The following is a 55105-nucleotide window of genomic DNA, read 5'->3' as shown; positions in this document are numbered from 1 at the left end:
CGCCACCACGGGAGCCGCCACGGAGAACCCGACCAGCACCGACAACGGCAGCACCGCCAGGGTCCAGCCCGAGCGCAGCGTGCCGAACGCGGCGGCCACCAGCAGGAACGCGATCGTGCTGACCAGCACCCGGAACATCATGAAGGCCAGGTGCCCGCCAAGGATGTCCGTCACCCGCAGCGGCGCGGCCGCCTGCGCGAAGTACACCTTCAGCCATTCGAAGCTGCTCAGCACCGGCCAGGTGGCCTCGCCGAGCGCGGTCTGCGCCGCCGTCGAGGCGATCAGGCCGGGCACGATCCAGTCCAGATAGGCCGTGCCGTCGACCCCGGACTTCACGTAGGCGCCCACGCCCAGCCCGAACCCGAGCATCGTCAGCAGCGGCAGCACCAGCGTCGAGAGCGCGCTCGACCGCCACGTCCGCCGGTAGTTGACCAGGTGATACTCCAGCACGTACACCGAGGAGGTCATGGTCAGTCCACCAGGGTGCGGCCGGTGAGCTGGAGGAAGACGTCCTCCAGACCGGCGCGGCGGACCAGGGCGGAGGCCGGGCTCAGCGACCGCCGGTGCACCTCGGCCAGCGCGTAGTCGCCATCATCGGCGTAGAGCAGGACCCGGTCGGGGAGGACCTCGACGCGGTCGGCGACGCCATCCAGCTTCTCCCCATACATCCCCTGGTCCTCGGCGGTGAAGCGCAGCTCGACCACCTCCCGGGTGGAGTGCCGCTCGATCAGCTCGCGCGGTGAGCCCTCTGCCACGATCTTCCCACCGTCCATCACCACCAGACGGTCGCAGAGCTGCTCGGCCTCGTCCATGTAATGCGTGGTCAGCACCAGCGTCACGCCCTGCTGCTTGAGCCGGAACAGCCGCTCCCAGACCAGGTGCCGGGCCTGCGGATCCAGGCCGGTGGTGGGCTCGTCGAGCAGCACGATGTCCGGCTCGTTGACCAGCGCCCGGGCGATCGTCAGCCGCCGCTTCATGCCACCGGAGAGCGGCTCGGTCTTGCTGTCGGCCCGCTCACCGAGCTGCACGAAATCGAGCAGCTCGTCGGCCCGGCGACGGGCGGTGGCGCGCGAGATGCCGAAGAACCGCGCGTAGGTGACCAGGTTCTCCCGGACGGTCAGCTCCGCGTCGAGGTTGTCCAGCTGGGGGCAGACCCCGAGCCGTGCCCGGATCGCCGAGCCGTCCCGCCGCGGATCCATGCCGAGGATCTCCAGCACCCCGTCGGTGGGAGGCGAGACACACCCGATCATTCGCATGGTGGAACTTTTCCCGGCGCCGTTGGGCCCCAGGAAACCGAACGCCTCACCGGCCTGCACGTCGACGTCGATGCCGTCGACAGCGGTGAAGTCGCCGAACCTCTTGATCAATCCGCGAGCGTGGATGAGAGAAGAGCTTTTACTCCGTTTTTGGGTGGTAGCGGGGTGGTTGGATGGGGTCACATCCAAAGACCCTACGGAGGGGGTGCGACAGAATTTCGCGCCGCGCCGACCAGCACGTCGGTCGCCGTGATCACCGCCTCGCGATTGACCGGGGTGCCCGAGTCGTAACGGACCGCCCAGGTCAGCCCGTCCCGGCCGCTCACCCGGCGGCCGACCACCCGGACCGCGCCCCGCTCGAGCTCGTGATGCGTCGTGTACGCCACCGAACGGGTCACCCGCGAACGCACCTGGTCGGGCAACTCCCCCGGCTCCAGCAGCAGGAACGTCAGCGCCGGCCCGTCCACCAGCACGGTGTAACCGTCCCGCTCCTCGGCCACCTCCGCCGGGATGATCCGCAGCTCCCGCCCGGACCACCCGGCCTTGTGGATCTCGTGCCAGCCGAGCCGTTCCGCCAGGCCCGGCAGCCAGATCCCCCGATTGGTCGCGACGACGACACCCTGCTCACACGCGGACCAGGCGAGCACCCGCTCCTCGGTCTCGAGCGCGGGCCGGGACTCGGCCGGCAGCGAGGGCCGGCGCCGGAAGAGCTTCACATGCCACCTGCTGCCTGATCACGCAGGGCCCTGGCCTGCTGTTCCAATGAGAAGAGCTCCCCGGCGAGCGCCAGGTACTGATCCTTGTGGGTGACCGGGTTGAGCCGCTGCACCTTGGACTTGAGGTCCCGGATCCGCGTGGTCACCGCCGCGCCCTGCAGCCGGGCCAGCGTCACCTGGACATAACGCGGATCGACCGGGCCGTCCACCCGCAGCGGTTCCACGGCCAGCTCGCTGACCAGGCCCTGCGCGCCCAGATCGGCGCAGGCGTCCCGGACCTTCTCGATCCAGACCACCCCACCGGTCGCCGAGCACGCCCCACCGGCCCGCGCGACCGCCTCCCGCAGCTCGGCCAGCACCGGGTCGGCGTAGTTCTCCGGCCCGAGCGCGTCGAACATCGGGCCCGCCAGCACCGGCTCCTGCAGAGCCAGCTTGAGCGCCTCCCGCTCGACCAGCCGCTGCGGCGAACCGGCCACCGACTGCTGCCGCGGTGCACGCTGGTCGGCCGCCTCGCCCCGCAGCGCGTTGTTCACCGCACGCTGCACCGGTTCCAGGTCCATACCGAGATCGCCGGCCAGCTTCCGGGCGTACTCCGGCCTCTTCTCCCGGTCCTTGATCTTCGCGACCAGCGGCGCCGCGCGGCGCATCGCCTCCACCCGGCCCTCGACCGTGTCCAGGTCGAACCGGGCGATGGTGTGCCGCAGCGCGAAGTCCACCAGCGGCTCCCGGCCGGCGATCATGTCGCGGACCGCCAGGTCGCCGCGGGCCAGCCGCAGATCGCACGGATCCATGTTGTCCGGGCTGACCGCGATGAAGGTACGCCCGACGAAGCGCTGGTCCTCCTCGAACGCGCGCAGCGCCGCCTTCTGCCCCGCCGCGTCCCCGTCGAAGGTGTAGATGATCTCGCCGGTGAAGCTGTCGCTGTCCATCAGCAGCCGGCGCAGCACCCCGATGTGATCCACCCCGAAGGCGGTGCCGCAGGTCGCCACCGCGGTCGGCTCGCCCGCCTCGTGGCACGCCATCACGTCGGTGTAACCCTCGACGATCACCGCCCGGCCGCGCTTGGCGATCTCCCGCTTGGCGTGGTCGATGCCGTAGAGCACGTGCGACTTCTTGTAGAGCGGCGTCTCGGGGGTGTTCAGGTACTTCGGGCCGTCATCGTCGTCGAACAGCTTCCGCGCGCCGAACCCGATCACGTCACCGCTCAGATCCCGGATCGGCCAGAGCAGCCGGCGACGGAACCGGTCGATCAGCGAACCGGACCGGGCCGTCTTGGACAGGCCGGCGGTGATCAGCTCCTCGGCGGTGAAGCCCTGCAGGCGCAGGTGCTTGCTGAGCGCGTCCCACGAGTCCGGGGCGAAGCCGCAGCCGTACTTCTCGGCCGCGTCCCGGCCGAAGCCGCGCTCGGCGAGGAACTCGCGCGCCTTCCGCGCGCCCGCGGAGCCGAGCTGATCACGGTAGAACTCGACGGCCGAGGCGTGCGCGGCGATCAGCCGCTGCCGCTGGCCGGCCTGCGGGCGCGGGCCGGTGGGCTGCGGCCCGTCCGTGTCGTACCGCAGCTGAATGCCGGCCTTGCCGGCCAGCCGCTCCACCGACTCGACGAACGACAGGTGCTCCGCGTCCATCAGGAACTTGATCGCGTCCCCGCCCTGGCCGCAGCCATGGCAAAAATACACGCCTCTAGCTGGGGAGACGTTGAACGACGGGGTCTTCTCGTCGTGGAAGGGGCAGAGCCCCTTGAGATTGCCGCCCCCGGCCGAGCGCAGCGTCACGGTCTCGCTGATCACGTCCGCGATCGAGGTGCGGTCGCGGACCAGTGCGATGTCCTCGTCCTTGACCCTGCCCGCCACGGCATACATCCTGCCTCGCCCGATCCCGGAACCGCCAGCAGGGTCCGGGCGCGCCGTCAGGACCGCGCGCCGGCCAGGGCGCCGTGCCAGGCCACCGCGGTGTGGTCGGTGAGCGACGCCACCTGATCGACGATCACCCGCAAGGCCGCGGCGTCGCTTCCGGCCGCCCTGTGCAGCGGCCGGAAGAGCGGATCCAACCCTTCCGGGGTACGGGTGAGCGCCTCGACCAACTCGACGATGATGGTGCGCTGCTGCTCGTACCACTGCTCGGCGGCCCGCGTGCGCATCACGTAGCGGAAGGCCATGCCCTTGAGCAGCGCGCACTGGTTGCGGGCGGTACGGGGCACGACCAGGTCGGCGTCGTAGCGGCGCATCGGGTCGGTGCCGTACGCGCTGTGCGTGGCGCCGACCGCGGAGGAGACGAAGCGGCCGGTCAGCACGCTGGTCATCCGCTTGAGGGCGATCTGGGCGCCGTACGACCCATCGTGATCGGCCGCGGCCGCCACCACGGGGTCGGCGAGCAGCTGCTCGAGGGCCTCGCCGAGCTGGTCGGGGGTCTCGTCGGAGTAGGTGGCGGCGACGTCGGCGCAGAGTTCGGCGCGTTCGGCCGGGTCACGCAGCAGCAGGCCGAGGTCGAGGTAGCCGCCGTGCACCCCGTCCTCGACGTCGTGCACCGAGTAGGCCACGTCGTCCGCCCAGTCCATCACCTGGGCCTCCAGGCAGCGGCGGTCGTCGGTGCGGCCGTCCCGCAGCCAGGTGAAGACCGGCTCGTCGTCGGCGTAGACGCCGAATTTGCGGTTGCCGGGCCGGCGGAACCACGGGTATTTGGAGCAGGCGTCCAGCGAGGCGCGGGTCAGGTTGAGGCCGGCGCCGGGCACCTTGGCCTCCAGCCGGGTGAGCACCCGCAGGGTCTGCGCGTTGCCCTCGAAGCCGCCGCACGCGCTCGCGGCCTGGTCGAGGGCGGCCTCGCCGTTGTGCCCGAACGGGGGGTGGCCGATGTCGTGGGCCAGGCCGGCGACGTCCACCACGTCCGGGTCGCAGCCGAGCCGGGCGCCCATCTCCCGGGAGATCTGGGCGACCTCCAGGGAGTGGGTCAGTCTCGTACGCAAGAAGTCGTCGGAGCCGGCGGTGTGCACCTGCGTCTTAGCCGCGAGCCGCCGGAAGCCGGCGGAGTGCAGCAGCCGGGCGCGGTCCCGCTGGTAGGGGGTTCGCGCGTAACCGCTGTCCTTGGCGGGCTCGGATGCCCAGCGCTGGGCGTCGGCGGCCGTCATGGGATCACCCTAAGCCGGATGTCCAGGTTGCCGATGGTGTAGCCGTGGAGTCCGTTTCGCAGCGTCGCGGCGTCACCATCGTCGGCCGGCTCGTCGTCATGGGCGCGGCGGGGTTGCTCTCGGTCGCCCTGGTGACCGGGTTCGCGATCCGCAACGCCTCGGACCAGGCCGCCGCGAACGAGGAGATCACCACGGTCAGCGCGGCGATGAGCGATCAGTGGAACGCCGACATGATGCACGACGCGCTGCGGGCGGACGTGCTGTCGGCGCTGTACGCGACGGATGCCGAGACGCGCACCGCGCTCGCGGTGGACGAGGTCACCGAGCACGGCAACACCATGATCGAGATGTACGACGCGGCGGCGGGCGTCGCGCCGGCGAGCCTCACCTCGGACTATTCGGCGGTCCGGCCCGCGGTGCAGCAGTACGTCGAGGCGGCCCAGGACCTGGTCGCGCTCGCGGCCACCGACCACCGTGCCGCGGCCCAGCGGCTGCCCGACTTCCTGAAGGTCTACTCGGAGCTGGAGGAGCAGCTGGGCTCCCTGGACGAGCGGATGTACGCCGAGGTCGAGGCGGCCGCCGCGGAGGGTTCCGAGGCGTCCCGGTCCAGCAACCGGTTCATCGTGATCGCCGCGCTGCTGGCCGCCCTGATCACCGCGACCGCCTGCGCGCTGACCGTGCGCGCGGTCCGCCGCCCGCTGCGCGGGATGCTGGCGGCGCTGCGCGCGCTGGCCAGGCGGGATCTGACGGCCCGGGCTCCGGTGGTGAACCGGGACGAGCTGGGTGAGATGGCGGCGGCCCTGAACGAGGCGACCACCGTGCTGCAGCAGACCGTCTCGGCGACGGCTGAGCGGGCCGGCACCCTCACCGAGGCCAGCGCCGATCTGCAGATGCTGGCCGGCATGCTGGACGAGTCGGCCGAGCAGACCTCGACCCGGGCGCGCAGCGCGGACAGCTCGGCCGGCGACGTGTCCGGTTCGGTGACCGACATGATGGCCGCGACCGGGCAGTTGTCCGAGTCGATCCGGGAAATCGCGCGGCAGGCGCTGTCCGCGGCGGCCACCACCAAGGAGGCGACCACCAGCGCCACCCGGACCGCCGAAGCGGTGACCCGGCTCAGCGACGCGAGCCGGGAGGTGGGTGACATCGTGCAGATGATCACCAGCATCGCGGAGCAGACCAACCTGCTGGCGCTGAACGCGAGCATCGAGGCGGCTCGGGCCGGGGCGTCCGGGAAGGGGTTCGCGGTGGTCGCCACCGAGGTCAAGGATCTGGCTCAGGAGACCGCGCAGGCGACCGCCGACATCACCGCGAAGATCCTGGCGATCCAGGAGATGACGACCGGCACGGCGGAGGCGATCGCGGCGATCGCGGCGGTGATCTCCCGGATCGACGACGGGCAGCGGACCATCGCGGCGTCGGTCGAGCAGCAGTCGGTCACCACCGACGATCTGGCCCGCAACGTCGGGACGATCTCCGCGGCGGCGGCCGAGATCAGTGGCACGGTGTCGCACATCAGCACGTCCAGCGCGCACACCGCGGAGGGTGCGAACACCACCCGGCAGGCCGCGGATCTGGTCAGCGGGGCGGCGGACGAGATCCGCACGCTGATCGGGGAGTTCCGCTACTGACGGTCAGCCGCGGCTGGCGAGGACGCAGAACTCGTTGCCCTCGGGGTCGGCGAGGACCACCCAGGGGACGTCGTGCTGGCCGATGTCGACCGGCCGGGCGCCCATCCCCACCAGGCGCTCCACCTCGGCCTCCTGATCGTCCGGGCGCAGGTCGAGGTGCAGCCGGTTCTTTCCCTTCCGTACGTCGGTGCCGTGGGTGAAGGTCAGGCCGGGCCGCTCGTCCGGGCGGCGCCGGATCTCCACGTCGCCGGCGCTCTCCTCCACGATCACGTAGTCGAGTGCCTCGGCCCACCAGCGGGCCAGCCGGGCGGGGTCCTCCGCGTCCACCACGACCTGCTCCCAGCGACTGGGCATATCGCCTCCAGACTATCGACGCGTGACGATCAGGTTACGCGACCCCGACGGGTGACTGACGCTCCGCGAGCACACGCGTCGTGCGACGAAGGCACTCGATGGGTGCCGCAGGATGACGTCCCGTGATTTCTGATTCATCGGCGACCGAGTCGGGCGTGTCCCGGCGTACCGGTCGCGGATCCGGTGACCGGACCATGACGCACAAAGCGTGCGACCTGTCGCCTCTGTGTCACCGGAGTATGGCCCACGGTGGTGAGCGCGGCGGCTGACCGGGCGCCATCGACACATCCAACTGAACACGGCTGAGCAACGAAGCCCGGTAGCAGCGCTGAGGAGAGAAGTGCCCGGCGTAGATCACTGTCTACAGGAGGCCATGACGATCCCTGGCGCGGTCGGGGCCAGCATCGTCGACTACACCACGGGCTTTCCGGTCGCCACGACCGGGGCCGCACCCAATTCGGACCACGAGGGCACGGCCGCCGGCACCGCCGACGTGGTCCAGGCCGCGAACAGCCGGTCGCTGTTCGTCTCGGCCATCCCGAACGACCTGCTCGAAGACCTGATCATCACGACGGCCGGGGGCTACCACCTCCTGCGCGTCGTCCAGACCGAATTCGACAGCCGGCTGGTGCTCTACGTCTGGCTGGACCGGGAACACGGCAACCTCGCCGTGGCCCGCCGCCAGATGCAGCGCCTCGCCGACGAACTCGTCGCGACATGACCAACGCACATACCAGTGAGGAGTAACGGTGGCCGCCACGAAGACAGCCGCCCCCGGTGACCTGCTCTCGCAGGTCGCCGGTGAACGGCAGACCGGAGCGCTGGTGATGGGTGGCCATCCCGGCGGTGCGGTCTACGTCTTCGAGGGCCGGGTCATCTACGCCGAGTCGCCGGCCGCCCCAGGGGTGGGCGAGCTGCTCACCTCGTCCGGGCGACTGGCCGGACGCACCTGGCAGAACGCGCTGGACCTGGGTACCTCGACGGCCCGGGTGGGCCGGTTGCTGGTCGAACAGGGCCATCTCACACAGGGCGAACTGGAGCTGTGCGTGCTCGGGGCGACCTACGACGCGGCGTACTTCGCGCTCGCGACGGCAGCCGGGCCGATCGACTTCCTGCCGGCGGCGACGCACTGGCTGGGGCCGGTGGTCCACATCGACGCGGCCGCCGTGCTGCGCGAGGTGCAGCGCCGGACCAAGCTGCTGGACGACATCTTCCCGAACTCGCGGATCGACACCGCCCCGGTGAGCCCGGTGACCCGGCCGCCACGGGAGCGGGTGACGGTCACCGCGCTCCAGTGGGAGTTGATGGTCCACGCGGACGGCCAGCGCACGCCGGCGGATCTGGCGCTGCTGCTGGGTCGCGCGGGGTACGTGACGATCCAGGAACTGCGGCGCCTCGCGGCGCTGGGTCTCATCGAGCTTCCCGAGGTACGTGGGGGCGAGGCCCCAGATTTCGTACGCCTGCCGCAGCACCGCGCCGAGGCCGCGCCGTTGTCCCGGCCGGTCCCGGACGTCGTGGAGGTCTCGGCCGTACCGGTGATCAGCGGACCGTCGCCGGACGCTTCGCTGCCACCGCCCCCGGGGATCCCGCCACCGGCCCCGCCACCGCCCGGTGAGGGGAACACCGGGCCGAACCGGCTGCCGCGACTGGCCCGGCGCAAACCCGGCGCGAAGTTGCCGAAGGAACTCGCCACCGATAACGCGCCGGTGCATCAGGGCACCGACGAAGTCCTATTGAAGCGCATTCGTACCGCATTGAGGGCCCTGCGGTGACGCGCGCACCCCCGACCAAGGAGAAGGAGCGTCCGAGGATGACGGTGGACCCGGCGGTACTCGACGAGCTCGGCCGCCTGCGCAGCAGGGTGCCAGAGCTGTCCGGCAGCGTGCTCGCCACCGCCGACGGGCTGGTCGTAGCGCATGACTCGCACGGGATCGAACCGGACACCCTGGCCGCTCTCGCCGCGGCGCACCTGGCGCTGGCGCGCCGGTTCGCGCACGCGGTCAACCACGGTGATCTGCGGGAGTCCGTCGTCGAGTGCGACGGCGGGTACATCACCTCGTACACCGCGGGTCCCAATGCCCTGCTCACCGTCGTCACCTCGGGCGACGCGAACCTGGCCATGGTGCACCTGGAGGCCCGGCGGTGCGTACGCCGGATCGTCAAGCTCATGGCCCTCGAGACCGCGCAGCAGCAGAGGCTGCGACCGGAGATCCCGCAACAGACCGGACCATCGTCGATCCCGCTGGCCCGGCGGACCCCGATGGCCACTCTGCCGAACGCCTCACGCCGCCGCACGGCGGCGGGCTGACCGGCGGAGCCAGAAACCCGCGGCAATCCGCCGCACCCATCCGGTCACCGCGCTGTCGAAGGCGGACCGGCCATCCCACCACAACGGAGGAATGAATCCCATGCCCGACATGGACACCGCTCTGAAGGAAGTTATGGAGATCGACGGCTGCATCGGCGTCGCTCTCGTCGACCACACCAGCGGCATGGCCCTGGGCACTCTCGGCGGCGGCAAGGATCTCGACCTGACGGTCGCCGCGGCCGGCAACACCGACGTGGTGCGGGCGAAGCTGCGCGCGATGGAGATGCTGAACCTCTCCGAGAAGATCGAGGACATCCTCATCACCCTGGACACGCAGTACCACATGATCCGGCCGCTGACGAGCCGGCAGGGCAAGGGCCTCTTCCTGTACGTGGCACTGCGCCGGGACCGGTCGAACCTCGCCATGGCCCGGCACCAGCTGCGCCGCATCGAGAATGACCTCGACGTCTGATCGTGCCGTGTAAACCGTGACCGCCACCCCCGTCGGCGGGGAGGGTTCGCACCACCCTCCCCGCCCACAATCGGTGAGCCGGCTTTCCGGGTCCTCGGGCTCTTGAAGTCCGATCGAGGGTTGTGCATGCTGTCTTGCAGCGCTGCAAAGACGGTGTGCCAGTACCCGCCCCGGTGAGGACCCGAGTGGACATTTCCTGGAAGCGTGGTGTGACCGCGCTGGTCGCCGCGGTGGCGCTGCTCGCGCCGGGTGCGCCGCCGGCGGCGGCCGCCGAGAAGCCGAACCCCGACCCGATCGCGCACGACCCGACGCTGATCCGGCAGGGCCGGTACTACTACGAGATCATCACCGGTGACAGCGCCACCGTCACCTACCTGCCGATCCGCCGCTCCACCGACCTGATCCACTGGACCCTGACAGGCACGGTGTTCGACACCGCGCCGGCCTGGGTGACGGCCGAGCTCGGCAGCACGCCGAGGGACTTCTGGGCGCCGGACCTCAGCTATGCGGGCGGCGAATACCGGCTGTACTACGCCGCCTCCTCGTTCGGTACCAACGACTCCGTGATCGGCCTGGCCACCACGAAGTCCCTGGACCGGCCCGACTGGGTGGACCGGGGCATGGTGCTGCGCACGCACGCCGGCGACGACGTCAACGCGATCGATCCGGAGGTCACCGTCGACCACGACGGTGTGCCGTGGCTGTCGTACGGCTCGTTCTGGGACGGTGTCCGGATGCGTCGCCTGGACCCGCGCACCGGACTGCTCTCCGGCACGGACAGCACGGTCCACAGGCTGGCGTCCCGGGGTGGCGGGGCGATCGAGGGGCCGTCGATCACGTACCACGGTGGCTGGTACTACCTCTTCGTCAGCTTCGACTTCTGCTGCCGGGGCGTGAACAGCGACTACCGCACGATGGTCGGCCGGTCCCGGGACATCATCGGGCCGTACACCGACCGGGACGGCAAACCGATGCTGGCGGGCGGCGGCACCCAGGTCCTGGCTGGCTACAACGGCTTCGTGGGTCCCGGCGGCGGCGACGTCTACGGCGGTCTCTACGTCCACCACTACTACGACGCCGCCGACAGCGGGAACCCGAAGGGCTCGGTCCGCGTGATCGACTGGGCCGGCGGCTGGCCCCGGCTCTCCGACCCGCTCAGCGGCGACCGCGGCCCCGGCCACGGCCCGGCCCCGGTACGCCTGATCCAGCGGGACACCGGCGCCGCCCTGGCGAACGCCACCTGCGGTTACGAGGGCGCCGACATCACCCTGGCGCCGGTCGACCAGGACGACCCCTGCCAGCAGTGGCGGCTCGACGACCGCGGCGCCGGCTACCTCAGCCTGACCAACCGGCAGAGCAACAAGGTCGCCGAGGTGGCCGCGTGCGTCGACGCCGACGGCGCGCGGGTGGCCCAGTGGGGCTGGCTGGCCAACGACTGCCAGCGCTTCCGACTGGCCGCGACCGCCGACGGCTGGTCACGGATCGTCAACCCGCTCGCCGGGCGTGCCCTGCGGCCCGCCGGCTGCCGGGCCGGCGCCCCCGTGCAGACCTGGGCTCCCGGGGACTGCCAGGACTTCCGTCCCGAACCGGTCGGCGATGTGCTGATCACCGGGCTGCCCGGCAGGAAGTGGCGGTTCGCGCACACCACCGAGGGCTGGTACCGGATCCTCGACACCGTCACCGGACGGCCGCTGGGCGCGACCGAGTGGCGGATCGAGCAGGACCGGCTGGTGTCCCGCACTGGTGACACGATGTGGGCGCGGTTACTGACCCCGTGACCATTCGCACGGCGACCGAGGCCCTGACCAGGAGCGAGGCCCCGGGCCGCTAGCATCGGCGGAATGCCGGCCCGGGAGATCGTCGAACGTGTCCGGGCGGGAGAACTCGACCACGAGACCGCCCTCGATCTGCTTACCGGCGCGCCCGCGGCGGAGACCGACGCGGCGCTGAAGAGCGCGCTGGGCGGTGAGTTCGACCGGTTGTTCCGCAACGGCTGGCAGCCGGTGGAGTTACACCGGGCCATCGCCCGGCGCGGCGATCCGATCCAGGGCCGGGCGGTCGCCGAGGCCGCGACGGCGTTCCTGACCGGCCGGGAACCGGTCGATCCGAGCTGGCGCGAGCAGGCGGAGAGTCTGCGGGCCGGCTCCTTCCGGACGCCGGACCGGATCACCGTACTGGACGCCTCCCTCAGCCTGCTCGACGAGCTGCGCCGGCTGCCGGCCATCGAGATCCTGATCCCGCCGCCCGGCACCCCCTCGACGACCGTGCACCACCACGCCGACAAGCGGATCCTCGACCGGGTGCGCGCGCTGCTGGCGAAGGCGGAGGCGACCGACTTCCCGGCCGAGGCGGAGTCGTACAGCGCGAAGGCGCAGGAGCTGATCACCCGGTACCGGATCGAGGAGGTCGCCGCGCCGGCCGTGGACATGACTCCGTTCGCCCGCCGGATCGGGGTGGATCATCCGTACGAGAACGAGAAGGCCAGCCTGCTCGACGCGGTCTCCCGGGCCAACGCCTGCCGCACAGTGTGGTCGCCGGAGCTCGGTTTCAGCACGATCTTCGGCTTCGACGCCGACATCGACGCGGTCGAGCTGCTCTACACGTCGCTGCTGGTGCAGGCGAACCGGGCGATGACCCGGGACGAGCCGGCCAAGGGCAAGGCCCGGGTGAAGGCGTTCCGCCGGTCGTTCCTGGTCGCCTACGCGATCCGGATCGGCGAGCGGCTGCGACAGGCCGCCGAGCGTGAGTACGCCGGGCACGGCGATCTGCTCCCGGTGCTGCGCAGCCGGGAGATCCAGGTCCGGGCGGCGATGGAGCGGGTCTTCCCGCGCACGGTCCGGGCCCGCGGTAGCCGCGTCAGCAGCATGGAGGGCTGGGAGTCCGGCCGCGCCGCCGCCGACGAGGCACACCTGGGCTGACCCCGGCCGCCTCTGCCGCACCTCCGTTACTCCTGCCGGCAACGACGGATCTTGTCGGAAATTGGTACGGTCGGCGCCGCACGAACATCGGTACCGCGCACACGTCAGGAGCCGGCATGGGTCTTTGGGACAAACTCAAGGGTGAGCTGGTCGACATCGTCGAGTGGCTGGACGACAGCCGCGACACGATCGTCTGGCGGTTCCCGCGGTACGAGAACGAGATCAAGATGGGCGCCAAGCTCGTCGTCCGCGAGTCGCAGGTCGCCGTCTTCGTCGACGAGGGCCGGATCGCCGACGTCTTCGCGCCGGGCACCCACACGCTGACCACGCAGAACCTGCCGATTCTCAGCACGCTCAAGGGCTGGAAGTACGGCTTCGAGTCGCCGTGGAAGGCCGAGGTGTACTTCGTCAACACCCGGCAGTTCACCGACATGAAGTGGGGCACGCAGAACCCGGTGATCGTCCGTGACGCCGAGTTCGGCGCGGTCCGGCTCCGGGCGTTCGGCAGCTTCGCGATGCGGGTCAGCGACCCGGCCCGGCTGCTCACCGAACTGGTCGGCACCGACCCGCAGTTCCGCACCGCCGAGGTCCAGGAATACCTTCGCCAGCTGGTCGTCAGCCACCTGGGCAGCGCGCTCGCCACGGCCGGCGTGCCGGTCCTCGATCTGGCGGCCAAGCAGCAGAGCCTCGGCGTGACGCTCTCCGGGGTGCTCACCGAGGAGCTGGCGTCGTCCGGCATCGCGATCCCCCGGTTCATCATCGAGAACATCTCGGTGCCGCCCGAGGTGGAGCAGGCGCTGGACAAGCGCGTCTCGATGGGCGTGGTCGGCAACCTGGACGCGTACACCAAGTTCCAGACCGCGAACGCGATCGAGGACGCCGCGAACAACCCGGGCGGTGCCGGTGACGCGTTCGGGATCGGGATCGGCATGGCCGCGGGTCAGCGCGCCACCCAGGCGATGAGCACGCCGCCGGGCGTCGCCACGCCGCCGCCGCTGCCGGTCGGCGAGTGGTTCGCCGCGCTCGACGGACGCCAGCAGGGCCCGTTCGACGTCGCCACGCTGGCCGGGCACGCCACGTCCGGCACGCTCACCCGGGAGACCCTGGTCTGGCGTAACGGCATGGCCGGCTGGACCGCGGCCGGCCAGGTCGCCGAGCTGAACAGCGTCTTCGCCGCGGTGCCGCCGCCGCTGCCGCCGCAGGGCTGACATGAGCCAGCTAGCGAGCGAATCGGCCCGCTCATGTCGGCGCCGGAGCGCAGCGGAGGTAACTGCATGAGCCAGCAGGTCCACACCCAGTACCCGTGCTCCGGATGCGGGGCGAACCTCGAGTTCGCCCCGGGCAGCACGGTCCTGAAATGCCCGTACTGCGGGGCCGAGACCCCGGTCGGCTCGGACGGCCGGGCGGTACGCGAGCGCTCCTGGGCCGAGTTCGCCGGCCTGCCCCGCAAGCCGATCGCCGCCCTGGCGCCGCACGTCTTCACCTGCCGCGGGTGTGCCGCCGTGACCCAGAGCGACAAGATCTCCGATCGCTGCGCGTTCTGCGGGGCCGCGCTGGTCGCCGACGTCACGTCCGGCGATCAGGTCACCCCGGAGGCGGTGCTGCCGTTCCTGGTCGACCGCGCGGCCCTGCGGGAGGCGCTGCGCGGCTGGGCGTCGTCACGCTGGTTCGCGCCGAACAGCCTGAAGCGGGTCACCGAGGCCGAGTCGTCGCACAGCTCGTACCTGCCGCACTGGACCTACGACGCGGAGACCGTCTCGCGGTACCGGGGACAGCGCGGGGACCACTACTACGTCACCGAGACGTACACCGAGAACGGCCAGACGAAGACCCGGCGGGTCCGTAAGACGCGCTGGCGGGCGGCGAGCGGCGTGGTGTCCCGTTCGTTCGACGACGTGCTGGTCAACGGCACCGGCCGGGTCATGCCGAAACACCTGGAGACGCTCCAGCCCTGGCTGCTGGCGGAGGCCGAGCCGTACCGCCCGGAGTACCTGGCCGGCCACGAGACCCTGCGCTACGACGTCGAGCCCGAGGCCGGGCTGGAGAACGCCAAGCGCAAGATGGCCGGGGTGATCGAGGGCGACTGCCGGCGTGACATCGGCGGCGACGAGCAGCGGGTGCACTCGATCGACACCGAGTACCACCAGCTGATGTTCAAGCTGATGCTGCTACCGGTGTGGATCGCGTGTTACCTGCACGCCGGGCGCACCTACAACATCCTGGTGAACGGCCGGACCGCGAAGGTGACCGGCGAACGGCCGTACAGCGCGGCGAAGATCGTCTCCGCCGTCGTCGCCGCGCTGCTCGCGATCGCCACCGTGGTCCTCCTCGTCCACCTGCACCAGACCGGGAGGATCTAGCCGCCCGAGTCCTCCATCTCGGCACCCTCGGGGACGGTGTCGTCGTCGCGGGAGTCGAGCCAGCCGTGCGGGAGGGAGACCTTGCCCGGGGCGTTGATCCGGCCGCGTGGCTGGCCCAGCGACTCGGTCGGGAACGGGACGGCCGGGTCGAGCCGGGCCAGCAGGTCGTCCAGCTCGGTGAGCGAGGAGATCATCGCCAGGCTGCGGCGCAGGTCGCCACCGACCGGGAAGCCCTTCAGGTACCAGGCGACGTGTTTGCGGAAGTCGGCGCAGCCGTGCCGCTCGTCCTCCAGGGCCTCGACCAGCAGCTGGGCGTGGCGCGACATGATCTTCGCGACCTCGCCGAGGGCCGGCAGCACCGGCCGGTAGTCGCCGCCCTGGGTGAACGCGGCCTCCAGGTCGGCGAAGAGCCAGGGGCGGCCCAGGCAGCCGCGGCCGACGACCACGCCGTCGACCCCGGTGTGCGCGACCATGCGCAGCGCGTCCGAGCCCTCCCAGATGTCACCGTTGCCCAGCACGGGCACGTCGAGGGCCTGCTTGAGGGTGGCGATCGCGTCCCAGTCGGCCTGGCCGGAGTAGCGCTGCTCGGCGGTGCGCGCGTGCAGCGCCACGGCGGCCACGCCGGCGTCCTGGGCGGTCAGGCCGGCTTCGACGTACGTCAGATGGTCGTCGTCGATGCCCTTGCGCATCTTGATCGTGAGCGGAATGCCGAACTCGGCGGCCGCCTCGACGGCCTGCCGGACGATCCGGCCGAACAGCTTCCGCCGCCAGGGCAGCGCCGAGCCGCCGCCGCGCCGGGTCACCTTCGGCACCGGGCAGCCGAAGTTCAGGTCGACGTGGTCGGCCAGGTTGTCCTCGCCGACCATCCGGACCGCCGCCGCGGTCACGTCCGGGTCCACGCCGTAGAGCTGCAGGCTGCGGAAACCCTCGTCCTCGGCGAACGCGACCATCTTGAGGGTCTTGGGGATCCGCTCCACCAGCGCCCGCGTGGTGATCATTTCGCAGACGTAGACGCCGCCGCCCTGCTCCCGGCAGAGCCGCCGGAACGCCACGTTGGTGATCCCGGCCATCGGGGCGAGGACGACGGGTGGGTTGACGGCGTGGTTGCCGAGCATGAGCGGTGCGGTCACGTGCACCAGAGTGACACGCTCAGCCCGGCAACCTCGAATCGCCCGCTCCGCTTACCGGCCGTCGCCTCGCTCGATCACGGTGTGGAGCATGCCGACCATCCGCTCCATCCCATCTTTGACGCCATCCATCTGAAGCCGGAGCCACGCAAGCTCGGTCGTATGGCTCTTGTGCATCGCGGTCTGCCTGTCGAGGGTCTCGGTTTGCCGTTCAAGGATCCCGGTGTGCCGTTCGAGAATCGCGGTGTGCTTCGCAAGGGTCGCGGTGTGTTCCGACTGAGTCGCCGCGAGACCCTGAATGAGCCCGTCCTGGGCCTTCAGCTTCAGGCCGAGGTCGGACTGGTCCTGATCTTGGGCGGCGCGGAGCCTCTCCTGCTCGTCCATGCGCTCCTCCAGGCTGGTCAAGCGGGCTTCCACGGTGGGCATCGGTGTCTCCAGGGGTGAAGGGTAGCCGGATTTTCCGGCCACCGAAGGGGTGTTCACACTCCGGAGAACTATAGGCATGGAGCAAGATGTCGTGCGTCACCTGAACGAGTGCGTGATCCGCTCACATCTGACAGAGTCGGGTGCGTGACCGATGAGCTGAGTCCACGGCGGCTGGTGGCGGTTTTCGCGTCGCCGGTGGCGGAGATGCTGGCCCGATTCGGGATCGAGCTGGGCTTCCACGTGATGGTCGTGGAGCCGGACGCGACCCGGCTCCAGGGAACACCCCGGCCGCACGGGGACAGAACGGTCAGCGACCTCTGGGCCACCGAGCCGGACGAGCACACCGACGTGCTGCTCACCGACCATCACCGCGCCGAGATCGGCACCCTGCTGCGGGAGGCGCTGACCGGAAAGTCCCGCTGGATCGGCATCCTGGGCAATCCGCGCCACGAGGGCCCGCACCTCGCCGCGCTGCGCGAGTTGCACGTGCCGGAGGAGGAGATCGCCCGCGTTCACCGCCCGGTCGGCCTCAACATCGGCAGCCGCACCCCGGCCGAGATCGCCGTAGCCGTCCTGGCCGGCCTGATCGCCGACCGGAACAACCGCCCCGGCGGCTTCGAGTTCTGAGCCGACCCCACAACCTCCCCGGCCGCCTCGAGTTCTGAGCCGACCGCACGATCGCCCCGGCGGCTTCGGACTCTGAACCCGAGGCCGCCGGGGCGTCACGTCACGGGACGCTGATGTTGAAGGTGACCCGGTTGTCGCCCTCGGTCAGCCCCCACAGCCGGGGCGCCGAGCCGTTGTACGAAGGCTGGTACGACAGGTTCTCCAACCCGCCGTAGACCTGCGCCTGCTGATGCGGCGCCGAACCCGGCACCGCCTTGTGGACGCAGGTGCCGCTGCCGCCCGCACAGAGGCCGGAGAGGAACCAGTTCGTGCCGTCGCTCGCGACACCTTGCATGTTCCAGATCGGCGAGACGAACGCCTCATCGGCGTGAACCTTGCCGTCCGCGCTGAGCAACGGCAGCGCGGTCGCCGAGCTCATCGGCCAGCGGATCGCCCGGCCGCCGGCGGCGCCGTTGACATATTCGGCAGAGACCATCGAGTCCCGGTTGCTGCCGCGGCGGTCCAGGCTGATCGCGTTCAGGCAGGGGCGGTTGCCGGTGATCGGCGAGCACCCCACGTAGCCACCGGTCGGCGTGTACTCCGGGTAGTACTCGCCGACCTGCGGCAGCACGTACCGGTGCCAGCGGCCGCTGGGCGCCTTCGACCCGTCGGCCCCGAAGCCGACCTCCTCCTCGGAGCGGGTCATCGTCCAGAGGTGGCGCAGGCTGAACGCGTGCAGCCGGCCGCCGTCGGCCACCAGGAGCGTGTTGCCGTACCAGAGGACGCCGTCGGCGTGGTTCCAGTCGAAGGTCCGGAAGTTGTCCACCCCGCCGGTCGAGTCCGGGACGACCAGCAGCACATCGCGGAACTTCAGCGCGGCCGTGCTGGTGTAGTCGACGAACGTGAGCCGGGCGAACGCGTTGCTGTCCTGCGGGCCGTGCCAGCTGGCCACGGCGATCTTCCGGTTCTCCCAGATCAGGTTCGGCTGCGCGTCCCACGAGCCGGTGATGCCCTGGGGCCGCCAGGTCGAGGCCCAGTCGTCGTCATCGGCATCCCAGCAGAATCCGGTGGGGCTGAGCGTCGACGGGATGCCGGTGGAGTGGCACAGGCCCCAGGTCGGCTTGAAGTCCTGCGCGCCGTCGATGGCCGCGCCCAGCGACGCCGCCGGCGTCACCTTCCCGCTCGCCTCGATCCGGCTGATGATGTCGCCGTACCGCTGGAAGCTGTCCGCCGGGTCCAGCACGAACGACGAGGCGTCGATGCTGCCGAAGGCCATCGCGGCCGCCGCGCGGCCGGGGCCGATCGCGGCGGCCGTGATGCCGATGATCATCGACGCCCCGGTGGCAAGCAGGCGTCGCCCCCATGAACTTCTCGACATATATGCACCCTTCGCTATAGACGAAGGGGTCATATTAGTGAAGTTCACTGTGCCGCGGGCGCCCGCCGAACGCCGTCACACGGCGTCCGGCGGGGCCGGAAAGCGGGTCAGCAGCCGGGCAGCCGCTTGATCAGGTAGTCCTCGATCTGGCTGAGGGACACCCGCTCCTGCTTCATGGTGTCGCGGTCGCGGACCGTCACCGCGTCGTCGGTGAGGGTGTCGAAGTCGACAGTCACGCAGAACGGCGTGCCGATCTCGTCCTGCCGGCGGTAGCGACGGCCGATCGCCTGCGAGTCGTCGAACTCGACGATCCAGCGCTTGCGCAGGTCAGCGGCGAGCCCCTTGGCCTTCGGGGAGAGCTCCGGGTTGCGCGACAGCGGCAGCACCGCGACCTTGACCGGCGCCAGCCGCGGGTCGAACCGCATGACCGTGCGCTTGTCGACGCCGCCCTTGGTGTTCGGGGCCTCGTCCTCGTCGTACGCCTCGAGCAGGAAGGCCAGCACCGCGCGGGTCAGGCCGGCGGCCGGCTCGATCACGTACGGCGTCCAGCGCTCGCCCTTCTCCTGGTCGAAGTAGGACAGGTCGACGCCGGAGTGCTTGGAGTGCGTGGACAGGTCGAAGTCGGTGCGGTTCGCGATGCCCTCGAGCTCGGCGAACTCGGTCCCGCCGAACTGGAAGCGGTACTCGATGTCGACGGTCCGCTTCGAGTAGTGCGAGAGCTTCTCCTTGGGGTGCTCGAAGAAGCGCAGGTTGCTCTCCGAGAGGCCCAGATCGCGGTACCAGTCCCAGCGCTGCTGCAGCCAGTACTCGTGCCACTCCTCGTCACTGCCGGGCGCGACGAAGAACTCCATCTCCATCTGCTCGAACTCACGCGTACGGAAGATGAAGTTGCCCGGCGTGATCTCGTTCCGGAAGCTCTTGCCCACCTGCGCGATGCCGAACGGCGGCTTCTTGCGGGCCGCGGTCGCCACGTTCGCGTAGTTCACGAAGATGCCCTGGGCGGTCTCCGGGCGCAGGTAGTGCAGGCCCTCGGTGCTCTCGGTCGGGCCGAGGTAGGTCTTCATCAGACCGTTGAACATCTTCGGCTCGGTGAAGGTGCCCTTGTTGCCGCAGTTCGGGCAGTTCAGCTCCGACAGCGAGGCCGGCGGGTTGCCGTGCTTGGCCTCGTAGGCCTCCTCGAGGTGGTCGGCCCGGAAGCGCTTGTGGCAGGACTGGCACTCGGTCAGCGGGTCGACGAACGCGTCGAGGTGGCCGGAGGCGGCCCAGACGTCCCGGGCCAGGATCACGGCGGAGTCCAGGCCGACGATGTCGTCGCGCTGCTGGACCATGGTCCGCCACCACTGCCGGCGGACGTTCTCCTTCAGCTCGACGCCCAACGGACCGTAGTCCCAGGCCGAGCGGGTCCCTCCGTAGATCTCACTGGAGGGGAAGACGAAGCCCCGGCGCTTGGCAAGGCTGACTACGGAATCGATACGGTCGGCAGGCATGAGTCTCCTACGCCGGCTGGGTGTCGGCGGGGGTATCGGTGTGTGATTGGACGACGTCTGAGATTACTCCCCGAGACCGCACACCTCGAACGCGCCCGTGCTGGTGTTCTGCTCCAACTGGGCCTCGGTGTGGTCGACGGCGCCGCCCGGCCGGGTCAGGTCGACCGGGATCTCGTTGCTCTCCAGATCAAAATCACCGATGACGTACGAGTCGAAGCGCTCCTCCCGCGACATCCGTTCCCGGTACTCGCTGAGGCTCTCCCGGTCCTGGGCGTTGTCGCAGAGCTGCTTGTACGCCTTGTCGTAGTCCCCGGCCTGCACCGCGTCCAGGTATTCGCTCACCACGACGTGCGCCTGCTCGTCGAGCGCGCCGGTCATCGCGACCGCGAGGCCGATCACCGCGGCCACGCCCCCGCCACAGACCAGCGCCAGGATGCCGCCGCCGATCCCGAACCCGAGCCCGATCCGGCGGCCACGGCCCTCGACCGGGGGCGCGGGGAACGGTGGGTGCACGCCCGGACCCGGCGGCGGAGGCGGCACGAAAGTCGCCGGAGGGGCGTACTGCATGGGCGGTTGACCGTAGGTCATGGCCTCAGCCTAATGTTCAGCGCCACGGCTCGGCCGCCCGGTCGCTGGCGGTGATCTTGACCGGCTCCCCCGGGCCCGCCTCGGCCAAGGTCTCGAAGGCGGACGGCTCGTCCAGCGACCTGGCGAGCAGCGGGGTGGCGTGCACCTTGACGTCGAAGGCGCCCAGCGCTCGGCGGTAGGCTCCGACGGATTCCCACTCGGTCACCAGGGTCCAGCCGGCCGGGTCCTCGAGGGCCCGGGTCAGCCGGCCGGTCAGGTAACCGGGGCATCGCGCGAGCGCGGCGAGCGCGGCGTGCGCCTGCTCCCGGAAACCGTCCTGCGTGTCGGGCGGGACCAGAAAACGGTTGAGCACCAGCATGTGACGAGGGTACGCACGCCGACAGGAGCCGCTGTGACGACGTCCGACCATTTTCTGCGCCGCCTGGCCGGGGTTCGCCCGGCCACCGCCTTCTTGCTGGCCCTGGTTCTGCTGCTGGCCGGGCTCTTCCTGCCGGGGGTGGTGGGTGGTCTGCTGCTGGCCCTGCTCGCGGCCGGGCTCGCCACGCTGACGTTCACCACCTGGCCGGTGCAGTCGCCGATCACCCGGCTGGTCCGGGTGGTGCTGCTCACCCTTCTGGTGGTCGCCGCGGTCAGCAAGACGCTTTGATACTCATGCGCTTTTGACAATCATTGTCATTATCGCCCACAGTTGATGGCATGATGCGCCGCCCGTTGGTTCCGTTGCTCGTGCTGGCCGTTCTGGCCGCACTGGCCGGCTGCGGCGGGCGGGCGAACCCGGACGGCCGTCTCCCGGTCGTCGCGGCGTTCTACCCCCTGCAGTTCGTCAGCGAACGGATCGGCGGCGACCTGGTCCGGGTCGTCAACCTCACCAAGCCCGGCGCCGAGCCGCACGACGTGGAGCTGAGCCCCCGCCAGGTGGCCCGGATCTCGGACGCGAAGGTCGCCGTCCACCTCCGGGGTTTCCAGCCGGCGGTGGACGACGCGATCGAGCAGAACGCGAGGAGGCAGGGGTTCGACGTCTCCAGCGCGGTGACGATGCTGCCCTCGTCGGAGCACGGCACCGACCCGCACGTCTGGCTGGATCCCACCCGGCTGGCCGCGATCGGTGACCGCCTCGCCGAACGCCTCGCCGCGGCCGACCCGGCCCACGCCGCCGTCTACACCAGCCGTGCCGCCACCCTGCACCAGCAGCTCACCCAGCTGGACGGCGAGTTCAGCGCGAAGCTGGCCACCTGTTCCCGGCGGGAGCTGGTCACCAGCCACACCGCGTTCCACTACCTCACCGACCGCTACCACCTGACCCAGATCGGGATCACCGGCATCGACCCGGAGGCGGAGCCGGCGCCGCGCCGGATCGCCGAGGTGGCCGCCGACGCCCGGCGGCTCGGCACCACCACGATCTTCTTCGAGACCCTGGTCAGCCCGAAGGTCGCCGACACGATCGCGCGCGAGGTCGGCGCGACCACCGCGGTGCTCGACCCGTTGGAAGGCCTGACCGACCCGGACGCGGACTACTTCTCGGTCATGCGGGCGAATCTGGCCGCGCTCACCACAGCCCTGGGGTGCACATGAGCAAGCTTGCGCGCGAATCAGCTGGCTCGGTTGTCAGCTCAGGCCGACGCCGGAGCGAAGCGGAGGTGACGGCATGAGCAAGCTTGCGCGCGAATCAGCTGGCTCGGTTGTCAGTCGGAGCGAAGCGGAGGTGACGGCATGAGCAGCGTTATCGAGGTTCGGCACATGGCCGCCGGCTATGACGGCCGGGAGATCCTCCGGGACGTCAGCCTCCGGGTCGCCCCCGGTGACGTGGTGGCGGTGCTCGGCGCCAACGGCTCCGGAAAATCCACCCTCATCCGTACGATCCTCGGCCTGGTCCCGGTCCACCGCGGCGAGATCGAGCTGTTCGGCACCCCCCAGCAGCGCTTCCGGCAGTGGGAGCGGATCGGGTACGTGCCGCAGCGGCTCGGCGCCGGCAGCGGCGTCCCCGCGACGGTCGGCGAGGTGGTCGCGTCCGGCCGCCTGGCCCGCCGCGGCCTGTTCAGGCTGCCCGGAGCCGCCGACCGCACCGCTGTCCGCGAAGCGCTCGACGCGGTCGGCCTGCTGGACCGGATCGGCGATCCGGTCGGCACCCTCTCCGGCGGCCAGCAGCAGCGCACCCTGATCGCCCGGGCGCTGGCCGGCAAGCCGGACCTGCTGGTCCTCGACGAGCCGACCGCCGGAGTGGACGCGGCCAGCCAGGAGGCGTTCGCCGGGGCACTGACCCGGTTCGCCGGAAACGGCGGGACGATCCTGCTGATCCTGCACGAACTGGGCCCGCTGCGGCCGCTGATCGGGCGGGCCGTGGTCGTGCACGACGGGCGGATCGCGCACGAGGGTGTGCCGCCGGAGCCGGCCGGGCACCACGCCGAACCGGGCCACGACCACGTGCACCCGCACGCCGACACGGAGCAGGCCGGGATCTGCGAGTGGGCGCCGACCGAGGGGATGAAGGCGTACTGACATGGACCTCCTGACGTACCCCTTCATGTTGCGGGCCCTGGCCGGCGCCCTGATCATCGGCTTGGCCGCCCCGGCGCTCGGTATCTACCTGGTGCAGCGGCGGCTCTCCCTGATCGGGGACGGGATCGGGCACGTGGCGCTCACCGGTGTCGGCGTGGGCCTGCTCACCCACCGGTCACCGGTGCTCACCGCGGTGGTGGTCTCGGTGATCGGCGCGGTCGCTGTCGAACTGGTCCGCGAGCGCGGCCGCACCAGCGGCGACCTGGCCCTGGCCCTGCTCTTCTACGGCGGCATCGCGGGCGGCGTGGTCCTGGTCGGGCTCTCCGACGACGCCGGCAACGCCAGCCTGATGCAGTACCTCTTCGGCTCGCTGATAACCACGTCGCCGCAGGACATCGCGGTGATCGCCGGGCTGGGCTCGGCCGTGCTGGCCGCGATGCTGGTGTTCCGGCCGGCCCTGTTCGCGCTCTGCAACGACGAGGAGTACGCCCGGGTCAGCGGCCTGCCGGTACGCACCCTCAACCTCCTGCTCGCGGTGACCACCGCGGTGACCGTGACCATCGCCATGCGCACCGTGGGCCTGCTGCTGGTCTCCGCGCTGATGGTGGTCCCGGTCGCGGCCGCCCAGCAGCTGACCCGCGGGTTCCGGTCGACCATGGCGGTGGCCATGCTGATCGGGGTCTGCGCGGCCGGAGCCGGGGTGGTGCTCTCCGGCGAGATCGACACCGCGCCCGGCGCCACCACGGTGCTGCTGGCCCTGGCCGCGTTCCTGCTCACCACCGCGGCGAGCGCGCTGCGGCACCGCCGGCGCAGGGCCACGCCGGCGACTCACGTCGAGCCTCCGGACGTCGTGCTGAATGCCTGAGCCGGAACGCGCGGTACGGTGGTCCGCAGCATGACGGACACCGGTTACGAAGCGTACGAAGCCGCGGGCGCGCTGCTGCGGGCGCTGTCCGCCCCGATCCGGATCGCCATAGTCGCGGAGCTCGGAGCGGGCGAACGTTGTGTGCACGATCTGGTCTCACAACTCGGTGCCCCGCAGCCGCTGGTCTCCCAGCATCTGCGGGTGTTACGCGGAGCCGGCGTGGTGCGAGGTGTGCGGCGCGGCCGGGAGATCGCATACTCCCTGGTGGACGAACACATCGCGCACATCGTCGCCGATGCCGTGAGCCATACGAGGGAGAACCGATTGTGAACCCGGAGAGCACCGCCCAGCGCAACACCAAGCAGCGGAGCGCGGTGAGCGCCGTGCTCGCCGAGACCGAGGGTTTCCACAGCGCGCAGGACCTGCACGCGATACTGCGTGACCGGGGCGAGCGGGTCGGGCTGACCACGGTGTACCGGACCCTGCAGGGGCTGGCCGACGCCGGCGAGGTGGACGTGATGCGCCCACCGGGCGGCGAGCACCTCTACCGGCGGTGCAGCCAGGGACATCACCACCATCTGGTGTGCCGCTCCTGCGGGCGGACGGTCGAGGTGCTCGGCCCGGCGGTCGAGTCGTGGGCCGACAAGGTGGCCGGTGAGCACGGCTTCGTGGACGTCGCGCACACCCTGGAGATCTTCGGTACCTGTCCGGAGTGTGGCGCGAAGGCCGGGTAATTCCACCGCCGGGCGGGATGCGACGCCGACGCCCGGATGCGAGGCTTTCGCTTGTGAAGTTCTATGCCGACCGGGTTCCGACCGCCGCCCGCCAACTGATCACCGACCTTCTGATCGTCTTCTGGATCTACCTGTGGGTCCGGGTCGCGATCTGGGTCCACGACACGGTGGAGTTGCTGGCCGTCCCGGGCGTGAAGCTGGAGAGCGCGGGCAACGGCATCGCCGACAACCTGGCCGAGGCCGGCGGCAAGGTGGGCCGCGTGCCGCTGGTCGGCGACGAGCTCACCAAGCCGTTCACCGGGGCCGCCGACGCCGCCCGGTCGATCGCCGACGCCGGCCACCAGCAGCAGGAACTGGTCGACAAGCTGGCGCTGATCCTGCCGTCGATGGCGGTCGCGGTGCCGCTGGCGCTGGTGCTCTTCCTCTGGCTGCCGCTGCGGCTGCGCTGGATCCGCCGCGCCTCGGCGGCGATCTCGGTCCGCGACGAGCCGGCCGGCCGGGATCTGCTGGCGCTCCGGGCGCTGGCCTCCCGCCCGCTGAGCGAGCTGACGAAACTGGGCCCGGACATCGCGCAGAGCTGGCGGGCCGGTGACGCCGCGGCGGTCGACGCGCTCGCCGAGCTGGAGCTCAAGCGTCTCGGTCTGCACCGATCGAAACGCTGACCGGCGAGTCGTCCAGGACGAAACCGTCCTTGTCCTCGTCCTCACCCCAGTTGCGGTGGGTGATCGGCAGGATCACCCAGAACGTGGCGAACCAGCCGGCGGCCACCGCGGTGAGCACCACCGCCCAGCGCGCGTGCAGCACATAGTCGGTGACCAGCAGGACGCTGCTGACCATCGACACCAGCATGCAGGCCAGCCCGCTGGTCGCCATCCGGTGCGCGTAGCGGACCAGCTCGGGTTTGCGGCCCTGGCGGAACAGCGCCCGGTGGAACGCCACCGGCGAGATGATCAGCGCGGTCGCGAAGGCCGCGCTGATCAGGGCCACCATGTACACGTCCTTCTGGAAGAAGGTGGCTTTCGGGAAGCCGCTGGAGAACGGCAGGGTCAGCAGGAAGGCGAAGAGAATCTGCATGCCGGTCTGCGCGACGCGCAGCTCCTGCAGCAGGTCCGCGAAGTTACGGTCCCAACGCTGCTTCTCGGTTTCCTTCGACGAGGGGGCCATGCTCAGCCAGCGTTCCCAGCCACGGTCATGGTCAAACGCCGATACGTGCCAGGACCGCGTCGGCCAGCTCCCGGGGCGCCTCCTCGGCCACCCAGTGGCCGACGCCGCGCATCGCGACCAACTGGTAATCCCCGCGCACCCAGTCGGCGGTCCGCAGCGCGGCGGTCAGCCCGACCACCCCGTCCCGGTCGCTCCACACGTACGTCGTCGGCACGGTGATCTCGCCGAGGTCGGCGAGATCCTCCGAGCGGAACGCGCGGTACCAGTTCAGCGCGGTGGTCAGCCGGCCCGGCTCGCGCATCGCCTTGACGTAGAGGTCGGCCCGCGGCCCGATCCGGCCGAGCATCCTGCGCATCCCCAGCGCGCCCCCGCCGAGCAGCAGTCGCTCCGCCGCCGGGCTGCGGAACACCGGGAAGTAGGCGAGGCGGGCCCGCTGTGACGGCCGGACCCGCAGCGCGAGCCGCATCGCCCGCGGGTGCGGCACCGAGACCGCGGTCAGGGTGCGGACGCGCTCCGGGTGCCGACCGGCGACCGCCCAGGCGACCTGGGCGCCCCAGTCGTGCCCGACCAGGTGCGCCGATTCCAGGCCGAGGGCGTCGAGCACGGCGGGCACGTCGGCGACGGCCTCACCGATCCGGTACGACCGGACCCCGGACGGACGGGCGCCGGGCGAGTAACCCCGCTGGTCCATCGCGTACGTCCGCAGTCCCGCCGCGTGCAGTCGCGGCAGCAGGAGATCGAACTCCCGGCGGTCCTGCGGGAAGCCGTGCAGCAGGAGCACCGGCTGCCCGTCCGCCGGTCCCCCCTCGGCCACCTCGAACGTCAACCCCCGGGCCTCGACCTGCATCCGAACCCTCCTGCCTGTGCCATACCCGCCTACCAGGTGTTAGCGTCATCGAAGCACATGCAATCCGACAGGGGAGCGCACAGCGCTGAGAGTGCGGTTCGTCCGCAGACCCTCGTACCTGATCTGGGTAATGCCAGCGCAGGAAGTTCGGTCTTCTCCAGCCGCGTCATGTTCACCGATGGCGTGCGTCTCCTCCCGGTACCCGCTGGGAGGCATGGATATGAAGAGCAGATGGCGCACGATGGACATCGTGATCGCCGCCGTCATCGCCGTGGCGTTCGGCGTCGTCTTCTGGGCCTGGGACACCGTCTGGGTCGCCACCGAGAACCTTTTCCTGTTCTATCCGCCCGCACAGACCGTCCTCTACGGGATGTGGTTCCTGCCCGCCGTGCTGAGTGGGCTGATCATCCGTAAGCCGGGCGCCGCGTTCTTCACCGAGACCGTCGCCGCGATCATCTCCGCACTGCTGGGCAACAAGTGGGGTGCCATGGTGATCTTCCAGGGCGCGGCGCAGGGGCTCGGCGCGGAGCTGGCGTTCGCGCTGTTCCGGTACCGGGTCTTCACCCTCCCGGTGGGGCTGCTGTCCGGGGCCCTCGCCGGTGTGGTGGCCGCGGTCTTCGACTGGTTCGTCTGGACCTACGCCTACGAGCTCTGGAGCTACCGGGTCCCCTACGCCCTGATCACCGTCGTCAGCGCCACGGTGCTCGCCGGCGCCGGCGGGTGGCTGCTGGTCCGCGCGCTGGTCCCGACCGGGGTGCTCGACCGGTTCGAGGCCGGCCGGCAGCGGGCGCTGATCTAGCCGATGCCCGAGGTCTCCGGCTGATGTCCGAGGTTGCGCTGCGCGGGTTCGGATGGCGGCACGCGGGCCGTCGCGCCTGGGCGGTCCGCGGCCTGGACCTGACGGTCCGGCACGGCGAACGGGTGCTCCTGCTCGGTGCTTCCGGCGCGGGCAAGAGCACCCTGCTCGCCGCGCTGGCCGGGCTGCTGCCGGAGGACTCGGGCGAGTCCGAGGGCACCATCGAGATCGACGGGCTGGAGCCGCGCAAGGCCCGGGACCGGGTCGGCATCCTCTTCCAGGATCCGCAGACCCAGCTGGTGATGGCCCGCTCCGGCGACGACGTGGCGTTCGGGCTGGAGAACCGGGGCGTACCCGCGGAAGAGATCTGGCCCCGGGTCGACGAGGCGCTGGAGCGGGTCGGTTTTCCGTACCCGGTCGATCGCCCGACCGGCACCCTCTCCGGCGGCGAGGCGCAGCGCCTCGCCCTCGCCGGGGTGATCGCCGCGCGTCCCGGCCTGCTGCTGCTCGACGAGCCGACCGCCAACCTGGACCCGCGCGGCGCCGCGCTGATCCGGGCCGCCATCGCCCGCGCGGCCGCCCCGGAGACCACGGTGATCATCGTCGAGCACCGCGTCGCCGAGGCGTTGCCGCTGGTGGACCGGGTGGTGGTGATCGAGCCGGGTGGCGGGGTGCGCGCCGACGGCACGCCCGAGGCGATCTTCGCCGCCTGCGGCGAAGATCTCGCCGAGGAGGGCGTCTGGGTGCCGGGCCGCCACCTACCGTCGCGCGTCGCACAGATCGAGACAACCACCGATTTGGTACGTACGGAGCAGGTCGCCGTCCCGGGCCGGCTGCCCGCCGTGTCACTGCGGGCGCGGGCCGGTGAGGTGCTCGCCGTGACCGGGCCCAACGGTGCCGGCAAGTCCACTCTCGCATTGCTGCTCGGCGGCCTGCTCGCCCCGGGCTCCGGGCGGATCACCGCGTTCGGTGAGCGACGACCGCCGCACAAATGGCGGGCCGGCACGCTGACCCGGCGGATCGGCTCGGTCTTCCAGAACCCGGAGCACCAGTTCGTCACCGGCCGGGTCGCCGACGAGCTTGCCCTCGGCCCACGCCGGCTGGGCAGGTCCCCCGAACAGGTCCGGCAGGTCGTGGACGAGCTGTTGCAGCGGCTGCGCCTGGGCGGGCTGGCGGCGGCCAATCCGTACACCCTGTCCGGCGGGGAGGCCCGGCGGCTGAGCGTGGCCACGGCGCTGGCGACCGCGCCGCGCCTGCTGGTGCTCGACGAGCCGACGTTCGGCCAGGACCGGCGGACCTGGCTGGAACTGGTCGCGCTGCTGGCGGAGCTGCGCGACGAGGGGCACGGCGTGGTCGCGGTCACCCACGACGAGGATTTCGTACGTACGCTGGCCAATCGGGTTTTGAACCTCGGGGAGCCGGCGCCGTGAGCCTCGTCCTGGACCCCGTGCCGGCCTCCGGCGCGCCGTTGGCGCGGCGCAATCCCGTCGCCAAGCTCGGCGCCGCGCTCCTGTTCACGTTGCCGCTGATGGCGACGCTGGATCCGATCACCCCGGCGATCGCACTGGCGGTCGAGCTGGCCGCGCTGCCGTTCTTCGGGGTCCGCCCGGCCCTGATCGCCCGGCGCGCCTGGCCGCTGCTGCTCGCGGCCGCCGGAGTCTTGGTCAGCATGCTGCTGTTCGCCGCCGACCGCGGCGGTGAATCGCTGCTCTCGATCGGCCCGCTGGACGTCACCACCGGCGTGCTGTCCAGCGCGACCGGGCTGATCCTGCGCATCTTCGCGGTCGCGCTCCCCGGCATCGTCGTCTTCGCCACCACCGACCCGACCGACCTGGCCGACGCGCTGGTGCAGAACGCTCACGCGCCGGAGCGGTTCGCGATCGGCGCGCTGGCCGCGTTCCGGCTGCTGCCCCTGCTCGGCCAGGAGTGGCGAACGCTCACCCTGGCCCGGCGCGCCCGCGGGATCGACACCGGCTGGAACCCGGCCGCCTTCGCCTCGACCGCGTTCGCGCTGCTGGTCGGCGCGTTGCGGCGCGGGGTCCGGCTGGCGGTGGCGATGGACGCGCGGGGCTTCGACTCCGGGGTGGCCCGGACCCATGCCCGGCTGCAGCGGTTCACCCGTGCGGACACCGCGCTGGTCGTCGTCGCCGGCCTCCTACCGGCCTCGATACTGGCCGTCACGATCACCCTGGGCCTGTTCCGGCCGGTCATCGGTTGACGCGTGTTCGTTCCCCGGCCATCACCTCGACAGTGGACGTTGACCTGCCCCCGCCAGGGTGACCCTCGATACCCGAGCGATCTCTCGTAGGAGCGCACCACATGGGTCACGGCCACGACCACGATCACTCTGTCGACGCAGCCGCCGGGAATGACGTTCCCGAGGCGCTGGACCTGTCCATTCCCGACTCCGAGCTCTCCCCGTCCGACAACTCCCGCCGCAAGTTCCTGCGTGGGGCCGGCCTGCTCGGCGCGGGCGCGGCGGCCGCGTCGGTCTTCGCCCGGCCGGGCGCCGCGGCGGCCGCGGGCCTGCCGCACACCCACGACAGCGCCGGCGGCGGGTTCGACCAGGGCGGCTTCAGCTGGCTGGCGGGCGATCACCACATTCACACCCAGTACAGCTCGGACGCCCAGTACCGGGTGCTCGACCAGGCCGCGCACGGCCGGGCGTACGGCCTCGACTGGCTGGTCATCACCGACCACGGCAGCGCCACCCACGCCAAGATCGGCGTGGACAAGGTGAATCCTGACATCGTCAAGACCCGCTCCGAACTGCGCGATCTGCTGACCTTCCAGGGCCTGGAGTGGAACATCCCGGGCGCCGAACACGCCACGGTCTTCGTCCACCCCGGCAAGAACGAGGTCGACGTCCTCAAACGGTTCGAGAACGCGTACGACGGGTCGCTGCTACCGGCCACCAACACCGTCGCCCAGAACGAGGCGCTGGCCATCGAGGGCATCAGGTTCCTCGGCGAACAGGTCCGGCAGCGCAAGGTCGAGGGTGCGCTGTTCCTGGCCAACCACCCGGCCCGGCGCGGCATCGACTCCCCGCACGAGATCCGTAACTGGCGGGACGCCGACCCGACGGTGGCGATCGGCTTCGAGGGCGCGCCCGGCCACCAGGCCGCCGGCATCCCGGCCCCGAACGGCCGGGGCGGCGCCCGCGGCTACTACGACAACAACCCGTCGGCCGCGTCGTTCGCCGGCTACCCGCTGGAGAGCTACCGCACCTGGGGCGGCTTCGACTGGATGACCGCGACCGTCGGCGGCCTCTGGGACAGCCTGCTCGCCGAAGGCAAAGCCTGGTGGATCACCGTCAACTCGGACTCGCACGTGGTCTACCTGGACCAGTCCGACCGGGGGCCGAACAGCAACTTCGACGCCAACGGCCGGTACAACGACCCGGTCTACACCGGCAAGACGCTGACCACGGCCGGTGACTTCTGGCCCGGCTACTACGGCCGGACCAACGTCGGCTCGAGGTCGTTCTCCTACCGGTCGGTGATGGACGGCCTGCGCGCCGGCCGGGTCTGGGTCGACCACGGCCGCCTGATCAAGAGCCTGGACGCCCGGGTCCGCCAGACCGGCGACCGGCGCCCGCACACCGGCACCCCGCTCGGCGGCGTGCTGCGGGTCAAGCGGGGCACGTCGACCGAACTGACCCTCGACCTCGAGCTGCAGGACACCCCGAACTGGGCGACCTTCATCCCGAAGTTGAAGCGGGTCGACGTGATCGTCGGCACCGTCACCGGCCCGGTCACCGACCGGGACGGGTACACCACCCCGAACACCCGGGTGGTCAAGTCCTACGAGATCGACAAGAGCGACGGGCGGGTCTCGCTCAACTTCGACCTGGGCCGCCTGGACAAGCCGTTCTACGTGCGGGTCCGCGGCACCGACGGCAACCGGACCCAGCCGGGCCTGATGGGTGCCGCGATCGACCCGTACGGCCCGAAGCTGGACGTGGTCGGCGACGCCGACCCCTGGGCCGACCTGTGGTTCTACACCAACCCCATCTGGGTCCTCCCCCGATGACGACGGTCACCCCCGCTCGCGGCGTCGCCACCGTCGGGGTCACCCCGGCCGGTGGCGTCGCCCGCATCGTCGGAGTCAGCCTCGGGCACCGCACCCTGGCCGAGGCCGACCACTGGATCCGGTCGCTGGACCCGGCCCCGGTGCTCGCCTGCACCCACCTGGTCCCGGCCCCGTTCCCGCACGTCGCGATCAGCCTGCTCACCTCGGAGCCGATCGAGACCGATCCGGCGCTGCGGGAGGCGGCCGACGCCGCGGCCACCGGCCCGGCCGGCCGGGTCGTGCTCTTCCCCGGCAGCGCACGACTGACCGGATCACTCACGGTGAGCGAGATCCTGCAGCGCAGCTCGATCGCCCGGGTCGAGATCCTGGGCGGCGGCCCGGCCGACCCGGCGGCGGTGGTCGAGACCGGCGACTTCGTCCGCCCGCAGTTCCGCTCCGGCGAGTTGATCCTGGTCACGACCCCGGCCGCTGGTGGCTGCCTGATCCCGTTCGAACACCGCGACCCGACCCCCTGCTGCGCAGGCCATTGAGAAGCGGGCTGAACAGCGCTCGGTCAACTGAGCGCCGCTTCAGGTTCGCCTGGCGGGATCGCGGCACCGTTGTGCAGGTCACTACGGGGACGGTTTCTAGGGTTAGGACATGACTCGTCCCGGACTGCCGCGGTTGTTGGCCGAAACGCGCAGCGGTGTGCTGCTGTTCAGCATCACGCCGCCGAAGCGCAGCACCGCCGAGGAGCGGATCAAGGAGATCGCCGAGGTCACCCTGCACCGGCTCAGCGGGCTCGACCTGGACGGCCTCATCCTCTACGACATCGACGACGAGTCCGACCGGAACCCGGTGGAGCGGCCGTTCCCGTTCCTGGCCACCCTCGATCCCGCGCGGTACTACGAGACGCACCTGAGCGCCTGGCCCCAGCCGGTGATCATCTACCGCTGTGTCGGCAAGTACGCCGAGGACGAGCTGAGCGACTGGATGCGGGACGCGGACCCCGAGCGGGTGCTGGGAGTCTTCGTCGGCCCGTCGTCCGGCGGCAAGTCGGTCCGCACCGGCCTGCGGCGGGCTCAGGAACTGCGCGCCGCGGTTCGGCCGGAGCTTCCGCTGGGCGCGGTCGTGATCGGTGAGCGGCGCGACGAGCACCTGCGGATGCTTGCGAAGCAGGATCGCGGTGCGAGCTTCTTCATCTCACAGGTGGTCTACCACGTCAACGAGACGAAGAACCTGATCTCCGACTACTACTACGAGTGCCGGGCACGCGAGGTGCAGCCCCGGACAATAATCTTCACGCTGTCGCTGTGCGGGTCCCTCAAGACGCTGGAGTTTCTCCGCTGGCTCGGCGTCGACGTGCCCCGCTGGCTGGAGAACGCGCTGCGGCACTCCGCCGACCCGCTCACCGAGTCGTACAAGCACTGCCTCGACATCGCCCGTGACCTGCGGGATTACTGCGAGCACCTGGGTGTGCCGTACGGCTTCAATGTGGAGAACGTCTCGATTCGCAAGACCGAGATCGAAGCCACCACCCGACTCGCCGCCGATGTGGCGACCCTGCTCGGCAGGTAAGGTCACTGTCTGTGATCGATTTCAACAACGGCTCTGTCTTCAAACTCAACCCGTGCGACCCGAACGAGGTGATCGCGCAGGTCGCGCCGTTCCTCATCCAGGGCGAGCAGGTGATCTTCGCCTTCCGCTCGGTCCGTGACTTCGTCGTCTTCACCACCAAGCGCCTGATCGCCGTCAACGTGCAGGGCATCACCGGCTCGAAGACCGACTTCACGTCACTGCCGTACAGCAAGATCCAGGCTTTCTCGGTGGAGACCGCCGGCAGCTTCGACCGGGACACCGAGCTGGACCTCTGGTACAGCGGCCTCGGCCGGGTCCGCCTGGAGTTCAAGCGCAACGTCGACATCCGCCAGCTCAGCCAGATGATCGCCACCTACGTCCTCTGAGCTCGAGACCACGCAATCAAGTCAGAGACTTCGACTGACCGCAACATCCATCTGAAAGTCCTATCTCAACAAATCGCCATGGCGGGGCTCAGCCCGCGACCTGCCTCGGCACCGAGCCACACCACTCCACAGCGCGCCTGGCAAAGCTCGTCAATTGAGCGAGCCAGGATCCGCGATCCACCGAACCGGCTGCCCGGTCACCTTTGCGACCTGCACGAAGTCGTTGTCGTAATGCAAGAGGGTGAGCCCGTTCAACTCGGCAGCGGCGGCGGTCAGCAGGTCAACCGGTCCCGCTGACCGGTGTGTACCGCTTCCCGCCAAGGCGGTCTGCACCTGCGCGGCACGCTCGTAGGCTCGATCCGGCATGACCACCCAGCTGAAGGATTCCCGGATCAAAGCTCGTTGCCTGTCCAGATCCGCCTTGGAACGCGCCGTATACAACAGCTCCAGTTCGGTGATGGCGCATGTCGCCACATAGCCGTCCTCGATCTTGCTGGACCACTCGCCGCGAGCCTCAGCGCTACGCAGAAAGCGAACGAGCGCACTGGTATCAGCCAAATACTCGGTCACGGCCGATTCCGTTTGTCGAGCAACTCGTCGAACTGACCGGTATCAGCAATCTTCACGAGTTCGCCGAGCGCCCGAGCTCGCCGCGAACGCGCGGCGGCCTCTCTCAGCGCCGCGTTCACGGTTTCGGTCGTCGTTGTCGTGCCAAAGCGCTTTGCAGCTTCAGCCAACGCCTCTTCATCAACATCAACCAGGCTCTCGGCCATCAGATCTCCCACCAGGCATCTGTTCCTTCCGAGTCTATGCGGCCTTCAGCCACCTGCCTTGCTTAGCGACTAGACTAGTCGCATGCATTGATCAACTCAACGGGCTACGGACGACATCGGCGAATAAAGCCCTCTTCACCGATGCAGTTCGGCCAGGTCGCTGTCGGTCAGGTGGAGGGAGGCGGCGGCGATGTTCTGCTCCAGATGGCCGAGGTCGCCGGTGCCCGGGATGGCAAGGACGTGCGAGCCCTGATGCAGGGTCCAGGCGAGGCGTACCTGATGCTCGCTGACCCCGTGCCGGGCCGCGACGCGCCGCAGCGCGTCGCTCTGCTCCCGCGCCGCGCCGGCCTCCCGAGCCGGACCCGCGATCGCGAAGAACGGCACGAACGCGATTCCGCGCTCCCCGCAGATCCGCAGCAGGTCATCGTCCCGGCGGAGGTCGACCGAGTAGGCGTTCTGCACGCAGACCACCGGGGCGATCCGGGACGCCTCGTCCAGGTGCTCCCGAGAGATGTTGGAAAGACCGAGGTGGCGGATCAAGCCTTCGGCCCGCATCTCGGCAAGCGCCCCGAACCGCTCCGCGAAGGCGGCCGACGCAGAAACGGCAGTGGAAGCCGACGCAGAAACGGCAGCGGCAGCGGAAGCCGAAGGGGCAGCAGAATCAGAGGCGGAGGCAGGGGGCGCGGCCCTGCGGGTGATCCGCAGGTTGACCAGGTCCAGCGTCTCCACACCGAGCCGGCGCAGGTTCTCCTCGACCTGCCGCCGCAGCCGCGCCGGCGAGCCGGCCTCACCCCAGCGTCCATCCGGGAGGCGCTCCGGTCCGACTTTCGTCGCAATGAAAACCCGATCACGGTACGGCGTGAGCGCCGCCCGGATCAGCTCGGTGGCATGCCGCACCGGCCCCGGCCCAACGTCGATGATCCCGCCGGGTGAGCAGTAGAAAGCCGCCGTATCGAGGTGATCGACCCCCAGCTCGACGGCGCGACGAAGAACCCGGACGGCCACCCGGGTGTCCGGGTTCGCGGTGAGCCGCATCGATCCGAACCCCATCCGGTTGACGACCCGATCCCCGAGCCGCCACGTGCCGGCCGCCGACGCATCCAAAAGTCCCGTATCCACGCGGCAACCGTAGGGAAGTCTCGGGGACATCGCCCTCGATCGTCCACCCGATACCGGTTTGCCCTCGTCGCTGCTAATTTGTAGTTATCAACGAGCGAGATTCGGCGCCTGGAAAAATGGCAGCCATGCTGGTTGCTTTCTCTGTCACGCCGATCGGGGTCGGAGACTCCGTCGGGGACGCCGTCGCCGAAGCCGTTCGCGTCGTCCGGGCCTCCGGACTGCCCAACCGTACCGATTCCATGTTCACCACCATCGAGGGTGAGTGGGACGAGGTGATGGCCGTGGTCAAGCAGGCGGTGGACGCCGTCGCGGCGGTCGCGCCACGGGTCAGCCTCTCACTGAAGGCGGATGTGCGGCCCGGGGTGACCGACGCGCTGACCGCGAAGGTCGAATACATCGAACGGGTGCTGAGCCAGCCATGAGACGGCTGGTGATGTGGGACATCGACTACACGCTGCTGCGTGGCGGCGGGGTCGCGGCCCGAGCCTGGAAGGCCGCGTTCACCGAGGTGACCGGCGTCGCCTGGCGGGAGACCCCGATCTTCGGCGGGCGTACCGACCTGGACATCTGCGACGGGGTCTTCGCCGCGCACGGGGTGACCGACTGCACCCCGGAGCGGTTCTTCGCCCGGTACGTGGAGATCGTCGAGACCGTCCGGCACGAGTTCGCCGAGCAGGGCGCGCTGATGCCGGGCGTCCGGGAGGTGCTCCAGCATCTCGGTGACCGCCCGGACGTGGTGCAGACACTGGTCACCGGCAACGTCCCGGCGGTGGCCGCGGCGAAGGTGGCGGCGTTCGGCCTGACCGGCTCGTTCGACGCCGAGGTGGGTGGGTACGGCACCGACGACAGTGTCCGGGCCACCCTGGTCCGCCGCAGCATGGAACGGGCCCGGGCCAAGTACGGTGAGCCGTTCCGGCCGGTGGTGATCGGTGACACTGTGCACGACGTGACGGCGGCGCTGGCCAACGACGCGGCCGCGATCGCGGTGGCGACGGGCGCCACTCCCGCCGCCGAGCTGGCCGCCGCCGGCGCCCACGTGGTCCTGCCGGATCTGACCGATCTGGAGGCGGCCGTCAGAGCCTTGACCGATTAGGGCCGCAGCTCCGGCGGGAACCCGGTCCACTGCAACATCGGCGGCAGGTGGCTGACGTCGTTGAACATGATCAGCCGCGGTTTCTGCCCGGGGAAGTACCGGATCAGGGTCAAGCCGGTGTTGCACGAGTTGAGGCCCCGCCACCGGTCCTCCGGCGCTTCGAGGGCGTCCCGCACGAACCACGCCACCTGAAACGCGTGCGTGATCACCAGCTCGTGATGGTCGTCCGACGCCGGGGCCGGGCCGGTGAACCGGGCGATCATGGCGGCGGAGTTGGCCGGGGTCGGCAGGTTGTCGTCCAGTTCGTCGGCGGGCGCCACGGGCACCCCCGGCAGCTGGGCGGCGACGTGCGCGGCGGTCAGCGCCGCACGCGGCAGCGGGCCGTGACTGATCGCCGCGAGCGGCACCTCGGCCAGCCGCTCCCCGAGGAGCGTCGCCTGCTGTTCGCCGCCCCCGGTCAGGCCCGACTCGTCCTCGTTGGCAAAGGCGTGCCGGGCGATCCAGAGGTGGCGGACAGCGCTCACGCCGGGCTGACCGGGTTCGGCAGCGCTCCGCCGAACCGCCGGTCCCGCTGGGCGTACAGCTGGCACGCGTACCACAGGTGGCGACGGTCGAAGTCGGGCCAGAGAGTGTCCAGGTAGATCATCTCGGCATACGCCGACTGCCAGAGCAGGAAGTTCGACGTACGCTGCTCGCCGGACGGCCGCAGGAAGAGATCCACATCCGGCACCTCCGGGTGGTAGAGGTACTTCTGAATGGTCTTCTCGTTGACCTTGTCGGCCTTGAGCTTGCCGGCCGCGACGTCCCGGGCGATCGCCGCGGCGGCGTCGGCGATCTCCGCCTGGCCCCCGTAGTTCACGCAGAACTGCAGGGTGAGCGTGCTGTTGTTGCGGCTCATCTCCTCGGCGGTCTGCAGCTCGGAGATCACGCTCTTCCACAGCCGGCCGGGGCGGCCGGACCAGACGACCCGGACGCCGAGGTCGACCAACTGGTCACGGCGGCGGCGCAGGACGTCCCGGTTGAAGCCCATCAGGAAGCGCACCTCCTCGGGCGAACGCTTCCAGTTCTCGGTGGAGAACGCGTAGGCCGAGAGGTACGGAATGCCGAGCTCGATGGCGCCCTCGATGGCGTCGAAGAGCGAGTGCTCACCCTGCTCGTGCCCCTTGGTCCGGGACAGCCCACGCTCCTTGGCCCAGCGGCCGTTGCCGTCCATCACGATCGCCACGTGCCGTGGGAGCGCGGCGGGCGGCAACTCGGGGGGCCGGACACCGGAGATGTGAGGGGTGGGCGGACGCGGGCTCACGGTTTCAACTCCCGTCGATCGACAAGCGGCAATGAGCGTAGCGAGCGCTCCATGTGCCATTGCAGGTGGGCGGCGACCAGGCCGCTGCACTCCCGGCGTTCCGAGGGCGCGGAGCCGTCGGCGACCGTCCAGTCGCCGCTGGTCAGAGCGCTCATCAGGCCGAGGGTGCCCGGGTTGGGGTGGGCGGCGCCGGGCGGTCGGCAGTCCGGGCAGACCGCGCCGCCGGCCGGGACGGCGAACGCCGCGTGCGGCCCGGGCTCGCCGCAGACGGCACACTCGGTGAGCGCGGGCGCCCAGCCGGCGAAGGCCATCGCGCGCAGCAGGTAGGCGTCGAGCACCAGGCTGCCGGCGTGCTCACCGGCGGCGAGCGCCTTGAGCGCGCCCAGGGTGAGCTGGAACAGCCGTAGCGCGGGCTCACGCTCGACCGGGGTGAGCCGCTCGGCAGTCTCGCAGATCGCGCTGGCCGCGGTGTATCGCGGATAGTCGGTGAGGAAGCTCTTGCCGAACAGGGACAGCGCCTCGACCTGACTGACCGAGTGCAGTGAGCTGCCGACGCCCTCGGGCGAGCCGGCCAACTGCAGATCGATGTGCCCGAACGGCTCCAGGCGGGCACCGAAGCGCGAGGTGGTGCGGCGCACGCCGCGGGCGACCGCGCGCAGCCGGCCGTGCCGGCGGGTGAGCAGGGTGACGATCCGGTCGCTCTCGCCCAGTTTCTGCACACGCAACACCACCGCGTCGTCGCGGTAGAGGTGGCGGCGGTATCCAGCGGGCACCCCGCCATTCTGCCCGGTGCCTACGACAAACCCTGACCCGGATCTCAGGGTCGTCTCGGGGACGGAACTGATGGTGCTCGGTTTACAGCGGAAATAGCGTCTATCCCATGAGCCGTAGAGTTGCCCTCGTTCTCGCCGCCGCCTCGGTCGCCGCCATGGCCGGCTGCGAAGGTGCCGTGGGCGCCAAGATGACCTTCGACGACACCGAGAAGACGAAGGTCACCGAGATCGTGCTGGACGGCGGCGGCAGTGGTGACGTGACGGTGACCACCGGGGACATCACCGAGACCCACATCAAGCGGATCGTCCGCGGCGGCAACGGCTCCGGCCCGACGTACCGGCTTGCCGGCACCACCCTGACCCTGCCGAGCGAGTGCGGCTTCAACTGCCACATCTCGTACGAGGTCGAGGCCCCCACCGGGGTGAAGGTCCGGGGCGCCATGCACTCCGGCAGCGTCACCCTGAGCAACGTCGGGGCCGTCGACCTGACCCTCACCTCCGGCGACATTCTGATCGACAGCGCCTCGGCACCGGTGAAGATCAAGGCGACCTCGGGTGAGGTGACCGTCAACCGGGCGCCCGGCGCGACACTGGAGGCCACCTCCGGCAGCGTGACCGCCCGGCAGATCTCCGGCCCGGTCGATGCCCGGGTCACCTCCGGCGAGCTCGATCTGGAGCTCAGCACGCCGGCCTCGGTGACCGCGGAGGTGTCGAGCGGCGACCTGAACCTGACGGTTCCCGAGGGCAGTTACCGGATCAACCAGCACACCTCCAACGGCGACGCCGAGATCGACGGTGTCACCAACGACCCCAAGTCGCCGAACGTGCTCGATCTACGTGCGCGCAGCGGCAACCTGACGGTCAGCAGCCGGTAGGTCCAGCGGAGCCGGCACCGGGGTGACCGGCACGCGGCGGCCCGGCACGAGCGTCGGCCGCCGCCCCGCCGCCACGTCCTCCACCCAGCCGAACAGCGCCAGCGCCACCCCGAGCAGCCCGACCACGACCACGAACCGCCAGCCGAGACCCACGGGACCGACGATCGGCAGCTGGTGCCGCTCGCCGAACTGGGTGACCGCGACCATGATCGGGATGTGCCACAGGTAGATGCTCAACGCCCGGGAGTTCAGCATGGTCAGCACCCGGTGCTCCCGGACCGCCGGTGAACAGCTGAGCGCGACCAGGACGAACGCGCCGGACCAGAGCGCGTTGCCGATCGGGATGTCGTTCAGGTCGTAACCCCGCGGCCCGGGGTGGGTGGCGATCCAGGCGATCCCCGGCACGGCCAGCGCGGCGGCGATCCCGAGCAGCAACCGGCGTGGCATCCGCCGCAGGTGACCGTCGTGGTGGGCGAAGCCGAGCAGCCAGGCACCGCCGTAGAGGGCCAGGTCGTGCACGACGTTTCACGGTCTTGGTACCGGTCAGCTCCAGAACCAGCAGAGCGACGTACGGAATCAGGACGACCGCCAGCGGGCAGCGCCGGAAGACCGGCAGCACCAGCGGCGAGAGCAGGACGAACCAGAGGAGGTCACGCAGGTACCAGGCGTGGCTCAGGGACGCCATCCACCAGCCGGTGGCCATCGGGTCGACCAGGGGAAACCCCCAGAGCAGCAGATGTACGTCGAACGGGGTGCCGGCGATCAGCATCGCCGGCACCGCGATCAGCAGGGCGAGCACCCAGAGCGAGGGCAGCAACCGGCGCAGGCGTCGCTCGACCGCCCACACCCCGAACCGGTCCAGCGACGCCGCCATCAGCGACCCGGCCAGCGCGAACATCACCGACATCGCCGGGAAGACGATGGTCAGCGCGGTCCAGCCGGTGAGGTGATAGACGACCACCCGGACGGTGGCAAGCGCGCGGAGCAGGTCCAGGTACCGGTTGCGCATGGCCAACGGTGTTACCCGTTTCTGCACCAAAAGCGCAAATCGCGGTGAACTATCCCATAATCAGCGAAAATCCACCGATCGGGTTAGAAACCGAGCTTACGCAGCTGCCTCGGATCCCTCTGCCACTCCTTGGCGACCCGGACATGAAGATCCAGGTAAACCTTCCTACCCAGAAGTTGCTCGATCTCCACCCGCGCCCGCGAACCGACCTCCTTGAGCCGTGCCCCGCGGGTCCCGATCACGATCGACTTCTGACTGTCCCGCTCCACGTAGAGATCCGCGAAGATCCGGGTCAGGTTGCCCTCGACCAGCATCTCCTCGACCAGCACCGCGATCGAGTGGGGCAGCTCGTCGCGCACCCCCTCCAGCGCCGACTCACGGATCAGCTCCGCGATCAGCACCTGCTCCGGCTCGTCGGTCAGCACGTCGTCCGGGTACAGCTGCGGCGACTCCGGCATGTACCGCACCATCACGTCGGTCAGGGCCTCCACCTGATGCCCGGAGACCGCGCTGACCGGCACGATCTCCGCGAAGTCGTAGAGCTCGGAGACCGCCAGCAGCCGCTGCGCCAAAGTCTGCTGATCGACCAGGTCCACCTTGGTCACCACCGCGATGACCTTGGCCTTGAGCGCACCGATCTCCGACGAGATGAACCGGTCACCGCGCCCCACCGGCTCGTCCGCCGGGAAGCACACCCCGATCACGTCGACCTCGCTCCACACCTCGCGGACCAGGTCGTTCAGCCGCTCACCGAGCAGCGTCCGGGGCCGGTGCAGACCCGGCGTGTCGACCAGTACGAGCTGCGCGTCCGGGCGGTGCAGGATGCCACGGATCACGTGCCGGGTGGTCTGAGGCTTGCTCGAGGTGATCGCGATCTTCTGACCGACGATCGCGTTGGTCAGGGTCGATTTACCGGCGTTCGGCCGGCCGACGAAGCACGCGAAACCGGCACGGTAGATGCCGTCGTCCCGGCGCTCCAGGGTCACGGCCTTGTGCTTGCGCACCCGGGCCTTCCTCTCCGGACGGCCCTGCGGCACGCCTGCGGAGACGTTCGACTTTTCGGTACGACCCCCCGGAAGCTCGACCGCCGCGTCCCGCCTCGATGCATCGGGGCGGCCGGCCGGCTCGGTGCGCTTGCCCGGGTTACCACGGCTGGCGACGGGACGGTCGCCCTGCGTACCGAGGGAGCCGCCCGTGCGGGCACCGCGCGACCCGGAGGCGGCGCCGCCGACCGTGCCCCGCTCCCCGGACGCACCGCCACGCGCCCCGGCAGGCTTGCGTCCCCGCGGCTCCGCGCCGTGCTGCTCGACGCGGCGAACCGCCCGGCGCTCCTGACGCTTCAGCTCGTTGCGCTCCCCTGCGGTGAGACGGCGCTCGACAGGCCGTTCCTCCGGCGCTGGACCGCGATCCCCGGACGCGGGCCGACGGTCACCCGACGCAGGCCGGCGGTCACCCGACGCCGGACGACGGTCACCCGACGCCGGACGACGGTCACCGGACGTGGGGTTCCAATCCCCGGCCCCGGGACGCCAGTTCCCAGACGTGGAACGACGCTCGCCCGACTTGGGGCGGCGACCCTCGGGCTTGTCGGCGCTCATTCGGTAACCGTGCCCAGCAGAGTGCCGGACGGGCCCGCGACGTGGATCGGGGCGTCAGCGGCCAGGTCACGGACCGCGGCGTGCCCGGCACCGTCCAGCGCCGAAGCCTCGGTGACGACCGCGGCCGCCTCGATCTTCGTCGCGCCGGAGGCCGCGGCCTGGGCCACGGCCAGCTGCAACGCGGTCACGGTGAGGCTCGGCAGCGCCACCGACGCCGCCGCGTAGGTGCGACCGTCCTGGTCACGAACCGCGGCGCCCTCGGCCCCACCCACCCGGGCACGGGAGCTGCGGGCCAGGGTGACCAGCTTGGCGTCCTCGGCGCTCAACGGGTCACCGTCCGCGCTCGGCACGGCGGTGGCGGCAAACGTCTGCTCAGGCATCAGCGGGAAGTCTTTCCTCGTTCTCGGCTACGTTCTCGTCGTTCTCCTCGGCACGCGGCTCCGGCCGCACCCGGCGCACCAGCACCGAGTCGATCCGGTTCCGCCGGCCGGAGGTGCCCTCGGCGATCAGGTGCAGGCCACCCAATTCGGCCGTGGCACCCGGGAGCGGCACCCGGCCCAGCGTCTGCGCCAGCAGACCGCCGACCGTCTCCACCTCGTCGGTGGGCAGTTCCACGCCGAACACGTCACCCAGATCCTCGATCGGCAGGCGCGCGGCGACCCGCACCGCGCCGTCCTGCAGATGCTCGATCGGGGGACGCTCCACGTCGTACTCGTCGGTGATCTCCCCGACGATCTCCTCCAGGATGTCCTCGATCGTCACCAGTCCGGCCGTCCCGCCGTACTCGTCGACCACGATCACCAGGTGGTTCCGGGCCGCCTGCATCTCCGACAGCAGGTCGTCGACCGGCTTCGACTCCGGTACGAACGTCGCCGCGCGCATCGCGTCGGCCACCGCCTGCGCGGCCGCCGCCGGGTCGCCGTTCTGCGTCCGCCGGATCACATCCTTGAGGTAGAGCACGCCCAGCACGTCGTCGACGCTCTCGCCGATCACCGGAATCCGCGAGAAACCCGAGCGCAGGAAGAGGTAGAGCGCCTGCTGCAGCGACTTCGCCGCCTCGATCCAGACCATCTCGGTTCGCGGCACCATCACCTCGCGGGCGATCGTGTCGCCGAGCGCGAAGACCGAGTGGATCATCTCGCGCTCACCGTGCTCCACCACGCCCCGCTGCTCGGCCAGGTCGACCAGCTCGCGCAGCTCCACCTGGCTGCCGAACGGCCCCTCCGGGAACCCCTTGCCCGGGGTCACCGCGTTGCCGATCAGGATCAACAGGGACGCCAGGGGATTCAGCACCCGGCCCAGCCAGCGCACCAGCGGCGCCGCGGCGCGACCGACCGCGTACGCGTGCTGCCGCCCGACCGTACGCGGCGCGACCCCCACCACCACGAAGCTGACCAGGGTCATCGCCCCGGCGGTGACCAGCGCGGCGGACCAGCCCACCCCCCAGCTGTCCACCGCGACCAGCGCCACCAGGGTGGTCGCGGTCAGCTCGCAGAGCAGCCGGAGCAGCAGCAGGAGATTGACGTGCCGCACCACGTCCGAGGCGACCGCGGCGAGCGCGCCCGCGCCCCGCTGCCCCTCTCGTTCCAGCTCGGTGGCCCGGGCCGCGGAGACGGTGGCCAGCGCCGCGTCGGTCATCGAGGCGAGACCGGCCAGCAGAACCAGCACGACCGCGAAAATGATCAGTTGCAGGTCCGGCAGATTGGCCGCGTCGGGGTCCACGATCAGCCGGCTCTACGCCCGGCGCGCCAGCTCTGCAGGAGCTTGTTCTGCAGGGCGAACATCTCCCGCTCCTCCTCCGGCTCGGCATGGTCGTAGCCGAGCAGGTGCAGGGCGCCGTGCACGGTAAGCAGGTGCAACTCGTCGGCGGCGGTGTGACCGGCCGCGACCGCCTGCTTGGCGGCCACCTCGGGGGCCAGCACGATGTCACCCAGCAACGCCGGCTCGCCGGTGCCGGACTCGCCCGGACCGTGGTCGACGCTGCCCTCGTCCATCGGGAAGGCGAGCACGTCGGTGGGGCCGTCGCTGCCCATCCAACGGTGGTTCAGCTCGGCCATGTAGTCGATGTCGACCAGCAGGATGGAGAGCTCGGCGAGCGGGTTGACCCCCATCTCGTCGAGCGCGTGCCGGGCAACCGCGAGGATCGCGTCGGTGTCGACCTCGACTCCCGACTCGTTGGCGATCTCGATGGACATAGTGGTGCAATTACCCCTTGCGAATCAGCGCCGACGCCCGGCCCGGCCGCTGGCGGCCCGCCCTGGCACGGCATGAACGGAATTTGCTGTCTGTTGCTCCTGCTCGGCGTCGAACCGCGCGTACGCGTCGACGATCTCCGCGACCAGCCGGTGCCGGACCACGTCGGAGCTGGACAGCTCGGCGAAGTGCACGTCCTCGACGTCCCGCAGGATCTCCCGGACCACCTTGAGCCCGCTGCTGGTGCCACCCGGCAGGTCGACCTGGGTGACGTCACCGGTCACCACGATCTTGGCACCGAACCCGAGCCGGGTCAGGAACATCTTCATCTGCTCGGGCGTGGTGTTCTGCGCCTCGTCCAGGATGATGAACGCGTCGTTGAGCGTCCGGCCACGCATGTAGGCCAACGGCGCGACCTCGATGGTGCCGGCCGCCATCAGGCGCGGGATGGACTCCGGGTCGAGCATGTCGTGCAGGGCGTCGTAGAGCGGTCGCAGATAAGGGTCGATCTTCTCGGTGAGCGTGCCGGGCAGGAAGCCCAGCCGCTCGCCGGCCTCGACCGCCGGCCGGGTCAGGATGATCCGGCTGATCTGCTTGGCCTGCAGCGCCTGCACGGCTTTCGCCATCGCCAGGTACGTCTTACCGGTACCGGCGGGGCCGATCCCGAAGACGATGGTGTTCTCGTCGATGGCGTCGACGTAGTGTTTCTGCCCCAGCGTCTTGGGCCGGATGGTGCGGCCCCGCCGGGACAGGATGTTGAGCGTCAGCACCTCCGCGGGGCGCTCGGAGGTGTTCTCCTCGAGCATCCGCAGGGTCCGGCGGACGGCGTCCACGCTGAGCGTCTCACCCTTCTCGATCAGCTCGATGAGCTCGGAGAAGAGACGCTCGACGGTGGCGTTGTCGGCCGGGTCGCCGGTGATGGTGATCTCGTTGCCACGGACATGCACGTCGCTGCTGACCGTGCGTTCGATGAGGCGGAGGATCTCGTCCTTGGCGCCGAGCAGGTTCACCATGATCTTCGGGTCGGACACCGAGATCTTGGTCTGCGCCCGCACCGGGCTGGACGAGCCCGTGCTGGAAGGGTTCGGCGTACCGGTCATAGGGCGGCCCTGCGGGCCTCCGCACCTGCTCTCATACTCGGTGTCGTCCCGGCTCGGGGCGGCTTGCTCCAGGATCGTGCCATCCTATCCGCTCGTCCGTGTCCCCGCCGATGCCATTATCGGCAGGCGGTTCCGCAGATCACCCTTCCGCCTCACCGAACGCGCCGTCGGACGCGAGGCCGCCGTCGAAGGCCTCCTGCACCCGGGCGAACCGGTACGTCGCCCAGTGCATCCGGACCACGGCGCCCGACTCGTCCCTGGTGAGCCTGAGCAGCTCACCGGTCTCGCGCCCGGAGATCGTACGCAGGACGTCGGGCTGGTCCGGAAGCGGCCGGAAAACCGCCGGCGGCCGGTCCGCCGGCGCCTCGGTCACCCGGGCCTGAAGCCGCCCGTCGTGCCACGCGAAGACGAACTCGGAGCCCTCGCTCCACCAGCGCCCCAGCGCCGACCGGTAGAGCGCCGGTGCCGGCGCCGCCGGCCGCCACGGCCGGATGTCGGCCGGGTCGTTCTCGACCGCGAGCCGCAACAGCTCGTGCACCAGCTCGTTCGTCTGCCCGGCGGTGCCGGACGAGCCGAGGACGGCGCAGCCCAGGCCACCCGGGTTACCTTCGCCACCCCGCCGACCGTAGACACCGGCCAGGAAGCCGGGCATGGCGCCGTCGTGACCGACGTGCACGACGCGCTTGCCGTCCGGGCAGAGGATCAGCCCGAGGCCGAAGCCGGCCGCCCAGAGCGATTCGTCGGTGGTGGTCAGCGGCCAGCGCATCTCCTCGACGGTGGCCGGGTCGAGGACCTTCTCGTCGGGGTTCACCAGGAACGCTGCCCACTTGGCCATGTCGGAGGCGGTGCTCCAGAGCTGCGCGGCCGGGGCGACGCCGCCGAGGTCGATCGCCGGCTCCGGGCGGGCGGCGTCGGAGTACGCGTCGACCAGGTAGCCCACGACCGCCTCGGCCGGCCGCTCGACCGTGGTGTGTTCGAGCCCGAGCGGGGCGAGGACGCGCTCGGTGAGGATCTCCGCCCAGGTGCCGCCGCGCAGCTTCGCGACGGTCTGGCCGAGCACGGCGAGACCGAGGTTGGAGTAGTGGTAGCGGCGGGCGTTGGGCAGCACCCGCTCGGCCCGGTCCAGCTCGGCGATCAGCCGGCCGGCGTCCGGGGTGATCAGGGTGTCCCACACGTCGCCGTACGGTTCGCGCTGGTAGCCGGCGGTGTGCGAGAGCAGCCGCCGGATGGTGGCGTCGCCGTGCGCGGGCACGTCGAGGTAACGGGAGACCGGCTGGTCGAGGTCGAGCAGCCCGTCGTCGCGGGCCTGCAGGACCAGCACGGCGGTGAACGTCTTGGTGACCGAGCCGATCCGGAAGCGGCTCTGCGGCCCGAGCGGATGCTCCGGGTTGCCGGACTCACCGACGGTGAAGATCCAGGGCTCGCGGTCCGCGCGGTGCAGCGCGACGCTGAGGGCCGGGATGCGGCCGTCGGCCTGGGCCTTGCGGGCGGCGCGCTCGTAGCGGGCGATCGAGGTGCTCACCTGCCGGCCAGCATGGGGCCGAGCGGCGCGCCTCCGAGGACGTGCGCGTGTACGTGGAAGACCTCCTGGCCGGCGTACTCGCCGGTGTTGAAGATGATCCGGAAGCCGTCGCCGGTCAGCCCCTCGATCTCGGCGACGGCGGCCGCGGCCGCCAGCACGTCGGCGGCGGCGGCCGGGTCGGCGGCGGCCAGCGTCACTACGTCGGCGTAGTGCCCGACGGGGATCACCAGGACGTGGGTCGGCGCCTTGGGATCGATGTCCCGGAAGGCGATGGTGGTCTCGGTGCGGTGCACGACGGTCGCGGGAATCTCGCCGGCGACGATGCGGCAGAACAGGCAGGAGTTGTCCACCTGTCGGATCTTATGCGGGCCGGATGTGGGCTTGAATGGGTCCCGGAATTCTGTTTCTTGCCGTTGGGAGCGCTCTCATATGACCGACATCGATCACCTCCTCGACCGGCTGACCCTGGACGAGAAGGTGAGTCTGCTGGCCGGACAGGACTTCTGGTCCCTGCCCGCGATCCCGCACATCGGCCTTCGCTCCCTGGTGATGTCGGACGGGCCGGTCGGCGTCCGGGGCACCGGCTGGGCACCGGACGACCCGTCGATCGCCCTGCCCAGTCCGACCGCGCTGGCCGCGTCCTGGGATCCGGCGCTGGCCGCCGAGGCCGGCCGGCTGCTCGGCCAGGAGGCCCGGCACAAGGGCGTGCACGTGGTGCTCGGCCCGACGGTGAACCTGCACCGCACGCCGCGGGGCGGCCGGCACTTCGAGTGCTACTCGGAGGATCCGCTGCTCACCGGCGAGATCGCAGCCGGTTTCGTGCGCGGCGTGCAGGAGCACGGGGTGGGCACCACGGTGAAGCATCTGGTCGGGAACGACTTCGAGACCGATCGCATGACCGTTGACGTGCGGATCCCGGAACGGGCGCTGCGGGAGCTTTACCTGGCGCCCTTCGAGCGGGTCGTCGAGGCCGGCGGCTGGGGCGTGATGAGCGCGTACAACAGCGTCAACGGGACGTCGATGGCGCAGAACGGCCGCCTGCAGGACGAGATCCTGAAGCGGGAGTGGGGCTTCGACGGGGTCGTCGTCTCCGACTGGCGGGCCGCCCGGGACACCGTTGGGGCCGCGCTCGGCGGCCTCGACATCGCCATGCCGGCGATGGACAACCCCTGGGGACCCCGGCTCGCGGAGGCGGTCCGCTCCGGATCCGTCCCCATCGAGGTCATCGATGACAAGGTACGCCGGGTCCTGCGCCTGGCCGCACGCGTCGGCGCCCTCGGCGACGCTCCCGTTCCCGTGGTCGCGCCCCTCGACGGTGACGAGGTCGCCCACCGGGTGGCGTCCCGCTCGTTCGTCCTGGCCCGTAACGACGGCACCCTGCCGCTCGCCGGCACCGATCCGGTCGTGGCGGTCATCGGCGCCCTCGCCCAGGACGCCCGGGTGCTCGGCGGTGGCAGCGCCCAGGTCGCCCCGCCGCACGTGATCTCCCCGCTGGACGGCATCCGTGCGGCCTTCGACAGGGTCGAGTACGCGATCGGGGCCGACCCCCGCCCGTTCCTCCCCGCCGCGCAGGGCCCGGGCTGGTCGGAGTTCCGGATCGACCTGGGCGCCTACCGGTTCGAAGTCCCGACCGGTGCCGTCCGCTGGCTCGGCGACCCGCCCGGCGGGCTGGCCGTGAACGACATCAGCCTCCTGGAACTGTCTACGACTTACACACCCGCCACGACGGGAGATCACGTCTTCGCGATCTCCGGCTTCGGCGCGTTCGAGCTGACTGTCGGTGATCAGAAGCTCTACCAGGGCTCGTTGCACCCGCCCGGCACCGGCCGCGCCGACCTGCTGCTGCACCCACGCGAGCAGCGCTTCACGGTCACCCTACCGGCCGGCGTACCGGTCGCGGTCACCCTGCGGCAGAGCTTCGAACCGGGCACGGCGCACTCGGCCGGCACCACGCTGGGCCACCGCCCGCCGGGGCCGGACGAGTCCGGCATGATCGCCGAGGCGGTCGCGCTGGCGGCCCGCTCCGACGTGGCCGTGGTGGTGGTCGGCACCACCGAGCAGGTCGAATCGGAGGGCTTCGACCGCACCTCGCTGGCCCTGCCCGGCCGTCAGGACGAGTTGGTCGCCCGGGTGGCGGCGGCGAACCCCCGGACGGTGGTGGTGGTCAACGCCGGGTCGCCGGTGCTGCTGCCGTGGGCCGAGGACGTGGCCGCGGTGCTGCTCACCTGGTTCCCGGGGCAGGAGGCGGGCGCGGCGCTGGCCGCGGTGCTGACCGGCGCCGAGGAGCCGGGCGGACGGCTGCCGACCACCTGGCCGCGGCGCGCGGAGGACTGCCCGGTGCTGGCGGTGGAGCCACGGGACGGGGCGCTCGCGTACTCGGAAGGGATCTTCATCGGTTATCGCGGCTGGACGGAGCGGCCGCTCTACGCCTTCGGCTCCGGGCTCGGCTACACGAGTTGGAGCTATGACGCCCTCTCCGCCTCGGCCACGGAAGCGGTCGTGACGCTGACCAACACCGGCGAGCGGGCCGGACGCGAGGTGGTGCAGATCTACCTGTCCGCGCTGGAGGACGACGAGATCGAGCGGCCGGAACGATGGCTGGCCGGTTTCGCGTCGGTCGAGGCTGTTCCGGGCGAGACGGTGACGGTCCGGATCCCGCTGCCGGAGCGCGCGTTCCAGATCTGGGACGGCGGCTGGAAGACCCCGCCCGGCCGGTACGCGCTGACCGCCGCGCATGCGATCGACGATCCGCGCCGGACCGTCGAAATCGGCTAGGACCGGCCCGGGCAGGGTTCGGGGCGGCGCGGAAGCGGTGCCGCCCCGAACCGTCCCGCTCGCCTACGTCGGAGCGGTAACGACGCGCGAACGGGGCCGGGTCCTCGGCGAGGTGGCGGAGAGTTGTCACCGGGTACGGCAACGGCGGGCCCGCCCCGGAGGCGTGGGTCTGGTGAAAGCCGCTGCGGGCGGCTGGGTTACCCGGCGGAGCTCGCCCCGACCTGCTCGGGTTGGCCGGACCCTGCGCTACGTCTCGGCGCGCGCCTATCGGCGAAGCTGTACCGGGAGCACCTGATGTCGCTCTCGCTGTATCGCGCATCGCCGCCCGAGCGGGCCTCGACGGCCGTCGACGACACGATCACCGTGGTCGAGGAGCACGGGGGCTCCGACGACTTCGTCATCCACACCGACGTGGCTATCGCCCGCCGGCGCTGAGCTACCAGCGGTTCAGGCGGGCGGAGAGGACCGCCAGGGCGGCCACACCGGCGGTCGAGGTGCGTAGGACCGCACTGCCCAGGCGGACCGGGACGGCGCCGGCCTCGCGGAACATGGTCACCTCAGCGTCGCTGATGCCGCCCTCCGGCCCGACGACCAGCACGATCTCCCCGGCATCGGGCAGGCGCGCCGTGGTCAGGCGCTCGGTGGCCTCCTCGTGCAGCACGAACGCCGCGGAGGCCTCGGCGAGCCGGGCCGTGACCTGCTTGGTGGAGCAGTCCGGCTCGCCGGCCACCCGGGGCAGCCAGGAACGGCGGGCCTGTTTGGCGGCCTCGCGGGCGGTCGCCGCCCACTTGTCGCGCGCTTTGAAACCACGGTCGCCGCGCCACTGCGTCACCGACCGGGACGCCGCCCACGGCACGATCTCGTCGACGCCGGTCTCGGTCATCGCCTGCACGGCCAGTTCGCCCCGGTCCCCCTTGGCGATGCCCTGAACCACGACCAGTCGCGGGTCCGCGGCGGCCTCCGAAGTCCGCTCGTTCAGCACGACGTCGACGCTGCCCTTGCCGACCGTGACAACCTCGGCATGCGCGGTCCCGCCCCGCCCGTCCGCGAGGATCAGCGCCTCGCCGACCCGCAGCCGCTGCACGGTGGCGGCGTGATGCCCCTCCGGCCCGTCCAGCGTGAACGACGATCCGACGGGCAGGCTCTCGACCAGGAACAGCGGCGCGGACACTCCCGCACGCTACCGTGCGACGTGCCCGCGCCTGCTGAAGGACGACCGGTCACGGCCGGAAGAACGCGGTCACGTCGTCGGCGAAGAGCTTCGGCTGCTCGGCGGGGAGGAAGTTGCCCCCGGCCGGCAGCTCGGTCCAATGCGTCACCGGGGCCTCCCGCTCGGCGAAGCGCCGCACGGTGATGTCGGTGACCCCGAGGGCGACGCCGAGCGGCACGGCGGATTTCTCCTTCGGCGCCCAGGCCGCCGGGTCATGCGCCGCCTCCCAGTAGGTGTTGGCGGAGGACCCGGCGGTGCCGGTGAACCAGTAGAGGCTGACGTTGGTGAGCAGCAGGTCCAGACCGATGGCGTCCTCGGGCAGCGCGGCCGCCGGGTCGGTCCACTCCTTGAACTTCTCGACGATCCAGGCCAACTGGCCGACCGGCGAGTCATGCAGGCCGAACGCGAGGGTCTGCGGCCGGGTCGACTGGATCGCCGCGAAGCCCATCCGGTCGTCCCGGAACTCCTGCAGGCGGCGCAGCCGATCCTGCTCGGCCTCGGTGAGCCCGTCCAGGTCGCCCGGATCGCCCGACGGGAAGGTGATGTGCCCGTTGACGTGCACACCGATCACCCTGCCGGGAGCCTGCCGACCCATCTCGACGGCGATCCAGGCCCCGCCGCCGGTGCCCTGCACCCCGTAACGCTCGTAGCCGAGGCGGGCCATGATCTCGTTGAGGGCGGCGGCGCTGCGAGCGGTGTTCCAGCCGGGCGCGGTGAGCGGGCCGGAGAAACCGACGCCCGGGTTGCTGACCAGCACGAGATGGAAGTGCGCCCGCAGCGCCTCGACCACCGGCAGGTAGAGCGCGAACGAGCCCGGCCAGTCATGGCTGATCAGCAGCGGGGTGGCGGCCGGATCCGCCGACCGGACGTGCGCGAAGTGCAGGGTCTGACCGTCGATCTCGGTCTGGAACTGGGGCAGCTCGTTGAGCCGCGCCTCGGCGGCCCGCCAGTCGAAGTCACCGGCCCAGTAATCGGCTAGCTCGCGCAGGTAGCCGACCGGGACGCCGCGGGCCCAGCCCTGGCCCGGGATCTCCGGCGTCCACCGGGTGCGGGTCAGCCGGTGGCGCAGGTCGTCCACGTCACTCTGAGCCACGTCGATGCGGAAGGGGCGGATCTGGGCCATGTCCTGCTCCTCGTCAGCGAGACCGATGCCGTTCCAACTTGAATTGGAACGGAACGCTTCGTTCCGGTTCAAGTGTAGCGCGTTCGGGATCGGAGCGGAATACTTCGTTCCGTTCCGCTAGGCTTGACCCTCATGAGGAGACCCGGCCGCGGCGAGCAGGCTGTCCGCAACAACGAGGCCATCCTGGTCGCGGCCCGCGAGATCTTCCTGGCCGATCCCCGGGCCCCGGTCGCCGCGGTCGCCGAGCGGGCGAAAGTCGGCATCGGCGCCCTCTACCGGCGCTACCCGGGCAAGGAAGACCTGCTGCGCACGCTCTGCCACGACGGGCTGAAGACCTTCATCGCGGAGGCCGAGCAGGCCGCCCTCGAGCCGGATGACTGGACCGCGTTCGCGACGTTCCTGCGCGGCGTCGTCCAAGCCGACGTGCACTCGCTGACCGTGCACCTGGCCGGCACGTTCACCCCGACCGAGCAGATGAACGCCGACGCGGAGCTGGCCGCCGACCTCGCCGCCGGGCTGATCGAGCGGGCCCGGCCCCACCTGCGGGCGGACATCGAGGCCGCCGACATCACCCTGTTGCTGGAGATGTGCGCGGCGGTGCGCCTGCCCGACGCCGCTCGCACCGGTGAGCTACGCGACCGCTGCCTGACCGTCCTGCTCGACGGACTGCGCACCGCCGGGCCGCTGCCGGGGCCGCCGCCGCGAGTGCTCGAACTCAACTGGCGCTGGCTCTCCACCTGACGGCCGCGAGAACCGGGGCCGCCGCCGCGAGTGCTCGAACTCAACTGGCGCTGGCTCTCCACCTGACCGCCGCCAGAACCGGGGCCGCCGCCGCGAAGTGCTCGAACTCAACTGGCGCCGGCTCTCCACCTCACGGCCGCGAGAACCGGGGCCGCCGCCGCGAAGTGCTCGAACTCAACTGGCGCCGGCTCTCCACCTGACGGCCGCGAGAAGCGGATCGCTGAGCGGGACGATCCGTCGTACCGGAAATCTCGAACCGGAAATGATGCAAGCCGAGAGACCGGACAAAGATTACTGAAACGCCGAGGGCGGCGGTCTTGAAAGACCGCCGCCCTCGGCAAAAATCCGGCTCAGTGACCGTTGAAGGCATCCCGCATACGGCTGAAGAAGCCGCCCTGCTTGCTCAGCTCGGCGATGTCCTCGCCGCGGGTCTTGGCGAAGTCGCGGAGCATCCGCTCCTGATCCGCGGTGAGCTTGGTGGGCGTCTTGACGTCCAGGTGGACGAAGAGGTCACCGCGGCCCTGGCCGCGCAGGTGCGGCACGCCCTTGCCCCGGATGCGCAGCGTGCTGGCCGGCTGCGTACCGGCCTTGACCTCGATGTTCTCTTCGCCGTCGAGGGTCTTGATGGTCATCCGGGTGCCGAGCGCGGCGGCCGTCATCGGCAGGGTGACCCGGCAGTGCAGGTCGTCGCCCTTGCGGGAGTAGACGTCGTGCGGCCGCTCGTGGATCTCCACGTAGAGGTCGCCGGCGGTGCCGCCGCCGGGGCCGACCTCGCCCTGCTGGGCCAGGCGGATGCGCATCCCGTCCTCGACACCGGCCGGGATCTTCACCGTCAACGAGCGGCGGGTGCGGATGCGGCCGTCACCGGCGCAGGTCGCACACGGGCTGGGGATGATCGTGCCGTGACCCTGGCAGTTCTGGCAGGGACGGGAGGAGACCACCTGGCCCAGGAAGGTGCGCTGCACCGACTGCACCTCGCCGCGACCACCGCAGACCTCACAGGTGGCGAGGTGGGTGCCGGACGCGGTGCCGGCGCCGGAGCACTGGGTGCAGAGCACCGCGGTGTCGACGGTGATCGGCGCCTCGACCCCGAAAGCGGTCTCCACCAGGTCGAGCTCGAGACGCAGGATGGCGTCGGCGCCGGGACGGGTCCGCGGTCGCGGGCCGCGGCTGCCGCCACCGGCCGCGGTGCCGAAGAAGGCATCCATGATGTCCTGGAAGCCGACGAACGGGCCGGCCCCACCGGGACCGCCGCCGGGCGCGCCACCGCCGGGCGCGAGCGGGTCGCCGCCGAGGTCGACCATCTGCCGCTTCTGGTCGTCGGAGAGGACCTCGTACGCCGCGTTGATGTCCTTGAACTTCTCGTGTGCCTCCGGATCGGGGTTTACGTCCGGATGGTATTGCCGAGCCAGTTTGCGGTAGGCGCGCTTGATCTCGTCGTCGGTGGCTTCCCGGCTAACGCCGAGAATTCCGTAGTAATCCTTAGCCACGGGGTTTGGAGTCCTCAATGTCTGCGCGGATCCGTCAATTCTGTGCCAACAGGTCGCCAAGGTAGCGTGCCACTGCACGAACAGTAGCGATGGTGCCGGGGTAGTCCATCCGGGTCGGTCCCAGCACGCCGAGTCCACCAACGATCGTGGCACCCGGGCCGTAACCGGTACTGACCACGGAGGCCGACCGGAGGTTGTCGATCTCGTTCTCGTCGCCGATCCGGACCCGGGTGGTTCTGGGCTCGAGGTCGCCAATCAGCTTGAGCAGGATGACCTCCTCCTCCAGCGCTTCGAGGACGGGTCGCAGCGTGCCCTGGAAGTCCAGCACACCCCCGCGAGTGAGGTTCGCCGTACCGGCGAGAGCGAGGCGCTCCTCACTCCGCTCGACGAGCGTCTCCAGCAGCACGGTGGCAAGGCAGACCATGTCGCCGCGGCGCTCGGGCGCGCACTCGTCGACGAGTTTCTGCACCAGGGGCGGGGTGTCGGCGAGCTTCTGGCCGGCCAGCTTCTCGTTGACCCGGCGGCGCAGCTCCCACACGTCACCGTCGGCCACCGGGCCGGGCATCTCGACCAGGCGCTGCTCGACCCGGCCGGTGTCGGTGATCATGACGAGCATCAGGCGGGTGGTGGAGATCGGGACGAGCTCCAGGTGACGGACGGCGGAGCGGGACAGGCTCGGATACTGCACGACGGCGACCTGGCGGGTCAGCTGGGCGAGCAGCCGGACCGTGCGATGCACCACATCGTCGAGGTCGACGACCCCGACCATGAAGCGCTCGATCG

Annotated in this window: 61 protein-coding genes, 1 pseudogene and 1 riboswitch (2 of these 63 only partly in view); of the genes and pseudogenes, 30 read left to right on the top strand and 32 right to left on the bottom strand. The window is 70.7% G+C overall.

All coding sequences use genetic code 11. The features are described 5' to 3' along the window. The 5 genes in view from CHC09_RS38660 to CHC09_RS38640 are tightly spaced (at most 47 nt apart) and all read right to left on the bottom strand, a layout consistent with a single transcriptional unit that may run on beyond the window. Positions 1-468, bottom strand: partial view of an ABC transporter permease gene (locus CHC09_RS38660; RefSeq protein ID WP_089298238.1) — the 5' portion only. Its footprint begins 291 nt before the window's first position; 468 of the gene's 759 nt are visible here — the first part of the coding sequence; the start codon lies at positions 466-468; its stop codon lies beyond the left edge, outside the window. A 2-nt stretch (positions 469-470) separates the two neighbouring features. After that, the gene (locus CHC09_RS38655) at positions 471-1439 is read right to left on the bottom strand and encodes an ABC transporter ATP-binding protein (protein ID WP_089298237.1); all 969 of its coding nucleotides are present in this window, start codon (positions 1437-1439) and stop codon (positions 471-473) included. A gap of 11 nt (positions 1440-1450) precedes the next feature. Next, positions 1451-1972: a hypothetical protein gene (locus CHC09_RS38650; RefSeq protein ID WP_089298236.1), complete on the bottom strand. Its 522-nt coding sequence runs from the start codon at positions 1970-1972 to the stop codon at positions 1451-1453. Beyond that, the gene (gene dnaG, locus CHC09_RS38645) at positions 1969-3831 is read right to left on the bottom strand and encodes a DNA primase (RefSeq protein ID WP_089298235.1); all 1863 of its coding nucleotides are present in this window, start codon (positions 3829-3831) and stop codon (positions 1969-1971) included. Before dnaG ends, CHC09_RS38650 begins: the two co-directional genes overlap by 4 nt. Positions 3832-3878: 47 nt before the next feature. Then, positions 3879-5093: a deoxyguanosinetriphosphate triphosphohydrolase gene (locus CHC09_RS38640; protein WP_089298234.1), complete on the bottom strand. Its 1215-nt coding sequence runs from the start codon at positions 5091-5093 to the stop codon at positions 3879-3881. Positions 5094-5137: 44 nt separating this feature from the next. Here CHC09_RS38640 and CHC09_RS38635 point away from each other — a divergent pair, with 44 nt between their 5' ends. Continuing rightward, the gene (locus tag CHC09_RS38635) at positions 5138-6724 is read left to right on the top strand and encodes a methyl-accepting chemotaxis protein (protein ID WP_089298233.1); all 1587 of its coding nucleotides are present in this window, start codon (positions 5138-5140) and stop codon (positions 6722-6724) included. A gap of 3 nt (positions 6725-6727) precedes the next feature. Here CHC09_RS38635 and CHC09_RS38630 read toward each other — a convergent pair whose 3' ends face one another. Continuing rightward, positions 6728-7078, bottom strand: a complete 351-nt coding sequence (locus CHC09_RS38630; protein ID WP_089298232.1) for a VOC family protein — start codon at positions 7076-7078, stop codon at positions 6728-6730. A gap of 373 nt (positions 7079-7451) precedes the next feature. Here CHC09_RS38630 and CHC09_RS38625 point away from each other — a divergent pair, with 373 nt between their 5' ends. From CHC09_RS38625 to CHC09_RS38590, 8 genes are all read left to right on the top strand, one after another. Then, entirely contained in the window at positions 7452-7799 is a 348-nt protein-coding gene (locus CHC09_RS38625) for a roadblock/LC7 domain-containing protein (protein ID WP_239138804.1), read from the top strand. 28 nt (positions 7800-7827) lie between these two features. After that, entirely contained in the window at positions 7828-8850 is a 1023-nt protein-coding gene (locus CHC09_RS38620; protein ID WP_089298230.1) for a DUF4388 domain-containing protein, read from the top strand. A gap of 38 nt (positions 8851-8888) precedes the next feature. Beyond that, on the top strand, positions 8889-9386 hold the full coding sequence (locus tag CHC09_RS38615; protein ID WP_089298229.1) for a roadblock/LC7 domain-containing protein: 498 nt from the start codon (positions 8889-8891) through the stop codon (positions 9384-9386). Positions 9387-9486: 100 nt separating this feature from the next. Next, positions 9487-9858 carry a hypothetical protein gene (locus CHC09_RS38610; protein WP_089298228.1) on the top strand — a complete coding sequence of 124 codons (372 nt, stop codon included), beginning with the start codon at positions 9487-9489 and terminating at the stop codon, positions 9856-9858. A gap of 185 nt (positions 9859-10043) precedes the next feature. After that, positions 10044-11636, top strand: a complete 1593-nt coding sequence (locus CHC09_RS38605; protein ID WP_203833376.1) for a family 43 glycosylhydrolase — start codon at positions 10044-10046, stop codon at positions 11634-11636. 63 nt (positions 11637-11699) lie between these two features. Then, entirely contained in the window at positions 11700-12776 is a 1077-nt protein-coding gene (locus CHC09_RS38600; RefSeq protein ID WP_089298226.1) for a DUF2786 domain-containing protein, read from the top strand. A gap of 116 nt (positions 12777-12892) precedes the next feature. Further along, positions 12893-13984: an SPFH domain-containing protein gene (locus CHC09_RS38595; RefSeq protein ID WP_089298225.1), complete on the top strand. Its 1092-nt coding sequence runs from the start codon at positions 12893-12895 to the stop codon at positions 13982-13984. A gap of 66 nt (positions 13985-14050) precedes the next feature. Further along, positions 14051-15136 carry a TFIIB-type zinc ribbon-containing protein gene (locus tag CHC09_RS38590; RefSeq protein ID WP_089298224.1) on the top strand — a complete coding sequence of 362 codons (1086 nt, stop codon included), beginning with the start codon at positions 14051-14053 and terminating at the stop codon, positions 15134-15136. Here CHC09_RS38590 and dusB read toward each other — a convergent pair. Then, the gene (gene dusB, locus CHC09_RS38585) at positions 15133-16251 is read right to left on the bottom strand and encodes a tRNA dihydrouridine synthase DusB (RefSeq protein ID WP_089298258.1); all 1119 of its coding nucleotides are present in this window, start codon (positions 16249-16251) and stop codon (positions 15133-15135) included. The genes CHC09_RS38590 and dusB overlap by 4 nt on opposite strands. Before the next feature lie 66 nt (positions 16252-16317). Beyond that, positions 16318-16689 (bottom strand): hypothetical protein, encoded by a 372-nt coding sequence (locus CHC09_RS38580; protein WP_089298223.1) that lies wholly within the window; start codon positions 16687-16689, stop codon positions 16318-16320. Between the two features lie 144 nt (positions 16690-16833). On the opposite strand from CHC09_RS38580, the gene CHC09_RS38575 reads away from it, so the two are divergent. Further along, positions 16834-17316 carry an XdhC family protein gene (locus CHC09_RS38575; RefSeq protein WP_218827185.1) on the top strand — a complete coding sequence of 161 codons (483 nt, stop codon included), beginning with the start codon at positions 16834-16836 and terminating at the stop codon, positions 17314-17316. Positions 17317-17416: 100 nt separating this feature from the next. Here the strand turns inward: CHC09_RS38575 and CHC09_RS38570 are convergent, their stop codons facing one another. The 4 genes from CHC09_RS38570 to CHC09_RS38555 form a co-directional block, all read right to left on the bottom strand. Continuing rightward, on the bottom strand, positions 17417-18673 hold the full coding sequence (locus tag CHC09_RS38570) for a hypothetical protein (RefSeq protein ID WP_143232815.1): 1257 nt from the start codon (positions 18671-18673) through the stop codon (positions 17417-17419). A 107-nt stretch (positions 18674-18780) separates the two neighbouring features. Beyond that, a complete protein-coding gene (locus CHC09_RS38565) occupies positions 18781-20160 on the bottom strand; it encodes a glycine--tRNA ligase (protein WP_089298221.1) in 1380 nt (459 codons plus the stop codon). 63 nt (positions 20161-20223) lie between these two features. After that, positions 20224-20748, bottom strand: a complete 525-nt coding sequence (locus tag CHC09_RS38560) for a hypothetical protein (RefSeq protein ID WP_239138805.1) — start codon at positions 20746-20748, stop codon at positions 20224-20226. A 16-nt stretch (positions 20749-20764) separates the two neighbouring features. Continuing rightward, positions 20765-21106 carry an antibiotic biosynthesis monooxygenase family protein gene (locus CHC09_RS38555; RefSeq protein ID WP_089298220.1) on the bottom strand — a complete coding sequence of 114 codons (342 nt, stop codon included), beginning with the start codon at positions 21104-21106 and terminating at the stop codon, positions 20765-20767. A 33-nt stretch (positions 21107-21139) separates the two neighbouring features. Between CHC09_RS38555 and CHC09_RS38550 the strand changes: the two genes are divergently transcribed. The 7 genes from CHC09_RS38550 (at position 21140) to CHC09_RS38520 (ending at position 25505) form a co-directional block, all read left to right on the top strand. Then, on the top strand, positions 21140-21394 hold the full coding sequence (locus CHC09_RS38550; protein ID WP_089298219.1) for a DUF6703 family protein: 255 nt from the start codon (positions 21140-21142) through the stop codon (positions 21392-21394). A 50-nt stretch (positions 21395-21444) separates the two neighbouring features. Beyond that, positions 21445-22320 (top strand): metal ABC transporter substrate-binding protein, encoded by an 876-nt coding sequence (locus CHC09_RS38545; protein WP_089298218.1) that lies wholly within the window; start codon positions 21445-21447, stop codon positions 22318-22320. A gap of 138 nt (positions 22321-22458) precedes the next feature. Further along, entirely contained in the window at positions 22459-23244 is a 786-nt protein-coding gene (locus tag CHC09_RS38540) for a metal ABC transporter ATP-binding protein (RefSeq protein ID WP_089298217.1), read from the top strand. A 1-nt stretch (position 23245) separates the two neighbouring features. Next, positions 23246-24109 carry a metal ABC transporter permease gene (locus CHC09_RS38535; protein ID WP_089298216.1) on the top strand — a complete coding sequence of 288 codons (864 nt, stop codon included), beginning with the start codon at positions 23246-23248 and terminating at the stop codon, positions 24107-24109. Positions 24110-24139: 30 nt separating this feature from the next. Next, positions 24140-24439, top strand: a complete 300-nt coding sequence (locus CHC09_RS38530; protein ID WP_089298255.1) for an ArsR/SmtB family transcription factor — start codon at positions 24140-24142, stop codon at positions 24437-24439. Continuing rightward, the gene (locus CHC09_RS38525) at positions 24436-24843 is read left to right on the top strand and encodes a Fur family transcriptional regulator (protein ID WP_089298215.1); all 408 of its coding nucleotides are present in this window, start codon (positions 24436-24438) and stop codon (positions 24841-24843) included. Before CHC09_RS38530 ends, CHC09_RS38525 begins: the two co-directional genes overlap by 4 nt. Positions 24844-24896: 53 nt before the next feature. Then, positions 24897-25505: a hypothetical protein gene (locus CHC09_RS38520; RefSeq protein WP_089298214.1), complete on the top strand. Its 609-nt coding sequence runs from the start codon at positions 24897-24899 to the stop codon at positions 25503-25505. Here the strand turns inward: CHC09_RS38520 and CHC09_RS38515 are convergent. Beyond that, entirely contained in the window at positions 25471-26007 is a 537-nt protein-coding gene (locus tag CHC09_RS38515) for a DUF6328 family protein (RefSeq protein ID WP_089298213.1), read from the bottom strand. The genes CHC09_RS38520 and CHC09_RS38515 overlap by 35 nt on opposite strands. A 31-nt stretch (positions 26008-26038) precedes the next feature. Beyond that, complete coding sequence (locus CHC09_RS38510; RefSeq protein WP_089298212.1) at positions 26039-26854, bottom strand: alpha/beta fold hydrolase; 816 nt, start codon at positions 26852-26854, stop codon at positions 26039-26041. A gap of 59 nt (positions 26855-26913) precedes the next feature. Further along, a riboswitch (TPP riboswitch) is annotated at positions 26914-27017 on the top strand. A gap of 51 nt (positions 27018-27068) precedes the next feature. On the opposite strand from CHC09_RS38510, the gene CHC09_RS38505 reads away from it, so the two are divergent. The 7 genes from CHC09_RS38505 (at position 27069) to CHC09_RS38475 (ending at position 33625) form a co-directional block, all read left to right on the top strand. Continuing rightward, entirely contained in the window at positions 27069-27653 is a 585-nt protein-coding gene (locus CHC09_RS38505; RefSeq protein ID WP_089298211.1) for an ECF transporter S component, read from the top strand. 23 nt (positions 27654-27676) lie between these two features. Continuing rightward, on the top strand, positions 27677-29080 hold the full coding sequence (locus CHC09_RS38500; protein ID WP_089298210.1) for an ABC transporter ATP-binding protein: 1404 nt from the start codon (positions 27677-27679) through the stop codon (positions 29078-29080). Further along, positions 29077-29868, top strand: a complete 792-nt coding sequence (locus CHC09_RS38495) for an energy-coupling factor transporter transmembrane component T family protein (protein WP_089298209.1) — start codon at positions 29077-29079, stop codon at positions 29866-29868. The genes CHC09_RS38500 and CHC09_RS38495 overlap by 4 nt, the downstream gene beginning before the upstream one ends. A 101-nt stretch (positions 29869-29969) precedes the next feature. Then, entirely contained in the window at positions 29970-31682 is a 1713-nt protein-coding gene (locus CHC09_RS38490; RefSeq protein ID WP_089298208.1) for a CehA/McbA family metallohydrolase domain-containing protein, read from the top strand. Next, entirely contained in the window at positions 31679-32212 is a 534-nt protein-coding gene (locus CHC09_RS38485; protein ID WP_089298207.1) for a hypothetical protein, read from the top strand. Before CHC09_RS38490 ends, CHC09_RS38485 begins: the two co-directional genes overlap by 4 nt. Positions 32213-32321: 109 nt before the next feature. After that, the gene (locus CHC09_RS38480) at positions 32322-33239 is read left to right on the top strand and encodes a methylenetetrahydrofolate reductase (RefSeq protein ID WP_089298206.1); all 918 of its coding nucleotides are present in this window, start codon (positions 32322-32324) and stop codon (positions 33237-33239) included. A gap of 11 nt (positions 33240-33250) precedes the next feature. Continuing rightward, positions 33251-33625, top strand: coding sequence for a PH domain-containing protein (locus tag CHC09_RS38475; protein ID WP_089298205.1), 375 nt, complete (start codon positions 33251-33253; stop codon positions 33623-33625). Positions 33626-33775: 150 nt separating this feature from the next. Here the strand turns inward: CHC09_RS38475 and CHC09_RS38470 are convergent, their stop codons facing one another. From CHC09_RS38470 to CHC09_RS38460, 3 genes are all read right to left on the bottom strand, one after another. Next, the gene (locus tag CHC09_RS38470; protein WP_089298204.1) at positions 33776-34195 is read right to left on the bottom strand and encodes a PIN domain nuclease; all 420 of its coding nucleotides are present in this window, start codon (positions 34193-34195) and stop codon (positions 33776-33778) included. Beyond that, positions 34192-34398: a type II toxin-antitoxin system VapB family antitoxin gene (locus CHC09_RS38465; RefSeq protein ID WP_089298254.1), complete on the bottom strand. Its 207-nt coding sequence runs from the start codon at positions 34396-34398 to the stop codon at positions 34192-34194. Before CHC09_RS38465 ends, CHC09_RS38470 begins: the two co-directional genes overlap by 4 nt. A gap of 135 nt (positions 34399-34533) precedes the next feature. Then, a complete protein-coding gene (locus CHC09_RS38460; protein WP_239138807.1) occupies positions 34534-35517 on the bottom strand; it encodes an aldo/keto reductase in 984 nt (327 codons plus the stop codon). Positions 35518-35642: 125 nt separating this feature from the next. Between CHC09_RS38460 and CHC09_RS38455 the strand changes: the two genes are divergently transcribed. Next, positions 35643-35939 (top strand): MTH1187 family thiamine-binding protein, encoded by a 297-nt coding sequence (locus tag CHC09_RS38455; protein ID WP_089298202.1) that lies wholly within the window; start codon positions 35643-35645, stop codon positions 35937-35939. After that, entirely contained in the window at positions 35936-36610 is a 675-nt protein-coding gene (locus CHC09_RS38450; RefSeq protein ID WP_239138808.1) for an HAD family hydrolase, read from the top strand. The genes CHC09_RS38455 and CHC09_RS38450 overlap by 4 nt, the downstream gene beginning before the upstream one ends. Here the strand turns inward: CHC09_RS38450 and CHC09_RS38445 are convergent. The 3 genes from CHC09_RS38445 to recO are packed head-to-tail and all read right to left on the bottom strand — an operon-like array spanning position 36607 to position 38686. Further along, positions 36607-37134, bottom strand: coding sequence for a histidine phosphatase family protein (locus CHC09_RS38445; RefSeq protein WP_089298200.1), 528 nt, complete (start codon positions 37132-37134; stop codon positions 36607-36609). The genes CHC09_RS38450 and CHC09_RS38445 overlap by 4 nt on opposite strands. Next, on the bottom strand, positions 37131-37913 hold the full coding sequence (locus CHC09_RS38440) for an isoprenyl transferase (RefSeq protein ID WP_089298199.1): 783 nt from the start codon (positions 37911-37913) through the stop codon (positions 37131-37133). The genes CHC09_RS38445 and CHC09_RS38440 overlap by 4 nt, the downstream gene beginning before the upstream one ends. Next, positions 37910-38686 carry a DNA repair protein RecO gene (gene recO, locus CHC09_RS38435; protein WP_089298198.1) on the bottom strand — a complete coding sequence of 259 codons (777 nt, stop codon included), beginning with the start codon at positions 38684-38686 and terminating at the stop codon, positions 37910-37912. Before recO ends, CHC09_RS38440 begins: the two co-directional genes overlap by 4 nt. Positions 38687-38793: 107 nt before the next feature. On the opposite strand from recO, the gene CHC09_RS38430 reads away from it, so the two are divergent. Further along, positions 38794-39561 carry a DUF4097 family beta strand repeat-containing protein gene (locus tag CHC09_RS38430; protein ID WP_089298197.1) on the top strand — a complete coding sequence of 256 codons (768 nt, stop codon included), beginning with the start codon at positions 38794-38796 and terminating at the stop codon, positions 39559-39561. Here CHC09_RS38430 and CHC09_RS48935 read toward each other — a convergent pair. The 8 genes and pseudogenes from CHC09_RS48935 to CHC09_RS38385 all read right to left on the bottom strand — a co-directional run bounded on the left by CHC09_RS48935 (position 39520) and on the right by CHC09_RS38385 (position 47333). Further along, positions 39520-40570 (bottom strand): annotated as a pseudogene (locus CHC09_RS48935) (acyltransferase family protein). The gene CHC09_RS38430 and the pseudogene CHC09_RS48935 sit on opposite strands and share 42 nt — an antisense overlap. 83 nt (positions 40571-40653) lie before the next feature. Next, the gene (gene era, locus CHC09_RS38420; protein WP_089298253.1) at positions 40654-41550 is read right to left on the bottom strand and encodes a GTPase Era; all 897 of its coding nucleotides are present in this window, start codon (positions 41548-41550) and stop codon (positions 40654-40656) included. A 614-nt stretch (positions 41551-42164) separates the two neighbouring features. Continuing rightward, positions 42165-42548, bottom strand: coding sequence for a cytidine deaminase (locus CHC09_RS38410; protein WP_089298196.1), 384 nt, complete (start codon positions 42546-42548; stop codon positions 42165-42167). Continuing rightward, a complete protein-coding gene (locus CHC09_RS38405) occupies positions 42541-43896 on the bottom strand; it encodes a hemolysin family protein (RefSeq protein ID WP_089298195.1) in 1356 nt (451 codons plus the stop codon). Before CHC09_RS38405 ends, CHC09_RS38410 begins: the two co-directional genes overlap by 8 nt. Continuing rightward, positions 43893-44363 carry an rRNA maturation RNase YbeY gene (ybeY, locus tag CHC09_RS38400; protein ID WP_089298194.1) on the bottom strand — a complete coding sequence of 157 codons (471 nt, stop codon included), beginning with the start codon at positions 44361-44363 and terminating at the stop codon, positions 43893-43895. The genes CHC09_RS38405 and ybeY overlap by 4 nt, the downstream gene beginning before the upstream one ends. Positions 44364-44387: 24 nt before the next feature. Continuing rightward, positions 44388-45461 (bottom strand): PhoH family protein, encoded by a 1074-nt coding sequence (locus CHC09_RS38395; protein ID WP_089298193.1) that lies wholly within the window; start codon positions 45459-45461, stop codon positions 44388-44390. A gap of 139 nt (positions 45462-45600) precedes the next feature. Continuing rightward, positions 45601-46983 carry a serine hydrolase domain-containing protein gene (locus CHC09_RS38390; RefSeq protein WP_089298192.1) on the bottom strand — a complete coding sequence of 461 codons (1383 nt, stop codon included), beginning with the start codon at positions 46981-46983 and terminating at the stop codon, positions 45601-45603. Further along, complete coding sequence (locus CHC09_RS38385; RefSeq protein WP_089298191.1) at positions 46980-47333, bottom strand: HIT domain-containing protein; 354 nt, start codon at positions 47331-47333, stop codon at positions 46980-46982. Before CHC09_RS38385 ends, CHC09_RS38390 begins: the two co-directional genes overlap by 4 nt. 79 nt (positions 47334-47412) lie before the next feature. Here CHC09_RS38385 and CHC09_RS38380 point away from each other — a divergent pair, with 79 nt between their 5' ends. Continuing rightward, positions 47413-49758 carry a beta-glucosidase family protein gene (locus CHC09_RS38380; RefSeq protein ID WP_089298190.1) on the top strand — a complete coding sequence of 782 codons (2346 nt, stop codon included), beginning with the start codon at positions 47413-47415 and terminating at the stop codon, positions 49756-49758. 294 nt (positions 49759-50052) lie between these two features. Continuing rightward, on the top strand, positions 50053-50193 hold the full coding sequence (locus CHC09_RS46840; protein WP_179277452.1) for a hypothetical protein: 141 nt from the start codon (positions 50053-50055) through the stop codon (positions 50191-50193). A gap of 1 nt (position 50194) precedes the next feature. Here CHC09_RS46840 and CHC09_RS38375 read toward each other — a convergent pair whose 3' ends face one another. Together CHC09_RS38375 and CHC09_RS38370 are read right to left on the bottom strand one after the other, a co-directional pair. Beyond that, positions 50195-50929 carry a 16S rRNA (uracil(1498)-N(3))-methyltransferase gene (locus tag CHC09_RS38375; RefSeq protein WP_089298189.1) on the bottom strand — a complete coding sequence of 245 codons (735 nt, stop codon included), beginning with the start codon at positions 50927-50929 and terminating at the stop codon, positions 50195-50197. A 49-nt stretch (positions 50930-50978) separates the two neighbouring features. After that, positions 50979-52091, bottom strand: coding sequence for an epoxide hydrolase family protein (locus CHC09_RS38370; protein ID WP_089298252.1), 1113 nt, complete (start codon positions 52089-52091; stop codon positions 50979-50981). Between the two features lie 132 nt (positions 52092-52223). Here CHC09_RS38370 and CHC09_RS38365 point away from each other — a divergent pair, with 132 nt between their 5' ends. Beyond that, on the top strand, positions 52224-52832 hold the full coding sequence (locus tag CHC09_RS38365; protein WP_089298188.1) for a TetR/AcrR family transcriptional regulator: 609 nt from the start codon (positions 52224-52226) through the stop codon (positions 52830-52832). Between the two features lie 350 nt (positions 52833-53182). On the opposite strand, the gene dnaJ is transcribed toward CHC09_RS38365, so the two are convergent. Further along, a complete protein-coding gene (gene dnaJ, locus CHC09_RS38360) occupies positions 53183-54322 on the bottom strand; it encodes a molecular chaperone DnaJ (protein ID WP_089298187.1) in 1140 nt (379 codons plus the stop codon). Positions 54323-54356: 34 nt separating this feature from the next. Continuing rightward, positions 54357-55105 carry the 3' portion of a heat-inducible transcriptional repressor HrcA gene (gene hrcA, locus CHC09_RS38355; protein WP_089298186.1) on the bottom strand. The gene runs 274 nt beyond the window's last position, so only the last 749 of its 1023 coding nucleotides appear in the window; its start codon lies off the right edge, out of view — the gene reads right to left on this strand; it ends in the stop codon at positions 54357-54359.

The organism is Actinoplanes regularis (genome assembly GCF_900188005.1).
In the GTDB taxonomy this organism is placed as follows: Bacteria; Actinomycetota; Actinomycetes; order Mycobacteriales; family Micromonosporaceae; genus Actinoplanes; species Actinoplanes regularis.
The sequence above is the reverse complement of the archived record's forward strand: the minus strand, read 5'-3'. Positions and strand labels throughout refer to the sequence as shown.

Bases quoted from the DNA above. Each gene is read 5' to 3' on its own strand.
- dnaG (WP_089298235.1), bottom strand. From the start codon at position 3,831: ATGTATGCCGTGGCGGGCAGGGTCAAGGACGAGGACATCGCACTGGTC.
- CHC09_RS38640 (WP_089298234.1), bottom strand. From the start codon at position 5,093: ATGACGGCCGCCGACGCCCAGCGCTGGGCATCCGAGCCCGCCAAGGAC.
- CHC09_RS38630 (WP_089298232.1), bottom strand. From the start codon at position 7,078: ATGCCCAGTCGCTGGGAGCAGGTCGTGGTGGACGCGGAGGACCCCGCC.
- CHC09_RS38625 (WP_239138804.1), top strand. From the start codon at position 7,452: ATGACGATCCCTGGCGCGGTCGGGGCCAGCATCGTCGACTACACCACG.
- CHC09_RS38615 (WP_089298229.1), top strand. From the start codon at position 8,889: ATGACGGTGGACCCGGCGGTACTCGACGAGCTCGGCCGCCTGCGCAGC.
- CHC09_RS38610 (WP_089298228.1), top strand. From the start codon at position 9,487: ATGCCCGACATGGACACCGCTCTGAAGGAAGTTATGGAGATCGACGGC.
- CHC09_RS38600 (WP_089298226.1), top strand. From the start codon at position 11,700: ATGCCGGCCCGGGAGATCGTCGAACGTGTCCGGGCGGGAGAACTCGAC.
- CHC09_RS38595 (WP_089298225.1), top strand. From the start codon at position 12,893: ATGGGTCTTTGGGACAAACTCAAGGGTGAGCTGGTCGACATCGTCGAG.
- CHC09_RS38590 (WP_089298224.1), top strand. From the start codon at position 14,051: ATGAGCCAGCAGGTCCACACCCAGTACCCGTGCTCCGGATGCGGGGCG.
- dusB (WP_089298258.1), bottom strand. From the start codon at position 16,251: ATGCTCGGCAACCACGCCGTCAACCCACCCGTCGTCCTCGCCCCGATG.
- CHC09_RS38580 (WP_089298223.1), bottom strand. From the start codon at position 16,689: ATGCCCACCGTGGAAGCCCGCTTGACCAGCCTGGAGGAGCGCATGGAC.
- CHC09_RS38570 (WP_143232815.1), bottom strand. From the start codon at position 18,673: ATGTCGAGAAGTTCATGGGGGCGACGCCTGCTTGCCACCGGGGCGTCG.
- CHC09_RS38565 (WP_089298221.1), bottom strand. From the start codon at position 20,160: ATGCCTGCCGACCGTATCGATTCCGTAGTCAGCCTTGCCAAGCGCCGG.
- CHC09_RS38560 (WP_239138805.1), bottom strand. From the start codon at position 20,748: ATGACCTACGGTCAACCGCCCATGCAGTACGCCCCTCCGGCGACTTTC.
- CHC09_RS38555 (WP_089298220.1), bottom strand. From the start codon at position 21,106: ATGCTGGTGCTCAACCGTTTTCTGGTCCCGCCCGACACGCAGGACGGT.
- CHC09_RS38545 (WP_089298218.1), top strand. From the start codon at position 21,445: ATGATGCGCCGCCCGTTGGTTCCGTTGCTCGTGCTGGCCGTTCTGGCC.
- CHC09_RS38540 (WP_089298217.1), top strand. From the start codon at position 22,459: ATGAGCAGCGTTATCGAGGTTCGGCACATGGCCGCCGGCTATGACGGC.
- CHC09_RS38535 (WP_089298216.1), top strand. From the start codon at position 23,246: ATGGACCTCCTGACGTACCCCTTCATGTTGCGGGCCCTGGCCGGCGCC.
- CHC09_RS38530 (WP_089298255.1), top strand. From the start codon at position 24,140: ATGACGGACACCGGTTACGAAGCGTACGAAGCCGCGGGCGCGCTGCTG.
- CHC09_RS38515 (WP_089298213.1), bottom strand. From the start codon at position 26,007: ATGGCCCCCTCGTCGAAGGAAACCGAGAAGCAGCGTTGGGACCGTAAC.
- CHC09_RS38510 (WP_089298212.1), bottom strand. From the start codon at position 26,854: ATGCAGGTCGAGGCCCGGGGGTTGACGTTCGAGGTGGCCGAGGGGGGA.
- CHC09_RS38505 (WP_089298211.1), top strand. From the start codon at position 27,069: ATGGATATGAAGAGCAGATGGCGCACGATGGACATCGTGATCGCCGCC.
- CHC09_RS38500 (WP_089298210.1), top strand. From the start codon at position 27,677: ATGTCCGAGGTTGCGCTGCGCGGGTTCGGATGGCGGCACGCGGGCCGT.
- CHC09_RS38490 (WP_089298208.1), top strand. From the start codon at position 29,970: ATGGGTCACGGCCACGACCACGATCACTCTGTCGACGCAGCCGCCGGG.
- CHC09_RS38485 (WP_089298207.1), top strand. From the start codon at position 31,679: ATGACGACGGTCACCCCCGCTCGCGGCGTCGCCACCGTCGGGGTCACC.
- CHC09_RS38480 (WP_089298206.1), top strand. From the start codon at position 32,322: ATGACTCGTCCCGGACTGCCGCGGTTGTTGGCCGAAACGCGCAGCGGT.
- CHC09_RS38465 (WP_089298254.1), bottom strand. From the start codon at position 34,398: ATGGCCGAGAGCCTGGTTGATGTTGATGAAGAGGCGTTGGCTGAAGCT.
- CHC09_RS38455 (WP_089298202.1), top strand. From the start codon at position 35,643: ATGCTGGTTGCTTTCTCTGTCACGCCGATCGGGGTCGGAGACTCCGTC.
- CHC09_RS38450 (WP_239138808.1), top strand. From the start codon at position 35,936: ATGAGACGGCTGGTGATGTGGGACATCGACTACACGCTGCTGCGTGGC.
- CHC09_RS38430 (WP_089298197.1), top strand. From the start codon at position 38,794: ATGAGCCGTAGAGTTGCCCTCGTTCTCGCCGCCGCCTCGGTCGCCGCC.
- CHC09_RS38410 (WP_089298196.1), bottom strand. From the start codon at position 42,548: ATGCCTGAGCAGACGTTTGCCGCCACCGCCGTGCCGAGCGCGGACGGT.
- ybeY (WP_089298194.1), bottom strand. From the start codon at position 44,363: ATGTCCATCGAGATCGCCAACGAGTCGGGAGTCGAGGTCGACACCGAC.
- CHC09_RS38395 (WP_089298193.1), bottom strand. From the start codon at position 45,461: ATGACCGGTACGCCGAACCCTTCCAGCACGGGCTCGTCCAGCCCGGTG.
- CHC09_RS38380 (WP_089298190.1), top strand. From the start codon at position 47,413: ATGACCGACATCGATCACCTCCTCGACCGGCTGACCCTGGACGAGAAG.
- CHC09_RS46840 (WP_179277452.1), top strand. From the start codon at position 50,053: ATGTCGCTCTCGCTGTATCGCGCATCGCCGCCCGAGCGGGCCTCGACG.
- CHC09_RS38370 (WP_089298252.1), bottom strand. From the start codon at position 52,091: ATGGCCCAGATCCGCCCCTTCCGCATCGACGTGGCTCAGAGTGACGTG.
- CHC09_RS38365 (WP_089298188.1), top strand. From the start codon at position 52,224: ATGAGGAGACCCGGCCGCGGCGAGCAGGCTGTCCGCAACAACGAGGCC.